This is a genomic window from Desulfovirgula thermocuniculi DSM 16036, from assembly GCF_000429345.1.
GTDB lineage: Bacteria > Bacillota > Desulfotomaculia > Desulfotomaculales > Desulfovirgulaceae > Desulfovirgula > Desulfovirgula thermocuniculi.
On sequence record NZ_AUBR01000026.1, the window covers coordinates 1 to 45,510 of the forward strand.

At 62.2% G+C, this 45,510-nt stretch carries 46 protein-coding genes; 32 read left to right on the forward strand and 14 right to left on the reverse strand.

All coding sequences use genetic code 11. From position 1 onward, the window contains the following. The 11 genes from G454_RS0107420 to G454_RS0107475 form a co-directional block, all read left to right on the forward strand. On the forward strand, nucleotides 1-374 hold a 374-nt coding region (locus G454_RS0107420; RefSeq protein WP_027718112.1), incomplete at its 5' end, for an electron transfer flavoprotein subunit alpha/FixB family protein. A 13-nt stretch (nucleotides 375-387) separates the two neighbouring features. Further along, on the forward strand, nucleotides 388-1,683 hold the full coding sequence (locus G454_RS0107425) for an acetyl-CoA C-acetyltransferase (RefSeq protein WP_027718113.1): 1,296 nt from the start codon (nucleotides 388-390) through the stop codon (nucleotides 1,681-1,683). Between the two features lie 32 nt (nucleotides 1,684-1,715). Then, on the forward strand, nucleotides 1,716-2,573 hold the full coding sequence (locus G454_RS0107430; protein WP_211230004.1) for a 3-hydroxybutyryl-CoA dehydrogenase: 858 nt from the start codon (nucleotides 1,716-1,718) through the stop codon (nucleotides 2,571-2,573). A gap of 15 nt (nucleotides 2,574-2,588) precedes the next feature. Beyond that, entirely contained in the window at nucleotides 2,589-3,371 is a 783-nt protein-coding gene (locus G454_RS0107435; protein ID WP_027718115.1) for an enoyl-CoA hydratase-related protein, read from the forward strand. A 449-nt stretch (nucleotides 3,372-3,820) separates the two neighbouring features. Further along, nucleotides 3,821-4,453, forward strand: a complete 633-nt coding sequence (locus tag G454_RS0107445; protein ID WP_027718117.1) for a CBS and ACT domain-containing protein — start codon at nucleotides 3,821-3,823, stop codon at nucleotides 4,451-4,453. A gap of 21 nt (nucleotides 4,454-4,474) precedes the next feature. Continuing rightward, the gene (locus tag G454_RS0107450) at nucleotides 4,475-5,128 is read left to right on the forward strand and encodes a GntR family transcriptional regulator (RefSeq protein ID WP_027718118.1); all 654 of its coding nucleotides are present in this window, start codon (nucleotides 4,475-4,477) and stop codon (nucleotides 5,126-5,128) included. A gap of 156 nt (nucleotides 5,129-5,284) precedes the next feature. Further along, the gene (gene ribD / locus G454_RS0107455; RefSeq protein ID WP_342669543.1) at nucleotides 5,285-6,433 is read left to right on the forward strand and encodes a bifunctional diaminohydroxyphosphoribosylaminopyrimidine deaminase/5-amino-6-(5-phosphoribosylamino)uracil reductase RibD; all 1,149 of its coding nucleotides are present in this window, start codon (nucleotides 5,285-5,287) and stop codon (nucleotides 6,431-6,433) included. Then, the gene (locus G454_RS0107460) at nucleotides 6,433-7,086 is read left to right on the forward strand and encodes a riboflavin synthase (protein WP_027718120.1); all 654 of its coding nucleotides are present in this window, start codon (nucleotides 6,433-6,435) and stop codon (nucleotides 7,084-7,086) included. Before ribD ends, G454_RS0107460 begins: the two co-directional genes overlap by 1 nt. Nucleotides 7,087-7,125: 39 nt before the next feature. After that, nucleotides 7,126-8,343, forward strand: a complete 1,218-nt coding sequence (locus G454_RS0107465; protein WP_027718121.1) for a bifunctional 3,4-dihydroxy-2-butanone-4-phosphate synthase/GTP cyclohydrolase II — start codon at nucleotides 7,126-7,128, stop codon at nucleotides 8,341-8,343. 27 nt (nucleotides 8,344-8,370) lie between these two features. After that, nucleotides 8,371-8,835, forward strand: coding sequence for a 6,7-dimethyl-8-ribityllumazine synthase (gene ribH / locus G454_RS0107470; protein WP_027718122.1), 465 nt, complete (start codon nucleotides 8,371-8,373; stop codon nucleotides 8,833-8,835). A 21-nt stretch (nucleotides 8,836-8,856) separates the two neighbouring features. Continuing rightward, a complete protein-coding gene (locus G454_RS0107475; protein WP_027718123.1) occupies nucleotides 8,857-9,897 on the forward strand; it encodes a nicotinate phosphoribosyltransferase in 1,041 nt (346 codons plus the stop codon). 33 nt (nucleotides 9,898-9,930) lie between these two features. Here G454_RS0107475 and rpmB read toward each other — a convergent pair whose 3' ends face one another. Further along, entirely contained in the window at nucleotides 9,931-10,116 is a 186-nt protein-coding gene (gene rpmB / locus G454_RS0107480) for a 50S ribosomal protein L28 (RefSeq protein WP_027718124.1), read from the reverse strand. Nucleotides 10,117-10,200: 84 nt separating this feature from the next. Between rpmB and recG the strand changes: the two genes are divergently transcribed. Together recG and G454_RS0107490 are read left to right on the forward strand one after the other, a co-directional pair. Continuing rightward, a complete protein-coding gene (recG, locus tag G454_RS0107485) occupies nucleotides 10,201-12,276 on the forward strand; it encodes an ATP-dependent DNA helicase RecG (RefSeq protein WP_027718125.1) in 2,076 nt (691 codons plus the stop codon). Between the two features lie 172 nt (nucleotides 12,277-12,448). Next, nucleotides 12,449-12,706 (forward strand): alpha/beta-type small acid-soluble spore protein, encoded by a 258-nt coding sequence (locus G454_RS0107490; RefSeq protein ID WP_027718126.1) that lies wholly within the window; start codon nucleotides 12,449-12,451, stop codon nucleotides 12,704-12,706. A gap of 126 nt (nucleotides 12,707-12,832) precedes the next feature. On the opposite strand, the gene gpr is transcribed toward G454_RS0107490, so the two are convergent. Beyond that, nucleotides 12,833-13,813, reverse strand: coding sequence for a GPR endopeptidase (gene gpr / locus G454_RS0107495; RefSeq protein ID WP_245574348.1), 981 nt, complete (start codon nucleotides 13,811-13,813; stop codon nucleotides 12,833-12,835). A gap of 125 nt (nucleotides 13,814-13,938) precedes the next feature. Here gpr and rsmD point away from each other — a divergent pair, with 125 nt between their 5' ends. Genes rsmD through G454_RS18220 form a run of 3 tightly spaced genes read left to right on the forward strand, consistent with a single transcriptional unit; the run spans nucleotide 13,939 to nucleotide 15,498 of the window. Beyond that, nucleotides 13,939-14,508, forward strand: a complete 570-nt coding sequence (rsmD, locus tag G454_RS0107505; protein WP_245574349.1) for a 16S rRNA (guanine(966)-N(2))-methyltransferase RsmD — start codon at nucleotides 13,939-13,941, stop codon at nucleotides 14,506-14,508. Between the two features lie 5 nt (nucleotides 14,509-14,513). Further along, nucleotides 14,514-15,011 (forward strand): pantetheine-phosphate adenylyltransferase, encoded by a 498-nt coding sequence (gene coaD / locus G454_RS0107510; RefSeq protein ID WP_027718129.1) that lies wholly within the window; start codon nucleotides 14,514-14,516, stop codon nucleotides 15,009-15,011. A 4-nt stretch (nucleotides 15,012-15,015) separates the two neighbouring features. After that, nucleotides 15,016-15,498 (forward strand): ATPase, encoded by a 483-nt coding sequence (locus G454_RS18220; protein ID WP_035107373.1) that lies wholly within the window; start codon nucleotides 15,016-15,018, stop codon nucleotides 15,496-15,498. 41 nt (nucleotides 15,499-15,539) lie between these two features. On the opposite strand, the gene G454_RS18225 is transcribed toward G454_RS18220, so the two are convergent. From G454_RS18225 to ylbJ, 5 genes are all read right to left on the reverse strand, one after another. Next, on the reverse strand, nucleotides 15,540-17,015 hold the full coding sequence (locus G454_RS18225) for an alpha,alpha-trehalose-phosphate synthase (UDP-forming) (RefSeq protein ID WP_051276052.1): 1,476 nt from the start codon (nucleotides 17,013-17,015) through the stop codon (nucleotides 15,540-15,542). A gap of 68 nt (nucleotides 17,016-17,083) precedes the next feature. Further along, nucleotides 17,084-17,899 carry a trehalose-phosphatase gene (gene otsB / locus G454_RS18230; protein ID WP_169719326.1) on the reverse strand — a complete coding sequence of 272 codons (816 nt, stop codon included), beginning with the start codon at nucleotides 17,897-17,899 and terminating at the stop codon, nucleotides 17,084-17,086. An 11-nt stretch (nucleotides 17,900-17,910) separates the two neighbouring features. Then, the gene (locus G454_RS0107530; RefSeq protein ID WP_027718130.1) at nucleotides 17,911-20,091 is read right to left on the reverse strand and encodes an amylo-alpha-1,6-glucosidase; all 2,181 of its coding nucleotides are present in this window, start codon (nucleotides 20,089-20,091) and stop codon (nucleotides 17,911-17,913) included. 24 nt (nucleotides 20,092-20,115) lie between these two features. Next, nucleotides 20,116-21,321, reverse strand: coding sequence for a glycosyltransferase family 4 protein (locus G454_RS0107535; RefSeq protein WP_027718131.1), 1,206 nt, complete (start codon nucleotides 21,319-21,321; stop codon nucleotides 20,116-20,118). A 129-nt stretch (nucleotides 21,322-21,450) separates the two neighbouring features. Then, nucleotides 21,451-22,668: a sporulation integral membrane protein YlbJ gene (gene ylbJ / locus G454_RS18235; protein WP_051276057.1), complete on the reverse strand. Its 1,218-nt coding sequence runs from the start codon at nucleotides 22,666-22,668 to the stop codon at nucleotides 21,451-21,453. A gap of 176 nt (nucleotides 22,669-22,844) precedes the next feature. Here ylbJ and G454_RS0107545 point away from each other — a divergent pair, with 176 nt between their 5' ends. Further along, entirely contained in the window at nucleotides 22,845-23,222 is a 378-nt protein-coding gene (locus G454_RS0107545) for an ATP-binding protein (protein WP_027718133.1), read from the forward strand. Between the two features lie 92 nt (nucleotides 23,223-23,314). On the opposite strand, the gene G454_RS0107550 is transcribed toward G454_RS0107545, so the two are convergent. Next, nucleotides 23,315-23,515: a hypothetical protein gene (locus G454_RS0107550; protein ID WP_027718134.1), complete on the reverse strand. Its 201-nt coding sequence runs from the start codon at nucleotides 23,513-23,515 to the stop codon at nucleotides 23,315-23,317. Nucleotides 23,516-23,540: 25 nt separating this feature from the next. Between G454_RS0107550 and G454_RS0107555 the strand changes: the two genes are divergently transcribed. Then, a complete protein-coding gene (locus G454_RS0107555; RefSeq protein WP_027718135.1) occupies nucleotides 23,541-24,290 on the forward strand; it encodes a metallophosphoesterase in 750 nt (249 codons plus the stop codon). Nucleotides 24,291-24,407: 117 nt separating this feature from the next. Then, nucleotides 24,408-24,722, forward strand: coding sequence for a hypothetical protein (locus G454_RS0107560; protein ID WP_027718136.1), 315 nt, complete (start codon nucleotides 24,408-24,410; stop codon nucleotides 24,720-24,722). Between the two features lie 13 nt (nucleotides 24,723-24,735). Here G454_RS0107560 and G454_RS0107565 read toward each other — a convergent pair whose 3' ends face one another. Continuing rightward, nucleotides 24,736-25,941, reverse strand: coding sequence for a pyridoxal phosphate-dependent aminotransferase (locus tag G454_RS0107565; protein ID WP_027718137.1), 1,206 nt, complete (start codon nucleotides 25,939-25,941; stop codon nucleotides 24,736-24,738). Nucleotides 25,942-26,041: 100 nt separating this feature from the next. Between G454_RS0107565 and G454_RS0107570 the strand changes: the two genes are divergently transcribed. Next, the gene (locus tag G454_RS0107570) at nucleotides 26,042-26,680 is read left to right on the forward strand and encodes an HAD family hydrolase (RefSeq protein ID WP_027718138.1); all 639 of its coding nucleotides are present in this window, start codon (nucleotides 26,042-26,044) and stop codon (nucleotides 26,678-26,680) included. Here G454_RS0107570 and G454_RS0107575 read toward each other — a convergent pair. Beyond that, entirely contained in the window at nucleotides 26,677-26,895 is a 219-nt protein-coding gene (locus tag G454_RS0107575) for a hypothetical protein (RefSeq protein ID WP_027718139.1), read from the reverse strand. The genes G454_RS0107570 and G454_RS0107575 overlap by 4 nt on opposite strands. A 96-nt stretch (nucleotides 26,896-26,991) precedes the next feature. On the opposite strand from G454_RS0107575, the gene adhE reads away from it, so the two are divergent. Further along, complete coding sequence (gene adhE / locus G454_RS18240; RefSeq protein ID WP_084413357.1) at nucleotides 26,992-29,700, forward strand: bifunctional acetaldehyde-CoA/alcohol dehydrogenase; 2,709 nt, start codon at nucleotides 26,992-26,994, stop codon at nucleotides 29,698-29,700. 130 nt (nucleotides 29,701-29,830) lie between these two features. Here the strand turns inward: adhE and G454_RS0107585 are convergent, their stop codons facing one another. Further along, on the reverse strand, nucleotides 29,831-30,667 hold the full coding sequence (locus G454_RS0107585) for an SDH family Clp fold serine proteinase (RefSeq protein ID WP_027718140.1): 837 nt from the start codon (nucleotides 30,665-30,667) through the stop codon (nucleotides 29,831-29,833). 225 nt (nucleotides 30,668-30,892) lie between these two features. Between G454_RS0107585 and lspA the strand changes: the two genes are divergently transcribed. Both lspA and G454_RS18245 read left to right on the forward strand, forming a co-directional pair. Continuing rightward, complete coding sequence (lspA, locus tag G454_RS0107595; protein ID WP_027718141.1) at nucleotides 30,893-31,345, forward strand: signal peptidase II; 453 nt, start codon at nucleotides 30,893-30,895, stop codon at nucleotides 31,343-31,345. Further along, nucleotides 31,332-32,288, forward strand: coding sequence for an RluA family pseudouridine synthase (locus tag G454_RS18245; protein ID WP_051276059.1), 957 nt, complete (start codon nucleotides 31,332-31,334; stop codon nucleotides 32,286-32,288). Before lspA ends, G454_RS18245 begins: the two co-directional genes overlap by 14 nt. On the opposite strand, the gene G454_RS0107605 is transcribed toward G454_RS18245, so the two are convergent. From G454_RS0107605 to G454_RS18250, 3 genes are all read right to left on the reverse strand, one after another. Next, complete coding sequence (locus G454_RS0107605; protein ID WP_027718142.1) at nucleotides 32,245-32,700, reverse strand: DUF441 domain-containing protein; 456 nt, start codon at nucleotides 32,698-32,700, stop codon at nucleotides 32,245-32,247. The genes G454_RS18245 and G454_RS0107605 overlap by 44 nt on opposite strands. Nucleotides 32,701-32,785: 85 nt before the next feature. Then, the gene (gene comA, locus G454_RS0107610) at nucleotides 32,786-33,589 is read right to left on the reverse strand and encodes a phosphosulfolactate synthase (RefSeq protein WP_027718143.1); all 804 of its coding nucleotides are present in this window, start codon (nucleotides 33,587-33,589) and stop codon (nucleotides 32,786-32,788) included. A gap of 102 nt (nucleotides 33,590-33,691) precedes the next feature. Then, nucleotides 33,692-34,957 carry an MFS transporter gene (locus G454_RS18250; RefSeq protein WP_035107378.1) on the reverse strand — a complete coding sequence of 422 codons (1,266 nt, stop codon included), beginning with the start codon at nucleotides 34,955-34,957 and terminating at the stop codon, nucleotides 33,692-33,694. A gap of 114 nt (nucleotides 34,958-35,071) precedes the next feature. Here G454_RS18250 and G454_RS0107620 point away from each other — a divergent pair, with 114 nt between their 5' ends. The 9 genes from G454_RS0107620 (at nucleotide 35,072) to purC (ending at nucleotide 45,510) form a co-directional block, all read left to right on the forward strand. Further along, nucleotides 35,072-35,353: a YqhV family protein gene (locus G454_RS0107620; RefSeq protein WP_245574350.1), complete on the forward strand. Its 282-nt coding sequence runs from the start codon at nucleotides 35,072-35,074 to the stop codon at nucleotides 35,351-35,353. Between the two features lie 191 nt (nucleotides 35,354-35,544). Continuing rightward, the gene (pyrR, locus tag G454_RS0107625; RefSeq protein ID WP_027718145.1) at nucleotides 35,545-36,102 is read left to right on the forward strand and encodes a bifunctional pyr operon transcriptional regulator/uracil phosphoribosyltransferase PyrR; all 558 of its coding nucleotides are present in this window, start codon (nucleotides 35,545-35,547) and stop codon (nucleotides 36,100-36,102) included. Between the two features lie 89 nt (nucleotides 36,103-36,191). Next, complete coding sequence (locus G454_RS0107630; protein ID WP_027718146.1) at nucleotides 36,192-37,124, forward strand: aspartate carbamoyltransferase catalytic subunit; 933 nt, start codon at nucleotides 36,192-36,194, stop codon at nucleotides 37,122-37,124. Next, nucleotides 37,117-38,412 (forward strand): dihydroorotase, encoded by a 1,296-nt coding sequence (locus G454_RS0107635; protein ID WP_027718147.1) that lies wholly within the window; start codon nucleotides 37,117-37,119, stop codon nucleotides 38,410-38,412. Before G454_RS0107630 ends, G454_RS0107635 begins: the two co-directional genes overlap by 8 nt. 32 nt (nucleotides 38,413-38,444) lie before the next feature. Beyond that, a complete protein-coding gene (carA, locus tag G454_RS0107640; RefSeq protein WP_027718148.1) occupies nucleotides 38,445-39,530 on the forward strand; it encodes a glutamine-hydrolyzing carbamoyl-phosphate synthase small subunit in 1,086 nt (361 codons plus the stop codon). 3 nt (nucleotides 39,531-39,533) lie between these two features. Next, the gene (carB, locus tag G454_RS0107645) at nucleotides 39,534-42,752 is read left to right on the forward strand and encodes a carbamoyl-phosphate synthase large subunit (RefSeq protein ID WP_027718149.1); all 3,219 of its coding nucleotides are present in this window, start codon (nucleotides 39,534-39,536) and stop codon (nucleotides 42,750-42,752) included. Between the two features lie 207 nt (nucleotides 42,753-42,959). Continuing rightward, complete coding sequence (gene purE, locus G454_RS0107655) at nucleotides 42,960-43,493, forward strand: 5-(carboxyamino)imidazole ribonucleotide mutase (protein WP_027718150.1); 534 nt, start codon at nucleotides 42,960-42,962, stop codon at nucleotides 43,491-43,493. Further along, nucleotides 43,490-44,782, forward strand: coding sequence for an adenylosuccinate lyase (gene purB / locus G454_RS0107660; protein WP_027718151.1), 1,293 nt, complete (start codon nucleotides 43,490-43,492; stop codon nucleotides 44,780-44,782). Before purE ends, purB begins: the two co-directional genes overlap by 4 nt. Nucleotides 44,783-44,805: 23 nt before the next feature. Further along, the gene (gene purC, locus G454_RS0107665; RefSeq protein ID WP_027718152.1) at nucleotides 44,806-45,510 is read left to right on the forward strand and encodes a phosphoribosylaminoimidazolesuccinocarboxamide synthase; all 705 of its coding nucleotides are present in this window, start codon (nucleotides 44,806-44,808) and stop codon (nucleotides 45,508-45,510) included.

A 45,510-nucleotide genomic window follows, 5' to 3' on the forward strand; every position in this document is an offset into this window, starting at 1 on the left:
TCATCGTTTCCGGCGGGCGGGGCATGAAGGCGGCGGAGAACTTCAAGATCTTGGAGGAGCTGGCCGACGTCTTGGGCGCCGCCGTGGGGGCCTCGCGGGCGGCGGTGGACGCGGGATACGCCCCGCACAGCATGCAGGTGGGGCAGACGGGCAAGACGGTGTCCCCGCAGCTGTACATTGCCTGCGGCATTTCGGGGGCCATCCAGCACTTAGCGGGCATGAGCTCGTCCAAGGTCATCGTGGCCATCAACAAGGACCCCGAGGCCAACATCTTTAAGGTGGCCGACTACGGCATCGTGGGGGACCTCTTTGAAATCGTGCCCCTTTTGACCAGGGAGTTCAAGAAGCTCCTGGGCAAGGAAGGGGAGTGCTAGGGGGGTTGCGCTTGTGCGGGAGGCGGTCATTGTCAGCGGCGCGCGCACGGCCATAGGGGCCTTTGGCGGGTCTTTGAAGGACGTGCCGGCGGTCAAGCTGGGCAGCCTGGTCATCAGGGAGGCGCTGGTGCGGGCGGGCATAAAGCCCGCCGCCGGGCAGGACGCTTTGAGCTTCGCGCCGGACGCCTTAAAGGAGGCTGGCATTACCGAGCTGGAGCGCCAATACGCCCGGTGGGAGGAAAACCTGCAGGAAGTCCAGGTAGACGAGGTAATCATGGGTCACGTGCTCCAGGGGGGCTGCGGCCAGAACACGGCCCGCCAGGCGGCCATTTATGCCGGCGTACCCAAGGAAACCCCCGCCTTTACGGTCAACAAGGTCTGCGGCTCCGGCTTAAAGGCCATTGCCCTGGGGGCGCAGGCCATCATGTCCGGCGAGGCGGAAGTGGTGGTGGCCGGCGGCATGGAAAACATGAGCCAGGCGCCCTACGCCCTTCCCCGGGCCCGCTGGGGCTACCGCATGGACATCAACGCCCGGGGCGAATGCCTGGACCTCATGGTTTACGACGGCCTGTGGGAGATCTTTTACGGCTACCACATGGGCTACACGGCAGAAAACATTGCCCAAAAGTACGGTATTTCCCGCCAGGAGCAGGACGAATTGGGCCTGCTCAGCCACCAGCGGGCGCGCGCGGCCATTAAAGAAGGCCTCTTTAAAGAAGAAATAGTGCCCGTGGAAGTGCCCCAGCCCAAGGGCGGCACGGTAACCTTTGACACCGACGAGCGGCCCATGGACACCAGCCTGGAAAAGATGGCCCGGCTAAAACCCGCTTTTCGCCCCGACGGGACGGTGACCGCCGGCAACGCCTCAGGCGTTAACGACGGCGCCGCCGCCGTGGTGCTCATGTCCCGGCAGAAGGCGCAGGAGCTGGGCCTAAAGCCCCTGGCGGGCGTGGTTTCCTTTGCCGCGGGCGGCGTGGACCCTGCCTACATGGGTCTGGGCCCCGTGCCGGCGGTAAGGAAGGCCCTGCAAAAGGCAGGGCTCTCCATACAGGACATAGACGTGGTGGAGCTAAACGAAGCCTTTGCCGCCCAGGCCCTTGCCTGCATGAGGGAGCTCGGGCTGAGCCTGGAGAAGACAAACCTTTTGGGCAGCGGCATTTCTCTCGGCCACCCCATCGGCTGCACGGGGGCCAGGCTGGTGGTCACCATGCTATACCTCATGAAGCGGCAGGGCTTTAAATTGGGCCTGGTGACCATGTGCATTGGCGGCGGCCAGGGCATGGCCATGGTCTTGCGGCGCGAAGACTAGCGCGCGGAAAGGAGGTCGGCGGTTTGATGGAAGTGAAGAAAATCATGGTGGTGGGCGCCGGGCAGATGGGTACGGGCATCGCCCAGGTGGCGGCTGCCGTGGCCGGCTGTGAAGTAATTTTAAACGACATCAAGGAAGAGTTTGTCTCGCGCTCCCTGGCCAACATCGAAAAGAACCTCCGCCGCGAGGTGGAAAAAGGCCGGCTTACGGAAGAGCAGAAGAGGGAGGCGCTTGCGCGCATTACCCCCTCCACCAGCCTGGCCGACGCCCGGGATGTGGACCTGGTCATCGAGGCGGCGGTGGAAAACATGGAAGTGAAGAGCAAGATTTTCAAGGAGCTGGACGGGATATGCCCGCCGCACACCGTTTTGGCCACCAACACTTCGTCTTTGCCCATCACCCAGATAGCCGCGGCCACCAAAAGGCCGGAAAAGGTCATCGGCATGCACTTCATGAACCCGGTGCCGGTAATGAAGCTGGTGGAAATCATCCGGGGCCTGGCCACCTCCGATGAAACCTTTGCCGTGGTCAAAGCCATGAGCGAACGCATGGGCAAGGTGCCGGTGGAGGTAAACGACGGGCCGGGCTTTGTCTCCAACCGCGTGCTCATGCCCATGATCAACGAGGCCATCTACTGCGTCTACGAGGGCATCGCCACGCCGGAAGCGGTGGACCAGGTGATGAAGCTGGGCATGAACCACCCCATGGGGCCGCTGGCCCTGGCCGACCTCATCGGGCTGGATACCTGCCTTTACATCATGGAAGTGCTGCACCGGGAATTCGGGGACAGCAAGTACCGGCCCTGCCCGCTGTTAAAGAAATACGTGGCCGCCGGGTGGCTGGGCCGCAAGACCGGGCGGGGGTTTTACGTCTACAGTGACAACAAATGAGGAGGGGTGGCGCCGGTGTCCTGGAACAACATCCTGGTGGAAAAGGACGGCCACACGGCTGTGCTCACCGTAAACCGCCCGCAGGTATTGAACGCCCTCAACGCCGAAACGCTGCTGGAGATAGACAAAGCGGTGGACGAGCTGGCCGCCGACCCGGCGGTGAGGGTGATCATCATCACCGGGGCGGGGGAAAAGGCCTTTGTGGCCGGCGCGGACATCGCCTTCATGAGCAAGCTGACGCCCCTGGAGGCGCGGGACTTTGCCCGGCTGGGGCAGCGGGTGCTCGGCAAAATTGAAAATTTGCCCAAGCCGGTCATTGCCGCCGTGAACGGCTACGCCCTGGGCGGCGGCTGCGAGCTGGCCATGGCCTGCGACATCCGCGTGGCCTCGGAAAAGGCCAAGTTCGGCCAGCCGGAGGTCAACCTGGGCCTGATTGCCGGTTTTGGGGGCACCCAGCGGCTGACCCGCCTGGTCAACCCGGGCATCGCCAAGGAGATCCTCTTCACGGGGGACATGATTGACGCCGAAACGGCCAGGAGAATCGGCCTGGTCAACCACGTGGTGCCGGCGGAAGAGCTCATGGCTTTTTGCAAGTCCCTGGCCAGCCGCATAGCCTCCCGGGGCCCGGTGGCCGTGCGCCTGACCAAGGAGGCGGTAAACGAGGGCCTGGAGATGGACCTGGAGAAGGCCCTGGCCCACGAGGCGGACCTCTTCGGGCTCGTCTTTGCCACTTCCGACCGGGAAGAGGGTATTTCCGCCTTTTTGGCCAAGCGCCAGCCCCAGTTCCAGGGGAAGTAGGCCTACCGGTCTTTCCCTTATGAATGCCGGTTCGTGCAGGTACAGGAAGGACTTTCCTGGGCCTGCTTTTTTTATCAATGCGCGGTAAAAGGAAAAGGTGGTATATTATTTATGGGGCGCACGAGTATTAAGGAATATTAAACGGGGGGATTCAGGCCTCTCATGGACATCACCTGGCTTTTTCTGGTCCTTTGTCCCTACATGCTGCTTTATTTTTATTTAACCGATTACACTTCCTGGAGCCAGCGCCGGATTGTGCTGGTCTGGGCCGGCGGCTTTTTGCTCATTTTGAGCCTGTTTTTGTTAATCGACTATCTGAACCCCGTGCACCCGCCATTTCCCAGACTTTTTTAGTGACTTCCGCCTCTCACCCGTTGTCTGGCCCGACAAAGTGGTGGTAATATAGTTTAAGTGATGAAAATAATTACCGGCCGGGAGGTTTTAGCTGTATGTTTGTGAGAGATTACATGACCACCTCTCCCATTACCATTGGCCCGGGCGTCCCCATTTTAGATGCCCTGGAAGTAATGAGGAAAAATAAGATCCGCCACCTGCCGGTGGTGGACAGGGGCCGGCTGGTGGGTATCGTTACCGAGCGGGATTTGCTCACCGTTTCACCTTCCCCGGCTACCACCCTCAGCATTTTTGAGCTCAATTACCTCCTGTCCAAGATGGAAGTCAAGGAGGTCATGAAAACCAACCCCATAACCGTCGCCCCCGATTGCACCATTGAGAAGGCCGCCCTCCTCATGCGGGAGCATCGCATCGGCTGCCTGCCGGTTATGGAGGGCGACAACTTGGTGGGCATCATCACCCAGAACGATATTCTGGACGCGTTAATTCGCATTTTCGGCCTGCGGCGGGCAGGGACGCGGTTGGTCCTGGAGGCCGTCGACCGTGTTGGCGCGCTGGCCGACATCCTGGCCACGGTGCGCAAGCACCAGATCAACGTGGTGGGGGTGGCCTGCCGGGAAAAGGAGGACCAGCGGGTGCAGATCATGCTCCGCCTGAGCACGGTGGATCCCCAGGCCCTCATTAAGGATCTGGAGGAGCAGGGCTTTGAGATTAAGTCGGTGAGCTAGCAGGGGTTGGCTTGAAGGGCTATGGATGTTTTAAGTTCCCAGGTCTTTCCCAGGTACATTACCATTGCCGTGGACATAGCCACGCGCATTGTGCGCGGCGAGTACCGCGAAGGCCAAAAAATCTTCGGGCGCTCCACCCTGGCCGGCAGGTACAACGTTTCGCCGGAAACCATACGCCGGGCGCTCACCCTCCTGCAGGACATGGGGATCGTGCACGTTTCTCCGGGCGTGGGGGTGGTGGTGAGGTCCCAGAAGGCGGCCGAGGCCTTCCTGGCCGAGTGCGGGCACCGGCAGGTTTTGCGGGAAATGCAGGAGAGGCTCCACCGCCTCCTGCGGGAAAGGGACCGCATCAACGCTGAAATCGAAAAGCTCATGAACGAACTGCTGGATTACACCTTTAAGATGGCCGGTAACCTCCAGCGCATAGAAGAAGTGCGCATCTTACCCACCTCCCCCCTGGTGGGCAAGTCCCTGGCGGAGGCGGAATTCAGGGCCAGGACGGGCTCCACCGTGCTGGCCATTTACCGCCGGGGGGAGGAAATCCTTTCCCCGCAGGCCAGCACGGTCCTCCAGGCAGGGGACATCCTCATCGTCCTGGCGCCCCCCGAGCAGAGAGAGCAGCTTTACAGCCTGGTGGGCGGGCCCAACAGCCACCAGGGGGGAACGGAAGAATGAGTTCTATTGACACCCCTCTTAAAACGGGCCTATAATAACCTTAAGTGCAAGGAGCCTTTAGGGAACGGGTGATCCTCCTTTGAGCATAGGCCACGTTCATGCCGGTAACGGGTTTTGCTGGCGGGCTTTTTAAGTGGTCCTTTTAGCCCTGAAGGTGTGGCTGTTTCAGGGCTTTTTCTTATTCTGGCGCAGGTGAGGGAGTTGGACAGGTACTTCATGCAAATGGCCCTGGATCTGGCCCGCCGGGGCCTAGGCAGGACCAGCCCCAACCCCATGGTGGGGGCGGTGGTGGTTAAGGAGGGCCGCGTGGTGGGGCGGGGCTATCACGCCCGGGCCGGCGCGCCGCACGCGGAGGTAAACGCCCTGCGGGAGGCCGGGGAGCAGGCGCGGGGTGCCACCCTTTACGTTAACCTGGAGCCCTGCTGCCACTACGGGAGGACGGGCCCCTGCACGGAAGCCATCCTGGCGGCAGGGGTAAAGCGGGTGGTGGCGGCCATGGAGGACCCCAACCCCCTGGTGAGCGGGCGGGGGCTGGAAAGGCTGCGCCGGGCCGGGGTGGAGGTCACGGTGGGCGTGATGGAAGAGGAGGCCCGGCGCCTCAATGAAGTATTCATAAAGTACATTACCACCCGCCGCCCTTTTGTGGTCTTAAAAGCGGCCATGAGCCTGGACGGAAAGATAGCCACGCGCACCGGGGAGTCCCGCTGGATTACCGGCCCGGAAGCCCGGCTGGCCGCCCACCGCCTGCGGGACCGCTACGATGCCGTTTTGGTGGGGATAAATACCGTGCTCCGGGACGACCCTTCCCTCACCACCCGCCTGCCGGGCGGGGAGGGGAGGGACCCGGTGAGGGTGGTGGTGGACAGCCTGGCCCGCATTCCCCTTCACGCGCGCCTGCTCACGCAGAAGTCGCCGGCTCCTACCATTGTGGCGGTCACGGAAAGGGCGCCGGCGGAAAAGTTACGCCGGCTGGAAGAAGCCGGGGCGCAGGTTCTGGTGATTCCCGGCGGCCCCCGGGTTGACCTGGCCGCCCTCATGGAAGAGCTGGGGCGGAGGGAAATAACCAGCGTACTGGTGGAAGGGGGCGGGGAAGTCCACGCCTCTTTCCTGGAGGGCCGCCTAGCCGATAAGGTGGTCTGGTTCATCGCCCCCCTGATCATCGGCGGGCGGAAGGCTCCCGGGCCGGTGGGCGGCGAGGGCTTTGCCTGGCTCGGTGAGGCGGTCAGGCTACGGGACGTAAGCCTGGCGCGCTGTGGAGAGGATCTCTGCCTGGAGGGCTACATCCGGTACGGAGGGGAGGGCTGATGTTTACCGGCCTGGTGGAAGAGGTGGGCGTTGTGCGCGGCATCTCCCGCGGCAGGGACTCGGCCCGCCTGGTGGTGGAGGCCACCAGGGTAACCGCGGACATGAAGGTGGGGGACAGCGTGGCCGTAAACGGCGCCTGCCTCACGGTGGTGGAGTGCGACCCGTACTCCTTTGCCGCCGACGTCATGGCCGAAACCCTGGCCAAGACCAACCTGGGTCTTTTAAAGCCGGGTGACAGGGTAAACCTGGAGCGGGCCTTGAGGCTGGGGGACCGCCTGGGCGGGCACCTGGTGACGGGGCACATTGACGGCGTGGGCAAGATAAAGAGGCGGCGCGAGCACGACATAGCCGTGCTCCTGGAGATTGAGGCGCCGCCCGAGGTGATGCGCTACGTGGTCAAAAAAGGCTCGGTGGCCGTGGACGGTACCAGCCTGACGGTGGCAGACGTGGGCCGGCAGAGCTTCCTCGTCTCCCTCATCCCCCACACGGCCAGCCGGACTACGCTGGGAGCCAAAAAGCCGGGAGAGGCGGTTAACCTGGAGGCGGACATCATCGGCAAGTACGTGGAAAGGCTTTTATCCTTCCCCCACCGCGGGGCCTCTCCGGGGGAAGGGATTTCGCTGGAGTTTTTAAGCGAGCACGGCTTTTTATAGGGCAGGGCCCAAAATGCTGATTGGGGAGTGACTTTCACCATGGAGTTCCGTTTTAACACCATTGAGGAAGCAATCGAGGACATCCGCGCCGGCAAAATGGTGGTAGTGGTGGACGACGAGGACAGGGAAAACGAAGGGGACCTGGTTATGGCGGCGGAAAAGGTCACTCCCGAGGCCATTAATTTTATGGCCACCTACGGCCGGGGCTTGATCTGCATGCCCATCACCAACCAGAGGGCGGACGAACTGGACCTGCCCCTCATGGTCAGCCATAATACCGACAAGCACGGCACGGCCTTCACCGTGTCCGTGGACCACAAGGATACCACCACCGGCATTTCCGCTTACGAGAGGGCGCAGACCATCAAGGCCATCTTGGACCCCAGCACCCGGCCGGAAGACCTGCGCCGCCCCGGGCACATTTTCCCCTTGCGCGCCCGCGAGGGGGGCGTCCTGCGCCGGGCCGGGCACACCGAGGCGGCGGTGGATCTGGCCCGCCTGGCGGGGCTATACCCTGCAGGGGTAATCTGCGAGATCATGAAGGAAGACGGCACCATGGCCCGCGTGCCGGAGCTCATGGAGTTCTGCCGGAAGCACAACCTGAAGATCATCACCATTGCCGACCTCATCAAATACCGCCGGCGCACGGAAAAGCTGGTGCGCAAAGTCGACGAGGCCTCCCTGCCCACCAAGTACGGCGAGTTTACCGCCGTAGCTTACGAGAGCATTCTCGACGGGCAGGGCCACCTTGCCCTGGTCAAGGGGGACCTCAGCCGGGTAGAGGCTCCCCTGGTGAGGGTGCACTCGGAGTGCCTCACGGGGGACGTGTTTGGCTCCCGGCGGTGTGACTGCGGCGAGCAACTGGCCCGCGCCATGGAAATGATTGCCAAAGAGGGCGTGGGCGTGCTCCTGTACATGCGCCAGGAGGGGCGGGGCATCGGGCTGCTCAACAAGATAAGGGCATACAAGCTCCAGGACCAGGGCAAAGATACGGTGGAGGCCAACGAGGCCCTGGGCTTCCCGCCCGACCTGCGGGACTACGGCATCGGCGCGCAGATCCTGGTCGACCTGGGGCTGAAAAAGATACGCCTTTTGACCAACAACCCCCGCAAAATAGCCGGGCTGGAGGGACACGGGCTGCAGGTGGTGGCGCGCATTCCCATTGAGATCCGCCCCGGAAAATACAACCGTTTTTACCTGGTCACCAAAAAGAAAAAGCTCGGGCACCTCCTCAGCGTGGGCGATGAAGTAAGTTAAGTAAAGATTAGGGAAGGGAGATGAGCCGTGCCTAAGATATACGAAGGGCGCCTAATTGGCGAAGGCCTGCGCTTTGCCCTGGTGGTGGGGCGCTTTAACGAATTCATTACCCACAAGCTGCTGGCGGGGGCGCTGGACGCCCTGTACCGCCACGGGGTGCGCGAGGAGGACATCGAGGTAGCCTGGGTACCCGGAGCCTTTGAAATCCCCCTGGTGGCGCGCAAGCTGGCCGTCAGCGGTCGCTTTCATGCCGTGGTGTGCCTGGGGGCGGTAATCCGCGGCGCCACGCCCCACTTTGACTACGTAGCCGCGGAGGTGGCCAAGGGGGTGGCCAAGGTGGGGCTGGATACCGGCGTGCCGACGATTTTCGGTGTAATCACTGCAGACACCCTGGAACAGGCCATTGAAAGGGCGGGGACGAAGGCCGGCAACAAGGGCTGGGATGCGGCGCTGGCGGCCATTGAAATGGCCGATCTCTTGCGCAATTTTTAAGTTGAAAGGGGAGGGCCGCCGGTGAAAAGGCGACCTGTGGAAAGCTTACAGCAGGTGGCAGATTTCCGCGTTTCGCCGGAAGGGCGACTCTTTTCGGCCAGCAACGAAGAAATTCTCGCAGGCTGGACGACGGACATCTATTTCATCAAGACGCGGGAAATTTTAAAGCACCTCGGCCTGGAAAAGACCCCCGTAGTGGCCGAAGTTTTTGCCAGCCGCCGGGGGCTCATGGCCGGCGTGCCGGAAGTGAAAAATTTGCTGGCCGGCACCGGAGTGGAGGTCTGGGCGCTGCCCGAGGGAGAGTGGTTTGAGGAAAAGGAAGTTGTCCTGCGCATCAGTGGCCCTTACGACGCCTTTGGGATTTACGAGACGGCCCTTCTGGGTATTCTGGCCAGCTCCAGCGCCTGGGCCACGGCGGCCAGGCAGTGCAAGGAGGCCGCCGGCCCCAAAAGGGTGATTTGCTTTGGCGCCCGCCACGTCCACCCGGCGGTGGCCCCGGTCATGGAAAGGGCGGCCATTGTGGGGGGAGCGGACGGGGCCAGCTGCATTCTGGGGGCCAAGCTGGCCGGTCGGGAGCCTGCTGGGACCATGCCCCACGCGGCGGTGCTCATTGCCGGCGATACGGTGGAAGTGGCCCTGGCCTACCGGAGGGCCATGCCGCCCGGGACGCCGGTGATTGTCCTGGTGGACACCTTCAAGGACGAGGCCGAGGAGGCGCTGCGGGTGGCCCGCGCGCTGGGGGAAGAGCTGGCCGCCGTGCGCCTGGACACGCCCGGAGAAAGGGGCGGGGTTACCCCCTTCCTGGTGCGGGAAGTGAGGGCTCGCCTGGACCAGGCCGGCTTCCAGCACGTGCAGATTTTTGTGAGCGGCGGCCTGACCCCGGAGAGGATCAGGGTGCTTTCCGAGGCGGGAGCGGATGCCTTCGGGGTGGGCAGCTACATTTCCGGCGCGCCGCCCATTGACATGACCATGGATGTCAAGGAAGTTAACGGCAAGCCCGTGGCCAAAAGGGGACGCATCCCCGGCCTCACGCCGAACCCCCGCCTGCAGAGGATTTTATAAAAAAAATAAAAAACGGCTTTGGCAAGCCGCTTTTTAAATGGCCCTCTGCACTTTGCGCAGGCAGCTGGTACACACGCGGATTCTCTTGCGCGTGCCGTTGATAACCGCCCGCACGCGCTGCAGGTTGGGCGTCCAGGTCCTCTTCGTGCGGCGGTTGGAGTGGCTTACCTGCATACCCACCACCACGCCCTTGCCGCAAATGGCGCACCTCTTAGCCATTGGTTCTCGCCACCTCCCCTTTTCTGCTACCACACTCCTTCATTCTAGCAAAAACCTCCCGGTAGCGCAAGGGTGGTAGGAAAAGTGCCAGGTGCGGATTTTGAAACCTACCCGGTACAGTACCTGAAGGGCGTGGGGCCGCGACGCTCCGCCCTTCTCCGCCGGCTGGGCATTAATACGGTAAAAGACCTGCTCTACCACTTTCCCCGTGATTACCAGGACCGCACGCAGCTTAAAGCGCCTTATGCCTGCCTTCACGGGGAGCAGGTAACCATGCAGGGGGAGGTGGTAGGGGGGGAGGAGTTAAACCCCCGCCCGGGCCTCTCCATTGTCAAGCTACAGCTGCGGGGCGAGGGGGGGAGCTTTTACGCCCTGTGGTTTAACCAGCCTTACATATTAAAGCAGTTCCCCCGGGGGACCCGCCTGCTGGTCTTTGGTAAGGCCGAGAGGCGCTTCGGCGAGCTCCAGGTGCAGGTGGCGGACTACGAGGTGCTGGACGGCGGCGCCGGGAGTGCCGGTGAGGGGATAGTTCCCGTGTACCCCCTCACCGACCAGCTCAGCCAGCGTTTCATGCGCTCCCTGGTAAAGCTCGCCCTGGAGCAGTGGGCGGATCAGGTGGAGGATTTCCTGCCCCCGGCGGTGCGCAGGAAGTTTTCCCTCCCCGCTCTGCCCGCCGCCTTGCGGCAGATACACTTCCCTTCCTCCCTCAAGGAGGCCGAAAGGGCCAGGAAGCGCTTTATCTTTGAAGAGCTCTTCCTCCTGCAGACGGCCTTGGCCCTGCGCAAGAAAAGGTTGTCCCGCCAGCTGAAGCCCCACCGCTATTGCCCCGGCGGGGAGCTGGTGGCACGCTTTCTGGCCAGCCTGCCCTTTACCCTGACCTCGGGGCAGAAAAAGGCGTGGGCCGAGATCCAGGCGGACTTGGCCTCCCCCTCGCCCATGAACCGCCTGCTGCAGGGGGATGTGGGGTCGGGGAAGACGGTGGTCAGCACCCTGGCCCTCCTGCGCGCCGTGGAAAGCGGCCTGCAGGGGGCGCTGATGGTCCCCACGGAGGTGCTGGCCGAGCAGCACTACCTCCTCCTCTCCCGGAGCCTTTCCCCCCTGGGAGTAAATGTGGCCCTCCTTTCCGGAAGCCTGCGGAGAAAAGAGCGGGAAGCCCTGCTGCGGGGCCTGGCGGACGGGGAGATACCCCTGGTGGTGGGCACCCACTCTTTGATCCAGGAGGACGTGGTGTTTAAGTCCCTGGCCCTGGTGGTCATTGACGAGCAGCACCGCTTTGGCGTACGCCAGAGGGCCCTCCTGCAACAAAAGGGCTACTGCCCGGATGTGCTGGTGATGACGGCCACGCCCATTCCCCGCACCCTGGCCCTCACCCTGTACGGAGATCTGGAGGTGAGTCTCATCGAGGAACTGCCGCCCGGGCGGCGCCCGGTGCAGACCTACGTGCTCCCCACCTCCCACCTGCCCAGGGCCTACCAGCTGATCAGGCGGGAGGTGGCCCGCGGGCACCAGGCGTATATAATCTGTCCCCTAGTGGAAGAATCGGAAAAGCTAAACGTGCAGGCGGCGGTGGACCTGGCCAGGGAGCTTTCCCGGGGGCCGCTTTCCTCCTGCCGCATAGGGCTGCTGCACGGGCGCCTCAAGCCCGCAGAAAGGGAAGAAGTCATGGAGGCTTTCCGGCGGGGTGATATCCAGGTGCTGGTGGCCACCACGGTGGTGGAAGTAGGGGTGGACGTGCCCAACGCCACGGTAATGCTCATCCTGGATGCCCACCGCTTCGGCCTCGCGCAACTGCACCAGCTGCGGGGAAGGGTGGGCAGGGGGGAGGCCCAGTCGTACTGTCTCCTGGTCTCCGACGGCCCCACGGAGGAGGCCCGCTACAGGCTGGAAGCCATGGTCACCACCACCGACGGGTTTGCCCTGGCCGAAAAGGACCTCCAGCTGCGGGGGCCGGGTGAATTTACGGGCACCAAGCAGTCCGGCCTGCCCGAACTTAAGGTGGCCGACCTTTTAAGGGACTGGCGCGCCCTGCAGCTGGCGCGCCAGGAGGCGCTGGCCCTGGTGGAGCGGGACCCCGAGCTGGCGCAACCCGAGCACCACCGGTTGAAAAAAGAGATCCAGAGCAGGTTTGGCAGCGGCGTGGCTTACCTGGGCGTGAGCTAACAAAAAAATTTTGCCCGCGCCGCTTTTTAATTTTAAATTGGTACTGGCTTCCACTGCGGTGCGCGCAAAGAGGGTGATTTTTGCCGCAGGCCGGGGTAAAATGTTCTAGTTATAAAGGGTTTTCGCGGGGCCATAATAAGAATAGCTCAACACACCGAGGAGGTGAACATACATGGCTCTGGGCCAAAAGCGGAACAGGCTTCTGCTGCCGCAGGCCGCCGCCGCCATGGAGCAGTTTAAGTGGGAGACGGCCCAGGAACTGGGTATTCAAATACCGCAAAGCGGTTACCTGGGTGACCTGCCTTCCCGGGTAAACGGCGCCATTGGCGGTAACATGGTGCGCAAGATGATTGCCGCCTACGAGCAAAGCCTGGCTGCGGGTACCCAGCCTCCCACTCCGCAGGTAACCAATGTCCGCACCACGCCTTAACATAGGTGAGCCCTTGCGGGGGAACCCGACCGGCAGGAGCGCCCTGTCCCGGGGTTAGTTCCCTGCCGGTTGGGTCCCCCACAGGGACTAACTTTAACAAGCGGCCTGCCGCTTGTTAAAGTTTTTTTAATGCTCAAGGTAGTAGCTGTAATCGTCGGCGGTCAGGGCCGGGTGCAGGGCCAAGTTAATGGCACCGGCGATTACCTTGGCCATCCTGACAATCAGGGTATCGATTTCCTTGGGCGTCACGGTTAAATTTCCCCCGAAGGGTGCCAGGACCTTCTCCACGGCCTGCCTGGCCAGATGGTAGTTGAGGGAGGGGTTGATGGCGGCCTTAACTAACTCCAGGTAGGTGCTTATGGTGTCCTGGCCGATGACGGCGGCATGGACCACGGTGGGCACTCCAATGGCCAGTACCGGCACGCCCATGGTTTCGCGGTTAATAGCGGCCCGCCGGTTGCCGATTCCCGAGCCCGGGTTAATGCCCGTGTCGGCTATCTGAATGGTGGTGCATATGCGCGTTACGCTGCGCGCGGCCAGGGAGTCAACGGCAATGATTAAAGAAGGCGCCGTTTTTTCTACCACCCCCCTGATGATTTCCGCCGTTTCAATGCCGGTCAGCCCCAGCACGCCCGGAGCCAGGGCGCAGACCACGCGCATGCCCTCTTTCAGCTCGTGGGGGGCGTACTGGAAGAGGTGCCTGGTGACCAGGCTTAACTCGACTACCTTCGGCCCCAGGGCGTCGGGCGTGGCCCGCCAGTTGCCCAGCCCTACGAGCAGGATCACGGCTTCCCGGGGCAGCGGCGAGATGTAACGCCCGAGCATCCTGGCCAGGACCTGGCTTACCTCGTGGTGGGCGTGCGGCACGTTTTCCCGGAGCACCGGGGCCTCAATGGTTATGTATGTGCCCACCGGCTTGCCCATGATGCTTTCGGCTGCTTTTTCCACAATGTGCACTATGGTAACCTCGGCGTGGGGATAGCTTTCCCTGTCTACCCTCACGCCGGGGATTTCTTCTCCCGTTTCCCCGCGCACTATTTCCCGCGCTTCCAGGGCCAGGTCCAGGCTGATGCCCCACGAGCGCAGCATGTCCATTACTTTTGGCAACTCCGAGCCCCCTTTGGTTGTGGCCTGCACAAAGTACGTTTATATATTTTCCCGCCGGCGCCGGATTATGCAAGCGTATTTTTTGCCGGAAATTTTTTTGGTATAATGTGTTGGGGTATGGCGGGATGCCGTTGAGGGTTATTACCGGACAGGCCAAGGGAAGATTCCTGAAAGTGCCCCGGGGATGGGGCGGGCGCCCCACCTCCGACAGGGTAAAGGAGTCCCTTTTTAACATTCTCGGGCCGCTGGTTCCCGGCGCTTCCTTCCTCGACCTCTTTGCGGGTACGGGGAACGTGGGCATAGAAGCGCTGAGCCGCGGCGCTTCCCGCGCCGTATTTGTGGAAAATAACCGGCAGGCCGTGAGGGCCATCCGGGAAAATTTGGCCCAAACGGGGCTTGGCGACCGGGCGGAAGTGCTGCCCCTTGACGTGCTGGCCGCCGCCGGGCGGCTAAAAGGACAAAAATTTGAAATTATTTTTTTGGATCCCCCTTACGGGCAGGGCCTGGAAGTACCGGCCTTAGAGGCCCTGGTCGCCAACGACCTGGTTAAAGAAAACGGCCTGGTGGTGGTGGAGGGCAGCAGGCGCCGGCAGATGCCGGCGCGGGTGGGCTGCCTTAAACTCTGCCGGGAGCACAGGATAGGGGACACCGTGCTGGCCTTTTACCGGCCTGGCGTGGACGGGGAGGAGGACTAGGCATATTGCGCATAGCCGTTTACCCGGGGAGCTTCGACCCCATAACCAACGGGCACCTAGACGTCATCGAGCGCGCGGCCTGCCTTTTTGATCGCCTGGTGGTGGCCATTGCCCGTAATGCCAAGAAAAAGCCCCTCTTTACCATTGAAGAACGGCTGGAAATGCTCCGCGAGGTCCTGCAGCCCTTTTACAACGTGGTGGTGGATTCCTTTGACGGCCTGACGGTGAATTACGCTAAAAGCATAGGGGCACAGGTCATCGTGAGGGGCCTGCGGGCTATTTCCGATTTTGAGAACGAGTTTATGATGGCCCTGACTAATAAGAAGCTGGTGCCGTCCATTGAGACCGTTTTTTTAATGACCCGGGCGGAGTTCTCGTTTATCAGCTCCAGTGCCGTAAAGGAAGTGGCTTTTTTCGGGGGGTGTGTGCGGGACCTGGTGCCGCCGGCTGTGGAACGAAGGCTGTACGAAAAATTTGCGCACCGCCATGCGAGGGAGGGTTAGCAGGGTGGAACTCTTTCATATTTTAAACGAGATGGAGGATTTAATTGAGAGCAGCCCCCGTATTCCTATGACCAGGCGGGTTATTGTAGATGAAGAAAAGCTGCTTGATTATTTAGACAGAATTCGTACCACGTTACCCGAAGAGCTGCGCCAGGCCCGCTGGATTTTACAGGAGAGGGAGAAGGTTCTCGCGGATACCAAAAAGGAAGCCGACAGGATGCTTGAGGACATCCAGAGGCAGGTGGAAAAGAAGGCCGAGGAAAGCGAGATCGTGCGCAAGGCTCAGGCCAGGGCGGAGGAAATCCTGCGGCGGGCGGAGCACGTGGCCCAGGAGATCAAGCAGGGCGCCCGCGAGTACGCCGACGAGATTTTAAGCAAGCTGGAGGAGAACCTGGATATGATCCTGGCCCAGGTCAGGGAGGGCAGGGCGGAGCTAAAGGGCATCAGGCCGGCAAAAAAGGAAGAGGCAAGGGTGGCCCAGGGGTAACATAAGGCGCATCCCGGAAGGCGAGGATGCGCCTTTTCTGCTTAAAGCCTGGCGGCGCTGGGGGTAGGTATGGTGCCCGGGTACAGGCTCTTGATGATTTTAAAGTGACTCTGCCACCACCAGCGGACGTCGTGGTTCTTGACCACCCGGCGCATGGCTTCCAGACGGCTCCTTTGCTCCGGCAGGGGCATCTCCAGGGCCGTCTTGATCTTCCTGGCCAGGTCATGCGGCTCGTGCGGGTTGGCCAGCACCGCCCCCTGGAGCTCCTGGGCGGCGCCGGCAAACTGGCTGAGCACGAGCACGCCGCGCCCGTCAATCCGCGAGGCCACGAATTCCTTGGCCACCAGGTTGAGGCCGTCCCGCAGGGCCGTAACCAGCAGGACGTCGGCGGCCAGGTAGTGGGCCACCAGCTCAGGAAGGTCCAGGGACTGGTAGCGGTAGCGCACGGGTATGGCGCCCTGGACTTCGTCGAAGTGCCCGTTTATTTCCCCCACCAATCTTTCCACTTCCTGCCGGAGCGCGCCGTACTCCCCGAGGCCGTTACGGCTGGGTACGGCAATCTGCAGGAGGGTTACCTTACCGCGGTAACCCGGGTGTTGCTCCAGGAGGTGTGCCAGGGCCTTTAGGCGCTGGGGTATTCCTTTGGTGTAATCCATGCGGTCAACGCCGAGCAAAATTTTTTCTGCCCCCAGGGAGTTCCTTATTTCCTGGGCCCGCAGCCTCACCTTGGGATCGGCGGCCAGCTGTTCAAAGCGGTGGAAGTTTATCCCCACGGGTATGGCGGAGACGATGATGCGGCGGTTGCGAAAGCGTATCAAGCCCTGCTCCCGGAAGATCTTGACCGGGTAGTAGCGGGCCACCGTTTCCAGAAAGTTCTGGGCGTACTGCGGGGTGTGGAAGGCAATCAGGTCGCTTCCCAGCAGGCCGTAAATGAGCTGCCGCCCCCAGGGCAGAATCTGGAAGAAATCTGCCGGCGGGAAGGGTACGTGCCAGAAGAAAGCTATTTTGGCTTCCGGCAGGGCGCATCGCAGGAACTGGGGTACCAGGGCCAGGTGAAAGTCGTGAATCCAGTAGATTTCCTTTCTCGTCTGGAGGGTGATGCGGGCAAATTTGCGGTTGACCAGGCGGTACGCCTCCCAGTAATCCTGGCGGAAGGTGCAGCGCTCGGGAAGCTGGTGTAGAAGCGGCCAGAGGCAGGCATTGCAAAAGCCGTGGTAGTAGCGGGTATGTTCCTCTTCGGTCAGCAATACTTCCTGGATATGGTAGCGCGGGTCTGCTTGCGGAACCTCCAGCATGGCTCCGGTTTTCCGTCCCGAATTGTCCAGACGGCCGCACCAGGAAATCCACGTGCCGCCGTAGTCGGTGAGCACCGGCTCGACCGCCGAGGCCAGTCCACCCACGGTGCGCTTGGGGATAAGGGTATCCCCGTGTTCCTGCAGGACATATGCGCCACGGTTGGAAACAACTACCACCTGGGGGTTACCCGCGGAAAGTACTGCCTTTCCATACCCGTACAACATGCCCACCTCCTTGCTAAAGTTATCAACATTTTACCTGTTGGCAGGATGACTGTCAACCTATTTATTTAAAAAAAGTTGCCGGTAGACCCATACGTCACTAAATTACAGCCGGCCAGGTAGCCGAGGAAGGCCAGCACGTCCCGGGGGGAAGCCAGGTGGAACCGCGCCCTGCTGGGCCGCGGGCGTTCCCCTACCAGGACGGCAAACCCTTCGCTTGAAGCGGCAAAGGCGTCTTCGTCTGTTATGTCGTCCCCAAGGTAAACGGGCACGGCCCGGGGAAATTTCCGCCGCAGGTAGCTTACCGCCTTTCCCTTATGCACGCCCCTGGGACGTACCTCCAGCACCTTTTTGCCCCAGAGCAGCTGGAGGTTTTCTCCTGCCGGGAGGGCCTTCAGCTCGCCGGCAAACCTTTTAAGGACTTTTGCGGCCACCGGGGGACTGGCCAGGCGGTAGTGCAGGGCCAGGGAAAAGGACTTGTTCTCGATGAGGAAGCCCTCGTGCCCGGCCACGCACTCCCGGGCCCTTTTCTCCAGGTCCTCAATTGCAGCCGCAATTTCCGGGTCGGTGAGCAGCTCTACCTTTCCTCCGGGCTCCATGAGTTCCGCTCCGTGGCAGCCGGCCAGGAAGAGGCCGCCCACGGGGAGCATCTTCCGGAGGTCGGCGAGCCTACGACCACTGATAACGGCCACGGCTTTGCCCGCCGCGCGGGCCAGCCTGTCCAAGACGTCCAGCAGTTCGGGAGGGGGCTTGACCTGCTCCGGCGTGGGCGCCAGGGGGACGAGGGTGCCGTCGTAGTCGCACATGACGAGCAGCTCCCCCCGGCTGCCCAGCTCCCGGGCCAGGTCCTGCGGGGCCACTGATTGGGGAAGGGCACGCGCCACGGAAACCCACCTCAGTTCTTGATGATCACCCTGGCCCCGCCGGAGGCCTGCATGACCCCGCAGTAGGTTTTGCCCTGCTTGCGGGTAAACTCCAGCCCCACCCTGCCCTCCCCCGCGCGGAGGTTATAGATGCGTACTTCCTGCACCCATGGCGGGAGGATGGGGGAGCTGATGTGCACCTCGTTGCCGTGACAGCTTATGCCCAGCATGGCCTGGAGCAAAAGGGGCATGGTCCCCACGGCCCACGCCTGGGGGTTGCAGGCCACGGGGTAGTGCACCGGCCCGCCGTCCCTCCGCCGGGTGAACCCGCAGAACACTTCCGGGAGCCGGTAGTAAGGGAAGAACATGGCCGCTTCAAAGAGACCGGTAACCACCTTTTCCAGGAGGTGCAGCTGGTGGGTGGTGCGCAGCCCGTAGGCAATGATGGCGTTGTCGTGGGGCCACACCGAGCCGTTGTGATAGCTCATGGGGTTGTAAGGGCCCATGGCCTTGCTCATGGTCCTGATGCCCCAGCCGGAGTACATTTCCTCGGATAAGAGGCGCTTGGCGACCCTGGCGGCCAGCTCGGGGGGGAGGATGCCGGTGAACAGACAGTGGCCGGGGTTGGAGACGACCGTCCTCACGGGCCTTTTTTCGCCGTCCAAAGCAAAGGCCAGGAAGCCTTCCTCCTCCATCCAGAAGGCGCGCAAAAAATTCTGCTTTAATGAGGCCGCCTGTTCTTCCAGGGCGGCGGCCCAACCGTGGTCGCCCAGCACGCGCGCCATTTCCGCCGCCCGCAAGAGGGCCAGGTAATAGTAGCCCTGCACCTCCACCAGGGCTATGGGCCCCTGGGGAAGGTTGCCCTGGGGGTCGATCACGCCGTCCCAGGAGTCTTTCCACCCCTGGTTGGTAAGGCCGCGGGGCGAGCGTACGGCGTACTCGATGAAGCCGTCCCCGTCCACATCCCCGTACTTCCGGCACCACTCCACAGCCTGCCGTAAGTTTGGCGCCAGGTCCTCCACGATTTTCCTATCGCCGGTCCAGCGGTACGTTTCGGCCAGGAGGATGATGAACCAGGGTGTAGCGTCCACCGTACCGTAGTAGGGGGTGTGGGGGATTTCCCCGCAGGCGGCCAGTTCCCCCCGCCGCAACTCGTGCATGATCTTCCCGGGCTCCTCGTCGCGCCAGGGGTTGTTTTCCCTGCCCTGCAGGCGGGCCAGGAAGTAGAGGCTTTCCCTGGCAATGTCGGGGTTGATGATCAGCGACTGCCAGGAGGTGATGAGGGCGTCCCGCCCGAAGGGGGCGGCATACCAGGGTATGCCGGCCTGGATGATGGTGCCAAGCCCGGGGTAGTCGGTGCGGAGGGCGTAGAGGTCCGTGATGTTGCGGCGCAGCATGTTGGTGAGGAAAACGTTGTCGCTTTCAAACTGGGTGCACTCCTGCTTCCACTTTTCGTAAAGGGTATAGCTCTTGCGCACCGCCCGACTGAACCCGGAAGGTATGGCCCCCTTTCCCCGGGGGGGAAGGGTGGAAGGCTTTTCCCCCAGGAAGGGCTTAACCTGCATGTAGAGGTAAACCTTTTTCCCCGGCAGCAGGGTCAGCGAAAAGTGGGCCTCCACCAGCCCGCTCTCCCGGCCGCCGATCACCTCGTCGGGGTGGGGGGAGAAGGAGATGCGCGTGTAGCGGTGGACGCCGTCTAACCCCCGGTACCCAAAGAGGATCATTTCCCGGGAAGCAACCGGGGGTAGCAGTTCCCCCCGTTTTTCGCGCTTGAGCCCCCGCACCTCGAAGATGTCCAGGAAGTCGGCGCCCACCCTGATCTGCAGGGTGACCATGACCGGCACGGGGTTGAAGTTGATGAGCCGGAGGCGCTGGAAAAGGGCGTTGTCCAGCAGGCGCAGGGCCCGCAGGTGGATGGTGCTGGCCGGGATGACGTGCTCTTCCCTGTTGAGAACCGGATTGGTGAGTTCAAACTGGGCAAAGTGGCTCTCTTTAATGTAAGAGGAAAGAAACAAGAGCTCGCCTTCCGCAAGCCTCATCTCCAGGCAGCTTAAAAAGCGGGTGTCCCGGTAGTAGAGGCCAAAGCCGCTGTTCTGGTGGTGGCTGACCTCTCCCTGGGGCCCGCAGATGAAAAACATCTCCCCTTCTTTGAGGACTTCCGTGGCCAGGGATGACTGCGTGACCAATCCGGGAACCTGGGCGACATCGAGCACCAGACTACCTCCCTGTACAGGCCTTTAGGCAATTTGTTTTTTCTGGCGGAGGTACCTGGCCAGCGTCTGGCCGTATACCTGAAGGGTACGGGCAGCCATCACCTCGCGGTTAAAGTTGGCCAGGACCATTTGCCGCCCGTTCTCGCCCATGCGGCGGGCCAGCTCGGCGTTGCCCAGCAGGAGGCAGCACTTTTCCGCCAGGGCACGGTGGTCGTGCATGGGCACGACAAAGCCGTTCACCCCGTCCTTTACTACCTCGGGCATCCCGCCGGCGCGGCTGACCACAATGGGCCGCCCGGTGGCCATGGACTCCAGCATGACCAGCCCGAAGGGCTCTTCAAAGCACGAGGGGTAGACGCAGACGTCCGCCGCCTTGTACATCAAGGGGATTTCCTCCCAAGGGAAGAAGCGAATAGACACGTCTTTTTCCAGCCCCAGGTCGGCAATGAGGCTGCGGATGCGGGAAACGTGGCCCGGCTGGTGGTGCCCCCAGTCGACCGTTTTTTCCGGGCCTGCCAGGACCAGCATGGCCTCCGGAAACTGCTCCTTAATGATTTTGAGGGCCTGGATGCTCAGGTGGCATCCCTTGTCGTAGCTCATGCGAGCCGGGTGGAAGATGACCCTGCGCCCCTCCAGCTCGGGGTAGGCTTCCCTTATCCTCTGCCGGTCCTCCGCGGTGGGAGGGGCAAATTTGGCCGTGTCGATGCCGTGGTGAATAACCGTGATTTTCTCCTCCGCAAAGCCCGCCTTGACCAGCTCGCGCTTTATATAATGGCTGACGGCAATAACCGCGTCCCAGACGTAGGAGCGACGGCACATTTCCTCCCAGAGTTCGTCCGCCCACACGTTGTGGGCCGTAAGGACGAGGGGAATTTCCCAGCGCTCTTTAACCTCCTCCAGGGCGTCCAGGTGTGCCGGGCTGAAATAGTGCATGTTGTGGACGTGGATGAGGTCCGGGTGGACCTGCTGCACGAAGCCGATGATGAGCCGCCGGATCTCTCCCCTGCTGGCCTTAATTTTTTCCGGGCTCAGGCTGTTGAGATCCATAAGGACCCGCCTTTGCACCCGGATGCCCTGCCAGATGTCGTCGACCTCCTCTCTGGACACAGACCCGGTCAGCAGGGAAACCTGGCAGCCGTAACGGGCGAGGTCGGGGCACAGCATGGCCAGGTGGCTTTCTACCCCGCCAATGATGGGGGGGAAAGCCCAGTGCATCACGGCGATCCTCACGCTGATACCTCCTCGGCCTTTGTTTTGGAAAAGCAAACCCGGCTGCGGGCGGCCGGGAATTCTAACATGTAGTAACCAGATATTTCATGTAATAATTATAAACAAAATATTGAAGCAACGTCAAGAACATCAAATCCTGATCAGGCGTATGGCGCGCGTGAGGAGGCAGATTATCTCCCGCACCAAGCCCAGGGCAATCATGGCCAGGAGGACGGTCGCCAGGGCCAGCAGGCTCGCCAGGCAGGTGGGCCAGGCCACCGCGGGAAGAGCCGGAGAAGGGATGGGTGCCTGGGCGGCCTGGAAGAGGACCGGCGCGGCAAGCCTGAGGAAGGCCAGGGTGTACAGGGTGGCCAGCACGGCGTGGGCCGCCCTGGCCAGCAGGAAGGGAGCCATGCGTATGTCTGTGCTGGCGATGACGCTGGCGGCCTGGGCCTGCACGGAAAGGCCGCTCCAGGCCAGGATGGCGGCTGCGGCGGCCAGCCGGTGGGCGAGGGGTGCGGGGGCCTCGGAGGCCAGCTTTGTGCCCGTAGTCATTTCAAAGATGCCGCTGGCCAGGGCAGGCAAAACTGCAGGGTTAAGCCCCGCCGGCACCAGCACCTTCCCCAGGAGGGCGGCCAGGAGGTCAATGAAGCCTGCCCTGGTTAAAAGGCGGATGAGGACGGCAAAGAGGATGATGAAGCCGCCGATGTTAAAGAGGTTTTGGAGGGAGTTTTTCACCGCTTCTCCCATAATCTGGCCGGCACTCCCCTTGATTTGTTCCTGGCGCCGCACCATTTCCTGCCAGGCCCGCTTCAAGATGAAGGTGCCTTCCCGGGCAGGGTCTGGCGGGCTGGCCGCAGCTTCCCGGTCGCCGCGCCCGTAAAAGCGCATGGCCAGGCCCAGGGTGAGGCTGGCCAGGTAATGCCCCCCGGCAATGATGGGGCCCAGGGAGGGGTTATGGAACATCCCCACGGCCACGGCCACGAGCATGAAGAGAGGGCTGGAGTTGCTGGTGAAGGCCATCAGGCGCTCTGCCTCGACCCTGGTGCAGAGGCGCAGCGTGCGCAGGCGCGCCGTGGCCAGCGCCCCTGTGGGGTAGCCGCTTGTGTAGCCGATGGCCATGACCAGCGACCCCGCCCCGGGCACGTTAAAAAGAGGGCGCATTACGGGCTCCAAAAGGACTCCCAGGAAGTGGACGAAGCCGAAGTTCATGAGCAGCTCCGAGGCAATAAAAAAGGGGAGGAGGGAAGGGAAGACTATATTCCACCAGATCTGCAGGCCGAAGACCGCCCCTTCGTATGCCAGCCTTGGCTGCAGGATCATCCCCAGTACAAAAAATAAAATGCCGGCGGTCCAGAAAAGGCGCATATGCTTCACCCGTTGCTGGCCGTCTTTCCCGCTCTATAAAATCTTTACGGGGGCGGGGGGACAAATAGACCATGGGGAGCACAGTGAAAAAGATCACACCTGCCGGCAGGAGGGGCGCACAGATCCTGCGGGAGGGAAGGCGGTAAATTTAAAAAAAACATCCGGGGGGATTGAGCATGCCCAAGCGCCAGATCGTGCGCATCGATGAGGATAAGTGCACGGGGTGCGGTCTCTGCGTTACTCCCTGCGCGGAAGGGGCTATCCAGATTATCGACGGTAAGGCCCGCGTGGTCAGGGAAGAGCTCTGCGACGGCGCAGGCTTTTGTATCGGGGTGTGCCCGGTAGGGGCTCTTTCCCTGGAGGAGCGGGAGGCGCCGGAATTTTCTCCCCAGGCGGTGCACGAGCACTTAAAGCAGCGGGGGAAAACCTACCTCAGCCAGACCTGCTTCCGCTGCGGGGCGGCGGAGGAAGAGGTAGCGCTCCTCCCTTGCCGTTACCGGGGGGAGAGCCTCTGGGTTTGCACCCGCTGCCTGCCCGTGCTCATCCACGGCTAGGTCTCAAGACGGGCTTTTGAAAAAAGATGTGGCCGGGAGGCCGCATCTTTCTTTTCCCGGCAGGAGTTGCGGTTTGAGGTGTCGAAGAGGTGTTAAAAGCGGGTAGAATACTGGCAGTGGCACTTGATGCACTTGCCGCGCGAGCCGCGGAAGAGATCTTTAAAGAGCTGGTCCAGCTCGGCGTGCTTGAGGCGGATGAGCCCTTCGGGGTTGGCCAGCACGTTGTTGACAAAAAGGCGGATATAGGCATGTTCCTGGGTTTCCACAACCACCACGATTTTGTACTCGTTCACGGTTGGCACCTCCAGGTGAGAGGTTATGAGGGTCTTTGCCATCAGTGACCTGCACCTTTCCTTTTCCCGCCCGCCGGACCCCGAGGACTGGGGCAGCAGCCCGGAGTATAAGCCCATGTCCGAGGTAGACGAGGCATGGACGGATCATGCGCGCAGGATCTTTGAAAACTGGAAAAGGATCGTTACGGATGAGGACGTCGTTTTAGTGGGCGGGGACATTTCCTGGGCCATGCGCCTGGAAGAGGCGGTGCCGGACCTGCAATTCCTGGGCCTCTTGCCCGGCCTGGTGGTTGCTGTGCAGGGAAATCACGACTACTGGTGGCAGAGCATTTCCCGCGTGCGCGCCGTGGCGCCCGCCAACATGCGCTTTATTCAAAACGATCACGTGCGCTTTGGCGGCCTGGTTATCTGCGGCACCAGGGGGTGGCTATGCCCCAACGGGGCTTTTTTTCGGGGGGAACAAGACTTAAAAATATATCGGCGCGAGCTCCTGCGCCTGCGCAATTCCCTCAACAGCGTTAAAGATCCGGCCAGCGAGATCATCGTTTTGATGCACTATATGCCCACCAACGAGAAGCACGAGTACAACGATTTCATCGAGATCTTTCACGAATACGGCATAAAGCACGTGGTCTACGGACACCTGCACGCCCGCGCGTGCAAATACCGGCTGCCCGATCAGGCGTGGGGCATTAACTTTTACCTCACCAGCGCCGATTACCTTTCTTTTACGCCGCGCTTGATTATGGAGTGGCCCACCGCGGGCCGCCGGTGATTCCTGAAAGGCCTTTGGTGAGGAGGAGTTTGCCTTTTTGTATCTAAAAGTATAAACTGAAAGGCAGGCGGATGGAAAGCTCATTTTGGCCTTTTTATAGCGGGGAGGGGTTAAAAGGTGGCCAGATTCCTCTGCGATGCCTGCGGCCAGGAAGTACAGATCATCGACGGTATAGTTTCCTGGACCAGGGAAGAAAAAGCGCTTCGCAATTTCAAGCTCACCCACAAGGGGGCGCCCTGCCAGCCGGACAACAACCGCTACCGGGAGCTTTACACCCTTACCCTGGCCAGCGGCTTTATGGAGTTCGTGCAGTACCTACTTGAGCGCTGGGCCGACGGGCTGGTCCTGAGCGACCCGCACACCCTGCGCGGCGTAATGCGCCAGCTGAACCTGCACATGCACGAAAAGCTGCTCATGCTGGTGGAGGAATAGAAAAAGCCCTGCTTTAGCTAGCGGCAGGGCTTTTTTCCATACCCAACTCCCGGGCCAGCTGCGTCCAGGCGGGCAGGGAGTTGACGATCACCTCTTTCCTCACACAGTAGGAGACACGGAAGTGCCCCGGCTGGCCAAACCCTCTCCCTGGGACCACCAGGATGAGGTATTTCTGGGCCAGACGCACAAACTCCACGTCGTCGGGCAGCGGGCTCTTGGGGAAGAGGTAGAAGGCCCCCTGCGGCTTGACCACTTCAAAGCCCAGGGAAACCAGGTGGTTGTAAAGGAGATCGCGCTTCTCCCGGTAGCCTTCCACATCCACCCTTTCCCTTTGCAGCCCGGCCACCAGGCGCTGCATGAGGGCGGGGGCGTTCACAAACCCCAGGATGCGGTTGCAGAAGATCAGCCCCTCGATGAGGAGGTCCGCCTCTTCCATCTCGGGGTGCACGGCTATGTAGCCGATGCGCTCTCCGGGGAGGGCCAGGTCCTTGCTGTGGGAGGTGACCACCACGCTGTTCCTGGTGAAGTGAAAGACGCAGGGCACTCTTGCACCGTCGTAGACCAGCTTGGCATAGGGTTCGTCGGAGATCAGGTAAATGGCCCTGCCCAGCTCCTTTTCTTTCTGCCGGATGACGCGGCATATCCCCTCCAGGCAACCCTCGCCGTAAACCACACCCGTGGGGTTGTTGGGGGAGTTGATTAAGACGGCCCTGGTGCGGGGCGTGATGGCCCTTTCCAGTGCTTCCGCATCCGGCAGGAACCCCTGGCCGGTGGGCACCTTCTTTAACACCCCGCCGTGGTTGTCCACGTAAAAGCCGTACTCCACAAAGTAGGGAGTGAAAACAATCACCTCGTCCCCGGGCTCGAGGATGGCCTTTAATACCACGTTGAGCGCACCGGCGGCGCCGACGGTCATGATGACGTGTTTGGCTCTAAAGGGAAGGCCGGTATCCTGGGCCAGCACTTCGGCTATGGCCGCGCGGGTTTCCTCATAGCCGGCGTTGCTCATATAGCGGTGCATGCCCGGGATGGGGTTTGCGGCCAGCCTCTGCAGTGCCGCCTTGAAGGCGGCGGGGGGCTCCACTTCCGGGTTGCCCAGCGTAAAATCGTAAACCCGGTCGGGGCCGTGGACGGCCCGCAGCTTTTCACCTTCCTCAAACATGCGGCGTATCCAGGAAGCCTCGCTTAAGAAAGCCCTTATTTTTTGGCTGACGGCCATGGCGCGTTAACCTCCTTTGCTAGGAGGTTAATTCGCCAGAAGGTCCCTCATACCCTGCTGCTCTTTTTATTTGTCCGGGAAGGGGGGTTGGAGAAGTTTTATGCCCGCAAAAGCGGTTTTATTTGATCTCGACGGCACCCTGGTGGACTCCCTGCCCCTCCTCAAGGAGGTTTACTTGCGGGTTTTTGAGGATTTAGGCCTGTCCTGGGGGAGAGGTGACGTAATACAGTGGATCGGACGTCCCATTGTAGATATTGCCCGCCACTTTGCCGGCGGGAGGGAGAAGGAGTTTATCGACCGCTACCATCACCATTACTACCGGGAATACGACCGCCGCGTGAGGCTTTTCCCCGGCACCGCGGAGATGCTGCGCAGGCTGAAAGAGAAGGGCCTTGCACTGGGCATTGTGACTTCCAAGGGAAGGACCAGCGCCTGGCACACCGTCAGGCAGATGAACCTGGGGGAGTACATGGATGTGGTCGTTACCGCCCACGATGTGGAGAGGCACAAGCCCTTGCCCGACCCGGTGCTGAAAGCCCTGGAGGCCCTGGCCGTGGGAGCGGCGGAGGCGGTGTACGTGGGGGATAGCCCCTACGACGTGCAGGCTGGGAAAGCCGCGGGGGTGAAGACTCTGGGGGTCACCTGGGGCCTTTCTTCGGCCGCGGAGCTGGCCAGGTGGCAGCCGGACGGCCTGATTGACTCGTGGGACGAGCTGGAGCAGTTTCTGGCAGGCTTTTAGAGGTTCTGCAGGGGGACGGTCACGCACTCCTCGCGTCCGCAGGCGGGGCAGCGAAAGAGGTGGCGGCACACGGGCTCCTCAAAGGAAAGGTTAAAGTAAGGGCTGTAGGAACCGTAATAGTCGGCTACCGGCCCGGCATCCTCCATCATGGCCCCGCAGGCGCACACCTCGCGCCTTTTCGTAAGCCCGTTGCACAGGGGGCAGGCCCTGCCCATACCTCCCGACCTCCCCGTACTCTTATTTTGTGGCCCGCACGGGAGGGCATATTCCCCTTGGCAGGGGAAAAGATATGGGGAGGGAGGTGTCGGCAGGTGGCAGAGCATGAATTCCGGAAAATAGACGAGCTGGTAGAAAAGGCCAACCAGGCGGCCAGGGAGTTCGCCCGGCTCGACCAGGAGGCGGTGGACCGCATAGTCCTGCACATGGCGCTGGCCGGCCTGGAAAAGCACATGGAGCTGGCGCGCCTGGCCGTGGAGGAGACGGGGCGCGGGGTTTACGAGGACAAGGCCATGAAGAACATCTTTGCTACCGAAGCGGTGTACCACAGCATAAAGTATGCCCGGACGGTGGGCGTCATCAAGGAAAACGAGGAAGAGGGCTATGTGGAGATTGCCGAGCCGGTGGGCGTGGTGGCGGCGGTGGTGCCGGTAACCAACCCCACTTCCACCACCATGTTTAAGTCCCTTATCTGTGCCAAGACGAGGAACCCGGTGATTTTCAGCTTTCACCCTTCCGCCCAGCGGTGCAGCGCGGCGGCGGCGCAAATCATGCTGGAAGCGGCGGTGGCCGCCGGTGCGCCGCAGCATTGCATTTCCTGGCTGGAGAACCCCAATTACGAGACTACCGGGTACCTCATGCGGCACAAGGGCGTGGCCTTAATTGTGGCTACGGGCGGTGCCGGGCTGGTCAGGGCGGCCTACAGCACCGGCAAGCCGGCGCTCGGCGTGGGGCCCGGCAACGTGCCCTGCTATATCGAAAAGACCGCCAATCTGCGGCGGGCGGTGACCGACCTCATTTTGAGCAAGACCTTTGACAACGGGCTCATCTGCGCCTCGGAGCAGAGCGTGATCATCGACCGCGAGGTGGCCGCGGAGGTAATGGCCTTAATGAAGGAAAACGGCTGCTACTTCCTGAGCGAGGAGGAGGCCCGCCTCCTGGAAGAGGTGGCCGTGGAAAAGGATAGCTGCACCTTAAACCCCCGGGTGGCCGGGCAGCCGGCGGAGCGCATTGCGGAGATGGCCGGCTTTTCCGTTCCCCCGGGGACCAAGGTGCTGGTGGTTCCTTTGAAAGGGGTGGGCCCGGACTACCCCCTGTCCATGGAAAAGCTGAGCCCCATCCTTTCCCTCTACGTGGTGGACGGTTTTGAGGAGGGCATTAGGGTTTGCGAGAAGGTGGTGGAGTACGGGGGCCTGGGCCATACGGCGGTCATTCACTCCGCAGACCGGCGGGTCATTGAGGAATTCGCCCGCCGCATACGCACGGGGCGCATTATCGTCAACTCGCCTGCCACCCACGGGGCCATCGGCGACATATACAACGTCAACGTGCCTTCCTTTACCCTGGGCTGCGGGTCGATGGGCAGCAACTCCACCACCTCCAACGTGAGCGTGGAGAACCTGATCAACATCAAGCGCGTGGCCAAGCGACGGGCCAAGCTGCAGTGGTTCCGCGTTCCCCCGCGCATTTACTTTGAGCCCGGCTCCCTGCAGTACCTCCGCAAGCTGCCCGATGTGGGGAGGGCCTTCATTGTCACCGACCCGGAAATCATGCGCCTGGGTTTCGTGGACAAGGTCCACTACCACCTGGGCCAACGCCGCAACCGGGTGGCCACGGAGGTCTTTTACGAGGTGGAGCCCGACCCCTCGCTGGAGACGGTGTTGCGGGGCTGCAAGCTGATGGAACGCTTCCGGCCCGATACCATCATTGCCCTCGGGGGAGGCTCGGTCATCGATGCCGCCAAGGCCATGTGGCTTTTCTATGAACACCCCGAGGTGAGATTCGACTACCTGAAGCTCAAGTTCATGGACATCCGCAAGCGCATTTATAAGATTCCCCCCCTCGGGCGCAAGGCCCGCCTGGTGGCCATACCCACCACCAGCGGCACGGGAGCGGAGGTAACGGCCTTTGCCGTCATTACCGACCGCGAAAGGCAGATAAAATACCCCCTGGCCGCCTACGAGCTGACCCCCGACGTGGCCATCGTCGACCCCGAGCTGGCCGCCACCATGCCGCCCAGGGTGGTGGCCGATACGGGGTTTGACGTGCTCACCCACGCCCTGGAGGCCTATGTTTCGGTGATGGCCTCGGATTTCACCGATGCCCTGGCCGCCAAGGCCGTTAAGATGGTCTTCCGCTACCTGCCCGCTTCCTACCGCGGGGTTCACGACGGCGTGGCCAGGGAAAAAATGCACTACGCCTCCTGCATGGCCGGCATGGCTTTTACCAATGCCTTCCTGGGCGTCAACCACGCCCTGGCCCACCAGCTGGGGGCGGTGTTTAACATCCCCCACGGCAGGGCCAATGCCGTCCTGCTGCCCTATGTCATAGCTTACAATGCCAGCACGCCGGGCATGTTCGTTTCTTTTCCCCAGTACGAGTATTTCCAGGCCCCGGAGAAGTACCGGCAGCTGGCCCAACTCCTGGGCCTGCCCGCCGGCACGGTGGAGGAGGGGGTGAGGAGCCTCATCGGGGCCGTTTTCAAGCTGTTAAAGGACCTGGACATGCCCCTCACCATAGCCGACCTGGGCATTGAACCTGCCGCCTTTAAGGGCAAGATTCAGGAAATGGCCGAAAGGGCCTTTGCCGACCAGACGGCAACCACCAACCCCCGCTTTCCCCTGGTGAGCGAGCTGGCGGACATTTACCGCCTGGCCTACGGGCTGCCCCTCTCCCTGGAGGTCAGCGAAAGGTTGCTGGACTTTTCCCTGCTGCAGGGCCACGATCTTTCCCTGCCCCTTTACCGCACGCACCCCTGGGTGGGAGAGGAAGGGCGGCAGGTTCCTCCGGGAAACGCGCACTGAAAAATTAAAGGGGGAATTGCCGCTCCTGCTGCGGACGGAGAGGGCGACAAACGGAGACTGTGCACAGCGCAATTAAAGGGGACGATGGGCGCAAAAAACGAAAAGGCCGGCACACGAAAAAGGGTGCCGGTTACTTTTTGGGTGCGGGTTCCCGCCCGTAGGGCAGGGGTATGTACTGCACCGAGGGGCGGCGCTGGGCCGGCTGGGGGTAGAGGTCCATGAGGGCGTATATCTCCTGGGGAAGCTCGGTGCAGACGGGCAGGCCCAGTTCTTTGAGCTGCTCGCAGGTGAGGGGGTAGTCGTGCGTCCACTGGCCGCTGGTGAGCAGCCGGCTGATCTGCCTCGCCCTCTCCGGGGGCATTTTTTCCACCAGCAGGTGGTAGACAAAGTCCTCCACCTGATTGATGGCCTTAACGGCAATATCCGCCAGCATGAGGGTGCGGTCGTCCACCTTTTCCCTGCCCTTTACCTGCACGGCCTCCAGGATGGATGCCGCCGGCAGCTCGCCCAACTGGGGATCCACGGGCCCCAGGACGGCGTTTTCGTCCATGACAATTTCGTCGGCTGCCAGGGCAATCATGGTGCCCCCGCTCATGGCGTAGTGGGGGACAAAGACGGTCACCTTGGCCTTGTGCTTTTGCAGGGCCCGGGCAATTTGCTCCGCTGCCAGCACCAGCCCCCCCGGCGTGTGCAGGACCAGGTCGATGGGCATGTTGTCGGGGGTCAGGCGGATGGCCCGCAAAATGGCCTCGGAGTCCTCCACGTTGATGTAGCGCGAGATGGGGATGCCCAGCAGGCTCAGGGACTCCTGGCGGTGAATGAGGGTGATGACGCGGCTTTTTCTCTTTTTCTCCAGGCTGCGGATCAACCTCATGCGCACCATTTCCAGGTGGTACTGCCGGTAAGCCGGCAGGAGGGCCAGCAGGATGAAGATTATCCAGGCAATATCACCAAAAGAAAAGGCCATGGTTTCACCTCCGCATTATTTTTTACTAGAGTATGTATCGTTTAAACTGTGCCACAGTTTTAGGAACAAGCCGCGGGGTAGGATGCTCGGGGCACGGCGGGAAGGGGCCGGGCCGCGCTTGGGTGCAGAAAAAGTAAGGGTGCCCGGGGCGGGAGGCCTTGCCTTGGAGGCCCTGCAGGGCGTAAAATTAAAGAGCGTTAAAGGGGCTATTGGGGAGGTTAGGCCTTGGGCTTCTGGTTAACCGCGCTGGTTACCCTGGCCGCAGACCAGCTTTCCAAGTGGCTCGTGCAGCTTTACATGCAGGAGGGGCAGACCATTCCCCTCCTTCCCCGGGTTTTCCACCTCACCTACGTGCGCAACCCGGGCGCGGCTTTTGGCATCCTGGCCTACCAGACCGGCTTTTTCATTGGCGTGGCCCTCCTGGTGGTGCTGGGCGTGATCTGGGCTTCCCGGCGGCTCACAGAGGACCGCTTTTTGACCCGCCTTTCCCTGGGTCTGGTGATGGGCGGCGCCCTGGGCAACCTCGTTGACCGCCTGCGCTACGGGCTGGTGGTGGACTTCCTGGATTTCCGCATCTGGCCCGTTTTTAACCTTGCCGACACGGCCATTGTGGTGGGGACCTTTTTCCTTCTCCTGGCCCTCTGGCGTGAGGAGGCGGGGAGAAGTGGAAAGGATTAGCTACCACCTGGTGGAAGGCCAGGATGCCGGCCTGCGCCTGGACGTCTTCCTGGCCAGGGAGAACCCGGACTTCACGCGCTCCTACATCCAAAAGCTAATTAAAGAAGGCCGGGTGACCGTAAACGGCGCTGCGCTCCGCGCCGGCTACCGCGTGAAGGCGGGGGACGAGGTTGTTTTGCGCGTTCCCCCGCCGGAAAACCTGGAGGTGCGCCCGGAAAACATACCCCTGGACATATACTACGAGGACGAAGATGTGGTGGTCATAAATAAACCCCGCGGTATGGTCGTGCACCCGGCGGAGGGGAACTACAGCGGCACGCTGGTGAACGCCCTCCTCTACCACTGCCGGGACCTCTCCGGTGTCGGCGGGGTATACAGGCCGGGTATAGTGCACCGGCTGGATAAGGAAACGTCCGGCCTGCTCATGGTGGCCAAAAACGACTTTGCCCACCAGGAGCTGGCCAGACAGCTAAAAGAGCGGCTGGTGACCAGGCGCTACCTTGCCCTGGCCCACGGCAATTTTAAAGAGGATGCCGGTACCGTTGACGCGCCCATTGGACGCCACCCCAGGGACCGCCAGCGCATGGCCGTGGTGAGGCAAAACGGTCGCCGGGCGGTTACCCATTACCGGGTGGTGGAGCGGTTCGGACAGTACACCCTCCTGGAGCTGACCCTGGAGACGGGCCGCACCCACCAGATCCGGGTGCACATGGCCTACATCGGGCACCCGCTGGTGGGGGACCTCAAGTACGGGCCGGCAAGGCCGCATTTCGGCCTGCAGGGGCAGTTCCTGCACGCAGCGGTGCTGGGCTTTACCCACCCCCGCAAGGGGTGCTACCTCGAGTTTGCGGCGCCCCTGCCGGATGAGCTGGCGGAGATTCTCGCCAGGCTGCGCGCGGCTACCGCGAGAGATAAGCAGCCACTTCCAGGAACAGGGCCGTAATTCCCGCGGCCATCAGGGGGCCCACCGGCACGCCGTCTAAAAAGACGATGCCGAATATGGAGCCGATAACCAGGCCGAAGATGATTTCCGGCTGCAGCTGCAGGAGCTTTAGTCCTTCCCCGTTTAGGTGGGTGGCCAGCGCCCCGCCGAAGAGGGCCAGCATGCCCGGCAGGGAGGTCAGGGTGTAGAGCATCTCCCTTTCCGTGATCCTGCCGGAGGCGATGGGCACCAGGATGGAAAGGAGGAGAAAGAGGAGGCCGATTTCCAGGCCCCGCCTTTCCAAGAGGGGGAACACAAAGTGAAGTCCGGCCAGCTTGAGGAGCAGGAGAACGCAGGCAGCCGTGGCGATGAGGTTTGAACGGGCGGCAATGCCTATGAGCAGCAAGGCCGCCAGCAGGGTGACTCCGGGCATAGTCTTCCTCCCGCCGCTTTTTGTTAAGTAAGATATGCGGCAGGGTGGCCGGTATTACTAAAAAAAGGGCTGCCGTGGGAGGCAGCTAAGCGTTTGCTATGACCGCTTTAAGGGTATCGGCCCGCAAGCCTACCCGCAGGGCTTCCAGGGCCAGCACTTCCTGGGGAGGGATGTTCCCCAGGTTGACGTTCGGACCAAAGCGCAGGATGAACTCCTGTTGCTGCTCCTTGCGGGGCGCTTCCCAGATGATCAGCCGGGGATCGCCTATGGCCGCCAGCAGTTCTTCCAGTTCGGCGGAGAGCAATTCCCCCTGCTCGTTGTACACCCCCGCGTTGTTCCCCGATTCCCGGCCTTCCAGAATCACCCGGAAGGCCCCGCACTTTAAGTCCCGGATGACCTGTTCGGCCAGGCGGGAAACCGGGCAGCGCCCGTCCTTTTTCCCCACCTCCGTCAGCACCACAAACCCCATTTCTGCCGCCCGGTGAATGATCCTTTCCCTTACTTCGCCGCTTAAGGTTATGGTGCCGTCCGACACCTCGATGGCCGTAAAGCCCAAGGCTCTGGCCAGGTAAAGGTACTCCTCGATTCTTTCCTGGAGGATGGCCACCTCCAGGAAGGTGCCCCCCGGGTAAATGTCCACCCCGAAGGACTTGACGAGCTGGATTTTTTCCTCTAACACCTCCGGAGCATACAGTGCTGGCGTGCCGAAGCCGAGCTTGAAGAAGTCGATGTAGGGGGCGCAGACGTGGAGGATATCCTTGGTTTCCATGAGGCCCATCCCTTTGTCGATGACCATGGTCAGGCCCTGCTGCCGGGGCTTGGTCAGGCGGTAGCCAAGCGGGAATTTGAGAAAGGCGTGCCACGAGCGGGTACCACCGTTTTCGTTCATGCTTACAGCTCCCCTCGCCTCTTTCCCCTTCGTCATCCGTCGATCATAGTTTTATTAGCCCCGGCGTAAAAAGGTTACCCGGAAGCCGGCGGTAAAAAATCCCTACTCTTCGGAAGGGTTCCAGGGCTTGCGGGGGAAGGCGTAGACGGGGCGGGGAGAGGGGGATGGCTGCTGCATGTCCTCCACGCGGATGAGGAAGGCGGCCAGGAGGGCGGCGGCGCCGGCCAGGAGGGCCGCGCTCCAGAACATGAAGGGCACGCCGCGGCCCATGAGCAGCCCGAAGAGGGGCGGGCCGGCGGCCACGCCCAGGAAGCGCACGCTGCCGTAGAGGGAAGTCACCAGGCCCCGCCTTTCCAGCGCCACCGCGCTGGTGATGATGGTGTTCAGGCAGGGCAGCGTGATGCCCGTGCCGATGCCCGCCAGGGAGATGGCGGCAAAGAACAGGAAGGTGGTCGGCAAGAGGGCCGCTAAGGCGAGGGAGCCCCCGATTATCGCTGTGCCCGCCACCACCAGCCACTTCATGAGGAAGGTGCGCCTTTTCAGGAGGCGTCCCGTGATATAGGAAGAGGTGCACATGAAGAGGACGGGGACGGCCAGGGCGGCGCCCTTGCGAACGCCGTCTAGGTTGAAGGCCGTTTCCAGGTGCTCGGAAAGGAAGAAGAGCACCCCGAAGAGGATGAGCAGGGCTGCCGAACCGCAGGCAAAGGACGTGAGCAGCATGGCCGACTTTTTCTCAAAAACGCGCGCCAGAGAGTGAAAGTATGCGCCGATGCTCTGCGCCTGGCGGTTGGCCCGGGGCTCCTTAATGAGCAGCCACAGGCACAAGACCACAGGGATGACCGCCAGGGGAAAGAAAAAGAAGGCGGCATACCAGGTGATTAGCCCCAGCAGAGATCCCAGCACGGGGCTGACGACCTTGCCCAGGCCGTTGGCGGACTCGAGAATGCCCAGGGCCGTGCTGCGCTCCCTGCCGGTAAAGAGGTCCCCCGCCAGGGCCATGGCAATGGGTGCCGTTCCGGCGGCCCCGATGCCCTGCAGGATGCGCCCACTGAGGATCACGGGGTAGGCCAGCTCTTTAAACAGTACGGCGGCCAGGCCGGCGGCAATGCCCCCCAGCCCGTAGAGCACCAGGGCCGGGGCAATTATTTTTTTGCGCCCGAGGCGGTCGGAGAGGAACCCCGCAAAGGGGATGGTTATACCCGCGGGGATGGAAAAAAGGGTGATGAGGAGGCTGACCTTGAACTGGCTTAAGCCCAGCGCTTCCTTGATGTCCGGCAGCACGGGTATGAGCATGGAGTTGCCTAAAACCATAATAAAGGGCACCCCGCTTAAGGTTGCCAGCACCGGGGTGCGCGGCTTTTGCTCCATCTTCGCTCACTTCCTCCCATGTTATTTTCCCGGCCCCGGCTACCTCCTTATGCATGTCCGGTGCGCGGGCGGCATATTAAAGCATATTAAGCGATAACGGCAGGAGCGGGAGGGGTGCGGGTGTTGTTCCTCTTCGACCGCGTGGTCCTGGGCATGGCCCTCTTGCGCTTCCTTTCCTCTTCCATCGAGTTCAGCGCGGCCATGCTGATGCTTTACTTTAACCGCGTGGAGACGGCCTTTAAAATCAACAGCCTTTTGGCCCTGGTGGGGCCGACGGTCCTGCTGACCACCACCAGCCTCGGCCTGGTGGGGCTGGCCCAGAAGGTTTCCCCTTCCAGCATGGCCATTATTTTGCTGGGCGTGATTTTAATTTTTATTGGTATCAGCCGCCTCTGAGTTATTGACTTTTGGCGGCGCCTTTTGTATGCTGTAAAGGACAGCAAAAACCCTTTAAGCTCGGTCCCGTGAGGCCGGCAAGGGACATAGCGGGGCGGCCTGGCAGAGGCTGCCTTACCTCTGGAGCGGTTGACTATGCCTGCTTGCCGGTTGGCGAGCAGGCATTTTTAGTGAAAAGGGGGAAAAGGCCGTTGAAGTATAAGGCCCAGATTATGGACCAGGAGGGTATACGCCGGGCGCTGACCCGCATTGCCCACGAGATCATCGAGCGCAACAAGGGCACGGAGGGCCTGGCCCTGGTGGGTATCCGGCGGCGGGGGGTGCCCCTGGCCGAAAGGCTGGCGGCAAAGATCAGGGAAATCGAGGGGAGGGAGGTGCCGGTAGGGGTCCTGGACATAACCCTGTACCGGGACGACCTCAGTACCCTGGGGCACCAGCCGCTGGTGCAGCGCACAGAGGTCCCCTTTCCGGTTACCGACAGGAAGATCGTCCTGGTGGACGACGTGATCTACACCGGGCGCACCACGCGGGCGGCCATGGACGCCATCATGGACCTGGGGAGGCCGCGCCTCATCCAGCTGGCCGTGCTGGTGGACCGGGGCCACCGGGAGCTGCCCATAAGGGCGGATTACGTGGGCAAGAACGTGCCCACCTCCCGCCGGGAAGTGGTGGCTGTACGGCTGGTGGAAATTGACGGCGAAGACAGGGTGATCATTTTGGAAAAGGACGAGGGGCCATCTTTTAAGTAGCGGTCCGGTGAGGCCGGCAAAGAGGGCCCGCGGCAGGCTTTTTGCTGGCCTCGCGAAAAATGCGAGGCTTATTTTTTGGGGGTAAGAGGATGAAGTGGAAGCGCAAAGATCTCCTCGGCCTGCAGGATCTCTCCGCGGAGGAAATTGCCCTCGTCTTGGATACCGCGGCCTCCATGAAGGAGATCCTGAGCCGGCCCATTAAAAAGGTGCCCGCCCTGCGGGGCCGGGTGGTGGCCAACGTCTTTTACGAGCCCAGCACCCGCACGCGCGTCTCCTTCGAGCTGGCGGCCAAGTATTTAAGCGCCGAAAGCGTGAGCATTACTGCCTCCGCCAGCAGCGTGGTTAAAGGGGAGAGCTTAAAGGATACCGCCCTGACCCTTGCCGCCATGGGGGCGGACGTGGTGGTGCTGCGCCACCCCCTGGCGGGTGCGCCGCACCTGGTAGCCCGCACCGTGCGCTGCGCGGTAATCAATGCCGGCGACGGGTTCCACGAGCACCCCACCCAGGCCCTCCTGGACCTGTTTACGGTGCGGGAAAAAAAGGGAACCCTGGCCGGCCTTACGGTGGCCATCATTGGCGACATCCTCCACAGCCGGGTGGCCCGCTCCAACATCTGGGGGTTTACCAAAATGGGCGCCCGGGTGCGCCTCTGCGGCCCCGCCACCATGATGCCCCCGGGAATTGAGGTGACGGGCGCACGGGTGTGCGCCACCGTGGAAGAAGCCCTCGAGGGCGCCGACGTGGTCATGGCGCTGCGCATCCAGAAAGAGCGGCAGCAGGAGGGCCTGTTTCCGAGCCTGCGGGAATACACCGGCCTGTTTGGGCTGACCAGGGAGAGGCTGGCCCTGGCCCGCCCCGATGCCCTGGTGATGCATCCCGGTCCCATGAACCGCGGCGTGGAGATCTCCGCCGCGGTGGCCGACGGGCCCAGGGCGGTGATTACCGAGCAGGTGACCAACGGCGTGGCCGTGCGCATGGCCCTTCTGTACCTGCTGGCCGGGGGAGGTGCGGTGGATGGATAGGCTGCTCTTAAAGGGAGGCCGGGTGGTCGACCCAGTGGAGAAAAAAATATGGACGGCGGATGTTTTAATAGACGGCGGGCGCATAGCCGCCCTCGGTCCGGACCTGGAACCCGCGGGGGCGGCCGTGATGGACGTGAGGGGGAAGCTTGTCTGCCCCGGCTTTATCGACATGCACGTGCACCTGCGCGAGCCGGGCTACGAGGCCAAGGAAACCATAGAGACCGGCAGCCGGGCGGCGGCCAGGGGAGGCTTTACGGCTGTGGTGTGCATGCCCAACACCGATCCGGTGGCCGATAACAAGGCGGTTATTGCTTACATTAAGGCCCGGGCGGAGCAGTTGGGCCTGGTGCGCGTTTACCCGGTGGGGGCCATTACCAGGGGCAGCCGGGGGGAAGAGCTGACCGAGATGGCCGCCCTAAAGGAGGCGGGGGCGGTGGCCCTCTCCGATGACGGTCGCCCGGTGAGTAGCGCATCGGTAATGCGCCGGGCCATGCTTTACGCCCGCATGGTGGGCCTGCCGATCATCTCCCACTGCGAGGACACCTCCCTCTCCGCCGGGGGAGTCATGCACGAGGGCTACATGTCCACCATCCTGGGCCTCCCCGGCATCCCCGCCGCCGCCGAGGAGGTCATGGTGGCGCGCGAGATCATCCTGGCCGAGCACACGGGCTGCCGCGTGCACATTGCCCACGTGAGCACCGCCGGCTCCGTGCGCCTCATCCGTGAGGCCAAGTCCCGGGGGGTCCCGGTGACCGCCGAGGCCACGCCCCACCATTTAACCCTCACCCACCGGGCGGTGGCCGGCTACGACACCAGCACCAAGGTCAACCCCCCGCTAAGGTCGGAAGAGGACGTGCAGGCCTTAAGGGAAGCACTGGCCGACGGCACCATTGACGTCATTGCCACCGACCATGCCCCGCACACGCCGGAGGAGAAAGAGGTGGAATATCAGCTGGCGCCCTTTGGGGTGGTGGGCCTGGAGACGGCGGTGGGGCTGGTGTGGACGGAGCTAGTGGGGACGGGGATTTTAAGCCCGGTGGAGGCGGTGTGCAAGCTGAGCCTCAACCCGGCGCGCATCCTGGGCCTGCCGGGGGGCGTAATAAGGGTGGGCGGGGAGGCGGACATAACGGTTATCGACCCGCACGCAGAAGAAGTGGTGGACCCGTCCGCCTTTGCCAGCAAGGGCAGGAATACGCCCTTTGCCGGCCGCCGCTTGAGGGGCCTCCCGGTGGCCACCATCGTGCGGGGAAGGGTTGTATTCAGCCGCGGCCTGGCGGTAGTTGCCTGAGCACTAAAAGCACGGAAACGAGGTGTTATCTTTTGAGGCAGGCTGTACTTGCCCTGGAAGACGGTACGGTCTTTTACGGTCAGGCTTTTGGGGCGCGGGGAGAAAGATGGGGGGAAGTGGTCTTTAACACCAGCATGACCGGCTACCAGGAGATCCTCACCGATCCCTCCTACTGCGGCCAGATTGTGGTCATGACCTACCCCTTGATCGGCAACTACGGCATAAACCAGGAGGACTTTGAGGCCGGGCGCTCTTACGTGCGGGGGTTTGTGGTCAAGGAAGCGTGCGAGAAGCCCAGCAACTGGCGGGCCGGCTACCGGCTCGCCGATTACCTGGCCAAGGAGGGCATCGTGGGCCTCTCCGGGGTGGACACCCGGGCGCTCACCCGCCGCCTGCGTACCTACGGGACCATGCGGGGCGTGATCAGCACCGAGTGCCTGGACGCGGCAACGCTGGTGGAAAAGGCCCGCCGCAGCCCCCACCTCACGGGGCAGGAGCTGGTCCGCGACGTGGCCACGAAGGAGATATATACCGTGGGCGAGAGGAACGGCGGCTTCCGCGTGGTGCTGATGGACTTCGGGGCCAAGCTAAGCATCATACGCCAGCTGCAGGCCCGCCGCTGCCAGGTGGTGGTGGTTCCCCCCACCACCACGGCGCAAGACATCCTCGCCCTCGACCCGGACGGCGTCCTGCTCTCCAACGGCCCCGGCGACCCCGTCGATGTGCCCTATGCCGTCAAAACCGTGCGGGAGCTTTTAGGCAGGCGCCCCATCTTCGGCATCTGCCTGGGCCACCAGGTAATAGGCCTGGCCCTCGGCGGCAGGACCTACAAGCTAAAGTTCGGCCACCGCGGGGCCAACCATCCGGTGAAGGATCTGCTTACCGGAAAGGTTTACATTACCTCCCAGAACCACGGCTTTGCCGTGGACGAAGAATCCCTGGCCGGCCTTCCCGTGGAGGTGTCCCACCGCAACCTGAACGACGGGACGGTGGAGGGGCTCCGCCACCGGGACCTGCCCCTCTTCTCCGTCCAGTACCACCCCGAGGCTTCGGCAGGGCCGCTGGATTCCACCTATCTATTTGACCAGTTTATCGACCTCATGAGACGGGGGAAGTGACTTATGCCTATTAAGAAGGGACTGCGCAAAGTAATGGTTATCGGTTCGGGCCCCATTATCATTGGCCAGGCCGCCGAGTTTGATTATTCCGGCACGCAGGCCTGCCGGGCTTTAAAAGAAGAGGGCCTGGAAGTGGTGCTGGTCAACAGCAACCCGGCCACCATCATGACCGATGCCCAAACTGCCGACCGGGTGTACATTGAGCCCCTGACCCTGGAGTTTGTGGCCAGGGTCATCCGCAAGGAAAAGCCCGACGGCCTCTTGCCCACCCTGGGCGGCCAGGTGGGGCTGAATTTAGCCCTGGAGCTGGCCGGTGCCGGCGTGCTGGAAGAGGAGGGCGTGCAGCTCCTGGGCACCCCCCTGGAGGCCATCCGCCGAGCGGAGGACCGCGAAGAATTTAAAGAAACTATGCAGCGCATTGGCGAGCCCGTGCCGGAAAGCCAGATCGTGCACAGCGTGGAGGAAGCGGTGGCCTTTGCCCAAAAGATAGGTTTTCCCCTGGTGGTTAGGCCCGCATACACCTTAGGGGGCACCGGCGGGGGCATGGTCTACAACATGGAGGAGCTGGCGGCCACCGTGAGCAGGGGCTTAAAGGCCAGCATCATTAACCAGGTGCTGGTGGAAAAGAGCGTCGTCGGCTGGAAAGAAATAGAATTCGAAGTCATGCGGGACAGCGCCAACAACTGCATTACCATATGTAGCATGGAAAATATCGACCCCATGGGCATCCACACCGGGGACAGCATTGTGGTGGCTCCCGTGCAGACCCTTACCGACCGGGAGTACCAAATGCTGCGCAGCGCCGCCCTCAAGATCATCCGCGCCCTGGGCATTGAAGGTGGCTGCAACATCCAGTTTGCCCTCGACCCGCAAAGCTTCAGGTACTACGTGATTGAAGTCAACCCGCGGGTGTCCCGTTCTTCGGCCCTGGCCTCCAAGGCCACCGGCTACCCCATTGCCAAGGTGGCTAGCAAGGTGGCCGTAGGCCTGACGCTGGACGAGATTAAAAACGCGGTTACGGGTAAGACCACCGCCTGTTTTGAGCCCGCCATTGACTATGTGGTGGTAAAGTTCCCCCGTTGGCCCTTTGACAAGTTCACCCTGGCCGACCGCACCCTGGGCACCCAGATGAAGGCCACCGGGGAAGTTATGGCCATCGACCGCACCATGGAGGGAGCGCTCATGAAGGCCGTGCGCTCCCTGGAGATCGGCCTTTACGGTCCCCTGGTTCCCGGCATGGAAAAGCTCACGGATAAGGAAATCGAAGAAAGGCTCTCCCGCCCCGACGACATGCGCTTTTTCGTGGTGGCCGAGGCCCTGCGCCGCGGGATGCTTATCGAGAGGGTGCACGCCTTAACGAAGATCGACCGCTTTTTCCTGGAGAAGATCCGGAACATCGTGGAGATGGAGAAAGAAGTCAGGCAGGCCGGGTTGGCCGGGCTTTCGCCGGAGCGCCTGCGGCGCGCCAAGGAAATGGGCTTTGCCGATGCCTACCTGGCCCAGCTTACCGGCGCCAGCGAGGGCGAGATAAGGAGGCAGCGGGAGGAGCACGGCATCCGCCCGGTGTTTAAGATGGTGGATACCTGCGCGGCGGAGTTTGAGGCCGTCACGCCTTACTACTACTCCTGCTACGACCGCGGTGAAGACGAGGCGCGGGTGAGAAACGGGCGCAAGGTGGTGGTCATCGGCTCGGGCCCCATCCGCATCGGCCAGGGCATTGAGTTTGACTACTGCTCCGTGCACTCGGTGTGGGCGCTGCGGGAAGAAGGGGTGCAGGCCATCATCATCAACAACAACCCGGAAACGGTGAGCACGGACTTCGATACCGCCGACCGGCTTTACTTTGAGCCGCTGGTTTTAGAAGACGTGTTAAACGTCATCGAGAAAGAGCGGCCCGAGGGGGTTATCGTGCAGTTTGGCGGCCAGACGGCCATCAACCTGGCCGTTCCCCTGGCCAAAGCCGGCGTGCCTATTCTGGGCACCGCCGTCGAGGACATTGACCGCGCCGAGGACCGGGAGCGCTTTGACCAGCTGCTAGTACAGCTTGGCATCCCCAAGCCACCGGGCCGGGCAGCCTTTTCCGTGGAAGAAGCACAGGCTATTGCGGCGGAGATTGGCTTCCCCGTGCTGGTGCGGCCCTCCTACGTGCTGGGCGGGCGGGCCATGGAAATCGTCTATAACGACCAGGAGTTGCTGAGCTACATGGCCGAAGCGGTGCGGGTTACCCCGGAGTACCCGGTGCTGGTGGATAAGTACCTGCAGGGCACGGAGCTGGAAGTGGACGCCATTGCCGACGGGGAGGCGGTGCTCATTCCCGGCATTATGAAGCACATCGAGCGGGCCGGGGTGCATTCCGGGGACAGCATTGCCGTCTACCCGGCCAACGGCATTTCCGAGGCGGTTAAGGAGCAACTGGTGGACTACACCACGCGGCTGGCCCTGGCCTTAAACGTGCGGGGCATGATTAACATCCAGTACGTGCTTCACCAGGACCAGGTCTACGTCTTGGAGGTAAACCCCCGGGCCAGCCGCACGGTGCCCTACCTGAGCAAGATAACCGGCATCCCCATGGTCAGCCTGGCTACCAAGGTCATTTTAGGCAAGAAGCTGAAGGACCTGGGTTATGGCAGCGGGCTTTACCCGGAGGGCAGGTACGTCGGCGTCAAGGCTCCCGTCTTCAGTTTCGCCAAACTACATCGGGTGGACATTTCACTGGGGCCGGAAATGAAGTCCACGGGAGAGGTAATGGGTGTGGACAGCAGCTATCCGGCGGCCCTCTACAAGGCCCTAGTGGCCGCCGGCTACCACATCCCCAGGAGCGGTACCGTGCTGGCCACCATTGCCGACAGGGATAAAAAAGAGGCCCTGCCTCTCTTGCGGGCCCTGGTGAAGCTCGGGTACAGGATTATGGCCACTTCCGGGACGGCAGCCTTCCTTAAGGAAAACGGCATAGCCGCGGAGCGGGTAAACAAGGTGAGGGAGGGGTCGCCGCACATTGTGGACCTCATCCGGGAGGGGAAAATAAACCTGGTCATCAACACCCTGACCAGGGGCAAGGCGCCGGAGCGGGACGGGTTCCGCATTCGCCGCGCGGCGGTGGAGTACGGCGTTCCCTGCCTGACCTCCCTGGATACCGCTCGCGCCATGCTGGAAGTGCTTATATCCATGAGGGAAGGTGGGGAGATGGATCTTGTATCCATTCAGGAAATAGCAGCAAGTTAACGCTGGGGCTTTCGGGGTAAGAAGTGCTTCCGGGCTTATAAAACCGCCGCGGCCAAAGACCCGCCTTCTTTCTACGTGCTGCTGAAAGCGGCCAGCGGGCGGGTATGGGAAGTGCACTGGCTGATGTGGATCCTGGCCGTTTTGGTGGTGGCCCGCTACATTTTCCTGGCCGAGCATTAAGAAAAAAGGTGAGGTGAGGGTACCAGAATGACTAGAACTCTGGTGGGCATCGTGGTGGGCAGCGACTCGGACCTGCCCGTAATGAAGGAAGCGGCGGAGGTGCTGGAAGAGCTGGGCATCGGCTGCGAGGTGGTGATTTCTTCGGCCCACCGCACCCCCGAGCAGACGGCCCACTACGCCCGCACGGCAGCCGAGCGGGGCCTGGCGGTAATCATTGCCGCCGCCGGCATGGCCGCCCACCTCCCGGGGGTTATTGCCGCCCATACCCCCCTGCCGGTGATTGGCGTGCCCGTCAAAAGCGGCGCCCTGGGCGGCATAGACGCCCTCTACTCCATGGCCCAGATGCCGCCCGGCGTCCCCGTGGCCACGGTGGCCATCAACGGCGCCAAGAACGCCGCCCTCCTGGCCGCGCAAATCATCGGCGCCGGCGACCCCGCGGTACGCGAGCGGGTGGCCCGCTACAAGGCTCGGATGGCCGAAGCTGTTTTAGGCAAGGCCCGGCGCCTGGCCGAGGTGGGCCTTGACGCCTACTTAAAGGAAATGGGGGAAAAGGGGAAGTGATCGAGCGCTATGCCCTGCCGGAAATGAAGGCCATCTGGTCGGCGGAAAACAAGTTCCGCAAGTGGCTGGAAGTGGAAATATACGCCTGCGAGGCCATGGCCGAGCTCAACCTCATCCCCCGGGAGGCCTTCCTGCAGATCAAGGAGCGGGCGCGCTTTGACGTCAGGCGCATCGAAGAAATCGAGGCCGTGGTCAACCACGACGTCATCGCCTTCCTGACCTGCGTGGGGGAGTACGTGGGGGAGGCGGCCAGGTACATCCACCTGGGGCTCACCTCCTCCGACGTGGTGGACACCGCCCTGGCCGTCCTCATGAAGGAGGCCGGCGAGCAGATCCTGCGGCGCTTAGAGCGTCTACGGGAAACACTCCTGGAAAAGGCCCGGGAGCACCGCTACACCCTGATGATCGGCCGCACCCACGGGGTGCACGCCGAGCCCACCACCTTTGGCCTGAAAATGCTCCTCTGGGTGGCCGAGACGGAGCGCAACATGGAGCGCGTGCGGCGGGCCATCGAGGTTATCGCCGTGGGCAAGATTTCCGGCGCCGTGGGCACCTATGCCCACGTGGACCCGCGGGTGGAGGAGCACGTCTGCCGCCGCCTGGGGCTCCGCCCGGCCCGCGTGTCCACCCAGGTGCTGCAGCGGGACCGCCACGCCGAGTATTTAAGCGCCATGGCCCTGGTGGGCTGCTCGCTGGAGAAGTTCGCCACGGAAATAAGAAACCTGCAGCGCACGGACATCCTGGAGGTGGAAGAGCCCTTTGGGCGGGGCCAAAAAGGTTCTTCGGCCATGCCGCACAAGCGCAACCCCATTACCGCCGAGCGCATCAGCGGCCTGGCCAGGGTGCTGCGCGGCAACGCCCTGGCGGCCATGGAAAACGTGGCCCTCTGGCACGAGCGGGACATCTCCCACTCCTCGGTGGAGCGGGTGATCATTCCCGACAGCACCACCCTGCTGGACTACATGCTGCACAAGATGACGTGGATCGTCAAGAACCTCCAGGTCTACCCGGAAAACATGCGGCAGAACCTTGCGCGCACCCGGGGGCTCATCTTCTCCCAGCGGGTGCTCCTGGCCCTGGTGGAAAAGGGGCTCTCCCGCGAGCGGGCCTACGAGCTGGTGCAGCGCAACGCCATGCGCTCCTGGCAGGAAAAGGCCGATTTCCGGGCGCTGCTGGAAGGCGATGCGGAAGTGGCGGCACGGCTTTCGCGTGAGGAGCTGGCGGCCCTCTTCGACGAAAGCTTTTACCTGCGGCACGTGGACGAGATTTACCGGCGCTTCGGGCTGTAGCGTAAACAGCGGGGAGGGAAAAAATGCAAAAGGGAGAATTGCTTTACGAAGGGAAGGCCAAGCGGGTGTACCGCACCGCAGACCCCGGGTTCTACCTGGTGGAGTACAAGGACGAGGCCACCGCCTTTGACGGCAAGAAGAAGGGAGTCATCTCCGGCAAGGGAGAGCTCAACAACAAGATTTCCGCCCACTTCTTCCGCCTGCTGGGAGAGAAGGGCATCCCCACCCACTTCGTGGAGCTGGTGGGGGAGCGGGAAATGCTGGTGCGCGCCGTGGAGATCATCCCCGTGGAAGTGGTGGTGCGCAACATAGCCGCCGGCAGCCTGGCCAAGCGCCTGGGGATGGAGGAGGGCACGGAGCTCCCGCGCGCGGTGGTGGAGTTTTACTACAAGAGCGACGCGCTGGGCGACCCCATGGTTAACGAGGACCACATTGCCGTGCTGGGGCTGGCCGCGCCCGAGGAGCTGGGCATCATGAAGCGGCTGGCCCTGGCGGTCAACGAGATCCTGCGGGACTACCTGGCCCAAAGAAACCTCATCCTGGTGGACTTCAAGCTGGAGTTCGGGCGCCACCACGGGGAAGTCATCCTGGCAGATGAGATTTCCCCCGACACCTGCCGCTTCTGGGACGCCCGCACGAAGGAGAAGCTGGACAAGGACCGTTTCCGCCGCGACCTGGGCGGCGTGGAGGAAGCCTACCGGGAGGTATGGAGCCGGCTGGTGGGCTAG

Bases quoted from the DNA above. Each gene is read 5' to 3' on its own strand.
- carB (WP_027718149.1), top strand. From the start codon at position 39,534: ATGCCTATTAAGAAGGGACTGCGCAAAGTAATGGTTATCGGTTCGGGC.
- purE (WP_027718150.1), top strand. From the start codon at position 42,960: ATGACTAGAACTCTGGTGGGCATCGTGGTGGGCAGCGACTCGGACCTG.
- comA (WP_027718143.1), bottom strand. From the start codon at position 33,589: ATGAACGAAAACGGTGGTACCCGCTCGTGGCACGCCTTTCTCAAATTC.
- G454_RS0107450 (WP_027718118.1), top strand. From the start codon at position 4,475: ATGGATGTTTTAAGTTCCCAGGTCTTTCCCAGGTACATTACCATTGCC.
- G454_RS0107605 (WP_027718142.1), bottom strand. From the start codon at position 32,700: ATGCCCGGAGTCACCCTGCTGGCGGCCTTGCTGCTCATAGGCATTGCC.
- G454_RS0107465 (WP_027718121.1), top strand. From the start codon at position 7,126: ATGGAGTTCCGTTTTAACACCATTGAGGAAGCAATCGAGGACATCCGC.
- G454_RS0107490 (WP_027718126.1), top strand. From the start codon at position 12,449: ATGGCTCTGGGCCAAAAGCGGAACAGGCTTCTGCTGCCGCAGGCCGCC.
- G454_RS0107630 (WP_027718146.1), top strand. From the start codon at position 36,192: ATGAAGTGGAAGCGCAAAGATCTCCTCGGCCTGCAGGATCTCTCCGCG.
- rpmB (WP_027718124.1), bottom strand. From the start codon at position 10,116: ATGGCTAAGAGGTGCGCCATTTGCGGCAAGGGCGTGGTGGTGGGTATG.
- G454_RS0107460 (WP_027718120.1), top strand. From the start codon at position 6,433: ATGTTTACCGGCCTGGTGGAAGAGGTGGGCGTTGTGCGCGGCATCTCC.
- G454_RS0107635 (WP_027718147.1), top strand. From the start codon at position 37,117: ATGGATAGGCTGCTCTTAAAGGGAGGCCGGGTGGTCGACCCAGTGGAG.
- rsmD (WP_245574349.1), top strand. From the start codon at position 13,939: ATGCCGTTGAGGGTTATTACCGGACAGGCCAAGGGAAGATTCCTGAAA.
- G454_RS18250 (WP_035107378.1), bottom strand. From the start codon at position 34,957: ATGGAGCAAAAGCCGCGCACCCCGGTGCTGGCAACCTTAAGCGGGGTG.
- G454_RS0107445 (WP_027718117.1), top strand. From the start codon at position 3,821: ATGTTTGTGAGAGATTACATGACCACCTCTCCCATTACCATTGGCCCG.
- G454_RS0107570 (WP_027718138.1), top strand. From the start codon at position 26,042: ATGCCCGCAAAAGCGGTTTTATTTGATCTCGACGGCACCCTGGTGGAC.
- G454_RS0107585 (WP_027718140.1), bottom strand. From the start codon at position 30,667: ATGGCCTTTTCTTTTGGTGATATTGCCTGGATAATCTTCATCCTGCTG.
- G454_RS0107565 (WP_027718137.1), bottom strand. From the start codon at position 25,941: ATGGCCGTCAGCCAAAAAATAAGGGCTTTCTTAAGCGAGGCTTCCTGG.
- ylbJ (WP_051276057.1), bottom strand. From the start codon at position 22,668: ATGCGCCTTTTCTGGACCGCCGGCATTTTATTTTTTGTACTGGGGATG.
- purC (WP_027718152.1), top strand. From the start codon at position 44,806: ATGCAAAAGGGAGAATTGCTTTACGAAGGGAAGGCCAAGCGGGTGTAC.
- G454_RS0107545 (WP_027718133.1), top strand. From the start codon at position 22,845: ATGCCCAAGCGCCAGATCGTGCGCATCGATGAGGATAAGTGCACGGGG.
- G454_RS0107575 (WP_027718139.1), bottom strand. From the start codon at position 26,895: ATGGGCAGGGCCTGCCCCCTGTGCAACGGGCTTACGAAAAGGCGCGAG.
- G454_RS0107555 (WP_027718135.1), top strand. From the start codon at position 23,541: ATGAGGGTCTTTGCCATCAGTGACCTGCACCTTTCCTTTTCCCGCCCG.